Below are 55,365 nucleotides of genomic sequence, written 5' to 3'. Positions count from 1 at the left end.
GGTTTCGTTAACCTAAACCCTTTCTACTGAATCCACCTCCAGCCCGCGACCACGGATGTACTGGCGCGGATGGGAAGCAAAGGTCGGCTGCGCGCCGGCCTTTTGCTTATTTCAGCCCCTGCCGAAGTTGCGCCAGACGGCGTTTAACGACGCCTACATGGCTGATGAAACGCGTCGCCGCCATCTTGTCATCGCCGCTGTCGGCCCTACCATCGAAGTTCGTCCCGTCCTCGAGGGCGGTTCAAGGACAGAGGCCCTGCCATGAAAAGCATTGCTGGAATGATGGTGATTGCAGGCGCCATGCTGGTGGGCGCAACCGGTCAATCGAATGCAGCGACGCTCAACACCATGCCCGAGGTCGGGGCTGCCATCCAGGCGTGCTGGACCCCTCCGGCGAATGCCGGGAATTCCACCGTCACCCTGAGCTTCAGCTTCAGGCGCGATGGCACGCTGATCGGCCGGCCCAAGCCGACCGCCATCCGCGTCGCCGGCGAGGAGAAGACGCGCCAAGCTTTTGTCGACGCGGCGGTCGCGGCCGTGGACCATTGCCTGCCGTTGAGCTTTTCACCGGCGCTGGCTCAAGGCATCCCGGGCAAGGTGTTCACTCTGCAATTCAACTCGCCCAAACAAGAACAGGTTGCACCGCGAGTGAAGGCTTCGCCTTGATCTTTTCCGACAACCGGATTCCACTTTTCGGGACCTAATGCATGTCGCGCAAAAGTGTGCAGCGGTTTTGCGACAACGACATGCATTAGACAAGAACCTAAGCGCGTCGCATGAGGCCCGGTCGACCGCGATGCGCTTTAGTGGCGCCTTCGTCTCGCCTCGACATGTCGCGCCAGTTCCGGCATCTCGAAGACATAGTCGCTCCAGGCCGATTCCGGTATCTGGCCGGCAAGATTGCACTCCAGCAAAAGCCCCTGCTCGTGGTCGAGTGGCCTCGGTGCGCGTTCATGGTCCAACCCAAGTGAATGGAACAGATTCCTGGTCAGGTCCGCGACAGTGAAGTGGATCGACATTTGCGGTCTCCTCCTTTGGCCGCTCAACGCCGATCCCAGGGCTAAGGTTTCAGCAACGGCCGGCCGGTAACGCCGGATTGATCGCGATGCCGAACCCGCCGCGCGTATCAAACTTCGCCGTGGCGGGCGTCCGCCGGCGTTGCTGCCGGTTCGTCTCAATCTTGAAATAAAAATGTAATATTGAATTTACACGAGTGGATCTAATACACTAGAGCTAAAGTCTCTGGTGGCGGTTTGATCTACTTCAATTAGGAAAAACTGATTTAGCTAGTACTTATCCATAGTCGACAAAGAAATCCTGTTCTCGGTGCAACAAGGATAATGGTCGTTCCAGTGACACGCTTCTGGCCCCTCACGATTCTGATGCTGGTGTCGGCAATAGCCGTTGCGCTCGGCACATCCTTCTCCTACGCGGATAGCTGCGGTGCCATCAGGAGCCAATTGCTTTCGGCGGGGCGCAGCGGCGGGACCAGCCCCGAGCTTGCCCAACTGCGCCGGCAACTCGCCGCGATTCAAAAGCTTGAGAGACAACGCAGATGCACGGCGAAAACGGCCGGCTTCTTCTTCAATCCCTGCGCCGACCTGGTCAGCAGCAAGGCGGAGGTGCAACGGCAGATCGCCAGACTGTCGAATTCGAGCAGGGACACGTCCAGATTGAAGGCCAGGTTTGTCGCGCTGGGCTGCGCCGCCCCCGCTGCCAAGAAACAGCCGGCGCAGCAACGCACGGCACCCAAGGCCCAGTCCGCAGGCACAACAATTGGCGGCAATCGGATGCTGTTTTGCGTTCGCTTGTCGGACGGATATTTCTTCCCCGCGCCAAAATCGCAGTTCGCCAAGGGCGACGATCTGAAGGAAACGGTCGATCAGTGTCGCTACATCTGCGACGATGCCGGCGTCGACCTCTATACGCTGAGCGACGCCACTCGCGAGACCGAGGAGATGGTCGCGCTCGAGTCGGGAAAACCCTATGTGGAGCTACCTGCCGCGTTCCGGTACCGCGACGACGCGAACTTCAAGGCCTGCGACGTCAAGCGCTATTACCGGCGCGTCGCCGAGCTCAGGGCACGAACCGTGACACCGGCCAACATGAGCAACGCCATCATTCCGTTGCCGACGGCAAAGCCGGATTTTGGCATCGTCGCGGAAATTCCTGAATCCGGGATCGAAACCGCCGGTGCCGCTCCGGCAGAGGCAAAAACGCAGGCTGCCGAAGTGCAGGGGGCTGCCCAGCATCAGTCGATCGAAAGAGCGATCGGCGCGCGGCCGGTGAGAGTGGTCGGGCCGGCCTTCTTCCCGGCGGACTGACCAGGGCGGGCGATGTTCCGAGACGGCTGGCCGGATAGCCGCTTCAAGGCCTGGAGCCGTACGCATCGACGGACGTCGGCTGGTTATTCGCAGACCATGCGGGCCCGTTTGCCGGGCTCGCTGACATTCTTGCAAGTTAGCGGCTTCGTCGGCTCCGGCGACAGCATGGGCGGGTTGTTGGTGATCCTCCTCCGAGGCGTTGCAACGGAAGCCGCGCTCCTGCGCACCGCCGGCCTTTTCGGCGTTTGCGGCGCCACTGGAAAGACGTCGGTCTCCAGTTGCGACTGTTCGGCTTGCGCCTGCGGCGAAGGCCTGTCCCAGAAACGGCGAACATCGAGCGGCTTGGGAATGATGACGGTGCCGTCATAGCTGCGCGCGCAGCCGCTTCCCAGAGGCAGCGCCAGGCACAGGAAGACAGGCAGAATCCGTCGAGACATCAGCAATACCCCTGCAAGCTTATAACGCTGCTTCGGCCTAACCGACAACCGGCGGAATAGGGCGAAGGGAGTAGATACCGTGAAGTAGAGTCGTCGCACTTCCAGTCGAAGGCGTTGCTCGAAGATCGAGCGCCGGGTCGGGCGCGGATGGAGGTCCAGCGCGAGTTAGAACCTTGCGATTCGTCAACGCTTCCAGCGTAAGGCCATGGTGCGATCGCACCATACCAAAGCCGCGCTCAGTGGCGACAATGGGATATTCGAAGTTCCGCTCCTCCAGTTACGGGCGGGAGCAGCGACCGCCGGCAAGAAACAGGGTCAGATTTACCCCAACGGACCTGTTTCGGCGATGGCGCGGCCATGACACGTTCTGGCTGCATGCAACGCGCTCCCGTCCGGCTTTTTTCTTTTAAAGCCGGTGGCTACGATCGCCGAGCAGACGATGCCGGCCGGAATTCACGCAAGCTGCTGATTCCAGCGGCAAACCGCGGCCCATGCCGACAAAGCCCGCGACCGCTCCTTCTTAACCCGGCTGGACGACGTTACCGGAGCGACATGAAACTGTCATGCGACTGTAATAATCGGGGGCTATTGGCCTCAGCGGGCGCCCGAGGAATGGCGCCGAGAGACCATATTCCGAACAGGAGCAGGCCACATGAGACATTTCATCCGCTCGGCGGCCGTTGCGATTGCAATGGCTGCGGCGACGACCACCCTCACCCTGTCCGCCGCGCTCGCCGCGGACATCTCCGGCGCCGGCGCCACCTTCCCCTACCCGATCTATGCGAAGTGGGCCGACACCTACAAGAAAGACACCGGCGTTGGCCTTAACTACCAGTCGATCGGTTCCGGCGGCGGCATCAAGCAGATCAAAGCCAAGACCGTTACCTTCGGCGCTTCGGATGCGCCGCTCAAGGGCGACGAGCTTGAAGCGTCCGGACTGGCTCAGTTCCCGATGGTGATGGGCGGCATCGTTCCCGTCGTCAATCTCGAAGGCATCAAGCCGGGCGAGTTGGTTCTCGACGGCCCGACGCTGGCCGACATCTTCCTCGGCAAGATCACGAGCTGGGATGACGAAGCGATCAAGAAGCTTAATCCCGACGTCAAGCTGCCTTCGCAGGCGATCGCGGTCGTTCACCGTTCCGATGGTTCGGGCACGACGTTCAACTTCACCTATTACCTCGGCGACGTCAGCGCGGACTGGAAAGAAAAGGTCGGCGTCGACAAGGCCGTGGAATGGCCGGTCGGCATCGGCGCCAAGGGCAACGAGGGCGTTGCCAACAACGTCTCCCAGACCGGCGGCGCGATCGGTTATGTCGAATATGCTTACGCCAAGCAGAACAAGCTCACCCACACCGATATGATCAACAAGGACGGCAAGAAGGTCGAGCCCGCCGCGGCGGCGTTCTCGGCGGCAGCGGCCAATGCCGACTGGAGCTCGCAGCCGGGCTATGGCGTCATCCTCGCCAACGAGCCGGGCGCCGAGTCCTGGCCGATGACGGCGGCAACGTGGATCCTGCTCTACAAGAAGCCGGATGATGCCGCGACCACCGGCGAAGCGCTCAAATTCTTCGCCTGGGCATACGACAAGGGCGACGAGATGGCCGGCGAGCTGGACTACGTTCCGATGCCCGACAAGGTGGTTGAGAGCGTCAAGGCCATGTGGGCCAAGGAAGTCGTCGGCGACGACGGCAAGCCGCTCTACTCGGCTATGTAATCTCCTCCAGGGAGGGCGTCGATGGCGCCCTCCCTGTTGCCTTTAATCGCGAGGACCCAATGACCATCGCTTCCGATGCCATGCCATCATCTGCAGCAGCCCGGGCCAGGGAAGCTACGGTGCGGCGCTTCGCGCTCACAGATGCCATATTCCGCGGACTCACCCGCGCTTCCGCAATTCTTGTGCTTGTCATCCTCGGCGGTGTCGCGATCTCGCTGTTTGCCGGCTCATGGCAGGCGCTGTCGTCGTTCGGTTTTTCTTTCCTGACGACTGAGAGCTGGAATCCTGTTACGGAAAAATTTGGCGCACTGGCGCCGATCTACGGCACGCTGGTGACGGCGGCCATTGCCATCCTGATCGCGGTTCCGATCGGCATCGGCATTGCAATCTTTCTCACCGAGCTCTGCCCGCGCCCGCTCAGGCGCCCGATCGGCATAGCGGTCGAGCTGTTGGCCGGCATTCCTTCGATCATCTACGGCATCTGGGGCCTGTTCGTGTTCGCGCCATTCCTGCAGACGACGATACAGCCCTTCATCATCAACATCTTCCATGGCGTGCCGGGACTATCCAGCCTTTTCGCCGGCCCTCCTTACGGCATCGGCCTTCTGACCTCGGCGCTGATCCTCGCCATCATGGTGTTGCCCTTCATCACCTCGATCACCAAGGATGTCTTCGATACGGTGCCGGCGGTGCTGAAGGAATCGGCCTACGGCATCGGTTGCACGACCTGGGAAGTGACCCGGCGCGTGGTCATTCCCTATACCCGCATCGGCATCATGGGCGGCGTCATGCTTGGCCTCGGCCGGGCGCTCGGCGAGACCATGGCGGTGACCTTCGTCATCGGCAACGCCCACCGCATCAGTGCCTCCCTGTTCGCGCCGGGCACGACGATCTCGGCGACCATCGCCAATGAATTCACCGAGGCCGACGGCGACCTCTACACCTCCTCGCTGGTTTCGCTCGGCCTGATCCTCTTCGTCATCACCTTCCTGATCCTTGCCGCCGCCCGCTATATGCTGATGCGGATCGACGCCCGTACGGGAGCCTGACCGATGTCGACATCCTCATCGCTCCACAGCCGCCGCAAAGCCAGGAATTCGGTGATGATGGCGCTTTGCGTCGTCGCCGCCGGCATCGGGCTTGCCTGGCTGGCGCTCATCCTCGGCGCACTAGTCTATAAGGGCACAGCCGGGCTTTCGTTCGCGGTCTTCACCGAGATGACGCCACCACCGGGCGAGGCCGGCGGCCTGCTCAATGCCATCGCGGGCAGCCTGCTGATGACGATCATCGCCGTTGTCGTCGGCACGCCGATCGGCGTGCTGGCGGGGACCTACATGGCCGAGTATGGACGCTTTTCGCGCATCACCACCGTCGTCCGCTTCATCAACGACATCCTGTTGTCGGCGCCGTCGATCATCATCGGCTTGTTTGTCTATGAGCTGATGGTGCGGCCAATGGGACATTTCTCGGCCATTGCCGGCGCAGTTGCGCTTGCCATCCTGGTCATTCCGGTGGTCGTGCGCACCACTGAAGACATGCTCAGCCTGGTGCCGAACGCGTTGCGTGAAGCCGGTGCCGCGATCGGCGCGCCACGCTGGGTGGTGATCCGTTCGGTCGCCTACCGCGCCGCATTGTCCGGCATCGTCACCGGCATATTGCTGGCGATAGCACGCATTTCCGGCGAGACGGCGCCGCTGCTCTTCACCGCGCTCAACAACCAGTTCTGGAGCAGCAATATCAACGCGCCGATGGCCAGCCTGCCGGTGACCATCTTCCAGTTCGCTCTCAGCCCTTACGAGGAATGGCAGCAACTGGCGTGGACCGGCGCACTCATAATCACCCTGACGGTTCTGGGCTTGAGCATCCTCGCCCGCAGCCTTACCGGACGCAGAGAGGACAGATGACACAGATGTTGTCCCCAGACATGACGATGGCCGAAACGGTAGCCGAGAAGACGAAGATCGAGGTCAAGAACCTCAACTTCTACTACGGCCAGAGCAAGGCGCTGAAGGACATCAGCCTGTCGCTGCCCGAGCGCAGCGTCACGGCCTTCATCGGCCCTTCGGGTTGCGGGAAATCGACGCTGCTGCGTGTGTTCAACCGCATCTATGAGCTCTACCCAAAACAGACGGCCGAGGGCCAGGTGCTGCTCGACGGCAAGAACATTCTCGACCGGTCGCAGGATCTCAACCTCCTCAGGACCAAGATCGGCATGGTGTTCCAGAAGCCGACGCCGTTCCCGATGTCGATCTACGAGAACATCGCCTTCGGCGTCAGGCTCTACGAGAACCTCGGCAAGTCCGAGATGGACGGCCGCGTCGAACAGGCGTTGAGGCGCGCCGCGCTGTGGAGCGAGGTCAAGGACAAGCTCAACGCCAGCGGCTTGAGCCTGTCCGGCGGCCAGCAGCAGCGGCTCTGTATCGCCCGCACCGTGGCGGTGAAGCCGGAAGTCATTCTGCTCGACGAACCGGCTTCGGCGCTCGACCCGCTGTCGACTGCCAAGATCGAGGAACTGATCGACGAATTGCAAGCCGACTACACGATCGTCATCGTCACCCACAACATGCAGCAGGCGGCGCGCGTGTCGCGCCAGACCGCCTTCATGTATCTGGGTGAACTGGTCGAGTTCGACCGGACCGAGAAGATCTTCACGTCGCCCCGCGAGAAGCGCACGCAGGACTACATCACTGGCCGCTTCGGCTGAGCCATTCCGATCATGCATTTGAGGACAGGATCATGGGCGAACACACAGTCGCTTCTTTCGACGAGGATCTCGAGCAGATCAGCAAGCTGATCCGCGACATGGCCGACCTCGCCGGTTCGATGGTCGGCGGGGCGACCAAGGCCCTGTTGAATTCCGACAACGTGCTGGCGCAACGCGTCGTTTCCGACGACGCCATCATGGATGCGCGTCAACGCGAACTGGACGACCGCGCCATCACCCTGATCGCCAAACGCCAGCCGATGGCCCACGATCTTCGCCATGTGGTCGGAGCGATCCGCATGGCGGGCGACCTCGAACGCATCGGCGACCTTGCCAAGAATATCGCCAAGCGCGTGAGTGCGGTCGGCCTCAGCGCCACGCCGCGGGACCTGTCGCATTCCATCGACGCGATGGCGCAGCTGGTTCTCATCCAGGTGCAGGGTGTCATCGAGGAATATGCTGCAGGCGATGCGGCCGCGTTGGCCAAGCTGCGTGCCGCCGACGAGCGCATCGACGTCAAATACACGTCCGTGTTCCGCGAGCTCTTGACCTACATGATGGAAGATCCGCGCAACATCACCGCTTGCACGCACCTGCTGTTCTGCGCCAAGAATCTGGAGCGGATCGGCGACCATGTCACCAACATCGCCGAAAATGCGTATTATGTGCTGACCGGCGAGCAATTGCCGGTCAATCGTCCGAAGCAGGACGAAACGACAATGTCCGCACCGGTGACATGATGGGGGTGCCCAGCCGATGATCGCACCACGCATAATGGTGGTGGAGGACGAGGAGCCGTTGGGTGTGCTGCTCCGCTACAATCTCGAATCCGAAGGCTACCAGGTCGAGGTGGTGACACGCGGCGACGAAGCCGAGATCCGTTTGCAGGAGAATGTGCCCGACCTTTTGGTGCTCGACTGGATGATACCAGCGGTTTCCGGCATCGAGCTCTGTCGTCGGCTGCGGGTGCGCCCCGAAACCGAGCGGCTGCCGATCATCATGCTGACCGCGCGCGGCGAGGAGAGCGACCGGGTGCGCGGTCTTTCGACCGGCGCCGACGACTATCTGGTCAAACCGTTTTCGACACCGGAATTCATGGCCAGGGTCAAGGCGCTGCTGCGGCGCGCCAAGCCGGAAGTGCTGTCCAGCGTGCTGAAGGTCGGCGACATCGTTCTCGATCGCGAATCGCACAGAGTCTATCGCAAGAAGAGCGAAATCAGGCTCGGGCCGACCGAATTCCGGCTGCTCGAGTTCATGATGCGGCATCCGGGCCGTGTCTTCTCGCGCAGCCAGTTACTCGATAATGTCTGGGGCGAGACAATCTACATCGACGAACGCACCGTCGACGTGCATGTCGGGCGGCTGCGCAAAGCCGTCAACAACGGCCGGATGCCGGATGTCATCCGCACCATCCGCGGTGCCGGCTATGCGATCAGGGAAGATTGACCCGCCTGGTCAGGCTACGTTCTTTCTGACGCTGGGCCTCATTTGCGCGCCCGGCGCGAAAATCTCCTGGTCGACGAAGCTTAACGCCCGCATCGCGCAGCCTTCGCGGATCAGCGGCAATTCGTTCGGCTCTGTATCGAAGGAGATCGAGCCTGAATGCTGACCGCCGGCGGTCTGGGCGATTGCCTTCCGCAAGGCCGGCTCGATCAGATCGAAGGCGGCGGCACTGGCGCCGACCATCGCGACCGGTGCCGGATCGATCAGCGCGAACAGCGAGCCGAGACCGAAACCCAGCGCTTCGCCGGCCTTGCGGTAGGCCTCGCGTTCCGGCCCATCTTTCTCGCGCGCCTGGGCCGCCAGTGCTCGCATGTCGGCGTCGCTGACGTCGGCGACCGGTTCGCTGTCTTCGCTCATCTGCCTGGCGTTGCGCCAGATGGCGTAGTTGCCGGCATAGGCCTCGATGCAGCCGCGCCGCCCGCAACGGCAGAGCGCGCCGCCCGGACGATGGATCATGTGGCCAAATTCGCCGCCCGAGGAATGCGTCCCGGTGAACAGTTCGCCCTTCAGCACCAGCCCCATGCCGATGCCATGCGAAAGCAGGATGGCGATGAAGTCGTCGCGATAGCGATCCGGATTGCGCCAGCGCAAAGCCACCGCCATCATGTTGCAGTCGTTCTCCACCGTTGCCGGGATGCCGAATTCGTCCTCCAGCATGTCGGCAAAGGCGATGTCGGTCTGCGGCGTGATCGGCGACCACAGCATGGCGCGTGCAGGGGAGTCGGTAATGCCCTGAATCGCCAGGGCGATGCGGGCGACACTGCGGACGTCAAGGTCTGGATCCTGCAGCCGGCGCCGGACGATGGCCATGCATTCACGGATCAGCTCGTCGCGCGGCATGGTCAGCGTGTCCAGCCGGCGCTGTTCCTCGGCGACCACCTGTCCCGTATAGTCGATAATGGCGGCCGACAGGAAATTCAGCGACAACACCACGGTCAGCACCGCCGCCGCTTCCGGGTTGAGGGCGAGGCCGACCTGCGGACGACCGCGTTTCAACGAAACGGGCTCACTTGCCTTGCTCTCGGCGAGGATGCCTTCCCGTATCAGGTCGGAAGAGATCGCCGATATGGTCGAATGACTGAGGCCGGTGGTAGCTGCGATCTCAGTACGCGATGGCTGGCCGGCCCGGCGCACCGCCGAGATCACCATCGCCCGGTTGCGCCGGCGCAAATCGTCATGGCGGATTCCGACCGACATTGTTTTGCTTTCCTCCCGGTTGCCGCGGCTGCTCATGAACCGGAAGCCGTCGGTAATGTCCGACAAATAGTGTCGGATGCAGGCAAATAGTGTCAGATGCAGGTGGCGCTGTCATCGTTTATTCCGACGCTCGAAAAAACTCGCAGAGTCATCAAAATCCATCAGAATCGATGTTGACAGCAGCCGGAGATCGGGCCAGTATTTTTTCGAGGCTCGAAAAAATTAGAGCTTCTAAGCTGGTCTTTGAGCCAATTGGTCACGCCGTACGCGGCGCAGGGAGGATATGATGAAGAAATTCACGACCGCCATTCTGGCGGGTGTCGCCATGACGCTGGCGCTGGCGTCGGTGGCGCAGGCTAAAGACAAGGTCATCGGCGTTTCCTGGTCGAACTTCCAGGAAGAGCGCTGGAAGACCGACGAGGCCGCAATGAAGGCGGCCATCGAGGCCGCAGGCGACAAGTATATTTCCGCCGACGCACAGTCCAACCCCGGCAAGCAGCTCACCGACGTCGAGAGCCTGATCTCGCAGGGCGCCAGCGCACTGATCATCCTGGCGCAGGACGCCTCGGCCATCGGGCCGGCCGTGCAGAAGGCACTGGACGAAGGCATCCCGGTCGTCGGCTATGACCGGCTGATCGAGAACAAGGACGTGTTCTATCTGACCTTCGACAACAAGGAAGTCGGCCGCATGCAGGCCCGCGAAGTCTTCAAGGTGAAGCCGGAAGGCAACTACGTCTTCATCAAGGGTTCGGGTTCCGATCCGAATGCCGATTTCCTGTTTGCCGGTTCGATGGAGGTGCTGAAGGAGGCCATCGACGGCGGCAAGATCAAGAATGTCGGCGAGGCCTATACGGACGGCTGGCTGCCGGCCAACGCTCAGAAGAACATGGAACAGTTCCTGACCGCCAACGACAACAAGGTCGATGCCGTGGTCGCCGCTAATGACGGCACTGCCGGCGGCGTCGTCGCCGCGCTGACGGCGCAAGGGCTGGCCGGATCGGTTCCGGTTTCGGGCCAGGACGGCGACCACGCCGCGCTGAACCGCATCGCGCTCGGCACACAGACCGTGTCGGTGTGGAAGGATGCGCGCGAGCTCGGCAAGAATGCCGCCGAGATCGCCTCGCAACTGGCCGACGGCAAGCAGATGACCGACATTGCCGGCGTGAAGGATTTCACCACGCCCGGCGGCAATACCGTCAAGTCGCTGTTCCTGACCCCGGTCGCCATCACCAAGGACAACCTCAACGTCGTCATCGACGCCGGCTGGATCAAGAAAGAAGAGGTCTGCGCCGGCGTGACGGCTAGCGCTGTTGCAGTCTGCAACTGAGCCGACGTTTCCGAGAAGTCCGAACGCCGCGGCCGCTCGCCGCGGCGTTTTTTCAACAAGAGTTGTTTTTCCGCTTCCGGCGGATAACTTCTAGGCTGCTTCCGGCATCCGCGGCAGACGGCAACCCGGCGGGAGAAACATCATGACCGATACGACGCCCAACACGCCGGTAGACAGCACGGCAGACCGGGCACGGGAATCCGAGCTCGGCATCGTTGCCCGATTTCTCAAGGCAACCGAACTCGACACGCGCATGCTCGGCATGATCAGCGCGCTGCTGGTCATCTGGGTCGGCCTGCATGTCATTTCTAGCGTACGGCTCGGCGTCAATCCGTTCGACTTCGACAGCCGGACCTTCCTGACGCCACGCAATCTCTGGAACCTGTCGGTGCAGACTTCGGCCGTGGCCATAATGGCCGCCGGAATGGTGCTGGTTATCGTCATGCGCAATATCGACCTGTCGGTCGGCTCCGCCGAAGGCCTGATCGGCGTGGTCATGGGTTTTGCGCAGGTGCATTTCCTGGTGCGAATGGTCGGTCTGCAATTAGGCAACCCCTGGATCTGGATCCTGGCACTGGCCATCGGCCTGGCGCTTGGCCTTCTGATCGGAGCGTTCCAGGGATACATCATCGCTTATCTCGAGGTGCCGGCCTTCATCGTGACGCTGGGCGGCCTTCTGGTCTGGCGGGGTGCCGCATGGTGGGTCGTCAGTGGGCAGACGATTGCGCCGCTGGATGCCACTTTCCAGCTGATGGGCGGCGGGCCGACGGGTTCGATCGGCGCGCGATGGAGCTGGATCGTCGGAATTGTCGCGTGCCTGGCGGTTGTGTTCATGCTGCTCAACGGGCGGGTGCAGCGCAAGCGGTTCCGCTTCCCGTTACGCCCGATCTGGGCCGAGACGTTCCTCGGGGCCGTCACTTGCCTTGTCATCATGGGCGCCATATGGCTTGCCAATTCCTATCCTTGGCCGGTCGGCATCGTGAACAGATATGCGGCGGCCAACAATATAACCGTTCCCGAAGGCGGGCTGTTCATCGCCCATGGCATCGCCATACCCGTGCTGATGGCTGTAGCCGTAGGGCTGATCATGACCTTCATCGCCAAGCGTACCCGTTTCGGCCGCTATGTCTTCGCCATCGGCGGCAATCCGGAAGCAGCCAACCTTGCCGGTATCAACACGCGCTGGGTGACCATGAAGGTGTTCATGATCATGGGCGTGCTGGCGACGATCGCCGCAGCGATCTCGTCAGCCAGGCAGAACTCGTCGACCAATGCGCTGGGCACGCTGGACGAGCTCCTGGTCATCGCGGCGGCGGTGATCGGCGGCACGTCGCTCGCCGGCGGCTCCGGCACAGTGCTCGGCGCCATGCTCGGCGCGCTTTTGATGCAGTCGCTGCAGTCCGGCATGGTGCTGCTCGGCATCGATTCGCCGCTGCAGAGCATCGTTGTCGGAGCCGTGCTGGTGGTCGCGGTGTGGCTCGATACCGTCTATCGCAAACGGGTCTGAGCATGATCCCGCAAGGTGGAAACCGGTTTTCGTACAACTTGGTGCTCAAGCAGGACCTCTAGGGAGGAAGGACGAGCATGGCAGACAAAACCGCTCCCACGCCGCTGATCGACATGCGCAACATCTCCATCGCTTTCGGCGGCATTCGCGCCGTCGACGATGCCTCTGTCGACCTTTTCCCGGGCGAGGTGATGGCTTTGCTCGGTCACAACGGTGCCGGCAAATCGACGTTGATAAAAATCCTGTCCGGCGCCTACAAGCGCGATGCGGGCCAGATTTTCGTCAACGGCGAGGAGGCTTCGATCTCCAATCCCCGCGACGCCAAGAAGTACGGCATCGAGACGATCTACCAGACGCTGGCGCTGGCCGACAATGTCGATGCGGCCGCCAACCTGTTTCTCGGCCGCGAGCTGATGACCGGCTGGGGTACGCTCGACGACGTCGCCATGGAGGCCGAGGCGCGCAAGGTGATGGGCAGGCTCAATCCGCGTTTCCAACGCTTCAAGGAGCCGGTGGTAAAGCTTTCGGGCGGCCAGCGGCAGTCGGTGGCGATCGCCCGCGCCATCCTGTTCAATGCTCGCATCCTGATCATGGACGAGCCGACGGCGGCACTCGGGCCGCAAGAGACGGCGCAGGTCGGCGAACTGGTCAGGCAGCTCAAGGCCGACGGCATCGGCATCTTCCTGATTAGCCATGATATTCACGACGTGTTCGAGCTTGCCGACCGTGTCTGCGTCATGAAGAACGGTCGGGTTGTCGGAACGGCGCGCACAACCGACGTCACCCAGGAGGAGGTGCTCGGCATGATCATCCTCGGCAAGTGCCCACCCGGCGCCATTCCGGGGCCGGGCGCGCTGAAGATCGCCGCATGAACGAGAATTAGCCGGCTAATCACAAGCCGCCAAAATGTGCCAGCCGTCACCATGCTTTGGCCTCGCCATTGTGTTGGCGTCGGGACTTGCCCATAAAGATGCCGAACCGTCCACGGGACGTATCAGCAATTGAAGAAGCTTTTTCCGACCGTCGCTTTTATCGCCGTCGCGCTGATCAGCCTGACGATGGCGGGTTTTGCCTATTTTGCCACCCAGGAGGCGGCCCGCATTAAATTCGAGGCGACGGCAGACGACGCGCTTAACCGGATCGAAAGCCGCATCGACCTGGACCTGTCGCTGCTGCGTTCGACCCGGGCGCTGTTCGACGCACGCAATGGCGGTATCTCGCAGGGCGAGTTCAAGGCTTTCTTCAACGCGCTCGACATCGACAATAATTTCGCCGGCCTGCGCGGCATCGGTTTCCTCCGCCTGGCGAAAACTGGCAACGAGGCGGCGGTCGAGCGCGACATCCTGCACGATCACGGCGCAAGCCATCCGATCTATCCCGACACGAACTTACCGTGGCGTACGCCCATCGTGCTGTTCGAACCGCTGGATCCGTCCAACAAATCCAGCATCGGCTACGACATGTTCACCGGGCCGGCGCGGCGCGAGGCGATCGAAAAGGCGATGGCCGACGATCAGCAGCACGCCAGCGGGCTCGTGCAGTTCGGCAAGGATACGGGTGCCGCGCAGACCTTTACCGGGTTCCTCGTCTTCGTCCGGCTCAATGTCGAAACCGCGCCGGACGCCGTGAACGCGACGAGATCCTCGACTGCCGGCTTCCTTTATGCGGCCTTCCGCGCCCGTGATCTGTTCCAGGCTGCGCTCAGCCGGGCACCATTGCTGCCGGTCAACACCGAGATCTATGACGGCACGGTGGACAGCGACAACCTGCTGTTCCAATCGGAAACGCCGCCTGTTTCGAGCCTCGGCGACAGGCTGCTGGTCACCCGCAAGATCACCGTCGCCGGCCGGCCGTGGGTCGTCCTGTTCAGGCCGACAAGTGCTTTCTCGCAACCTTCCTCGCGCGCCATCCCGGTGATGCTCGGATTGTTCGGACTGCTGCTTGCGGGCGCCATCGCGCTGGTGGCCCGCTATCAGGAGCGGGCCTATGAGGCGGTCTCGCTGCTTCACGAAACGACCGAAAAGAGCCTGCTGGAAAAAGACCTGATGCTGCAGGAGATGAAGCATCGCATCAAGAACTCGATCACGCGGGTGCTGGCAATCGCGCGCCAGACAGCATCGCACACCACCGACGTCCAGGAATTCTCGGCTTCTTTCTCGGCCCGGCTGCAGGCGATGGCGGCTTCCCAGGACATGCTGACGCGCTCACGCTGGCAGAAAGCCGATCTCGGCGACCTGCTGCGCATCGAACTAGGCCAGGTGTTCGGCAGTGAGCTTCCTGAAGGGCTGCTGTCGGGACCGCAGGTTCTTCTCGATGAAAAGACGACGCAGGCACTCGGCCTCGTCTTTCACGAACTGGCGACGAATGCGCTGAAGCATGGCGAAGCCGGCAATTCAGTCGGTGCGCTGAAGGTCGACTGGTCGCTCGAAGCCCGTAGCGGCACCCGGACATTGGCTCTCAACTGGCGCGAGGCCGGTCAGAAGAAGCTCGAGACACCGGCAAAGAGCGGTTTTGGCACCAGACTGATCGATCTCAACGTCACGCGCGAATTGCGTGGCACAATCAGGCGCGATTTTCGCGAAGATGGCTTGAACGTGGAAATCAGGGTTCCGCTGCCGGCCTGAAACGCCGTCTCGTGGGCCGCGTCGCAACAGCGCTCTAAAAGGGCAAACGCGGAGACAGGTGGCCTGCCTCCGCGTTTGCTGTTCGCCTGGAGTTCGAAACTAGTTGCAGCGAGCTGTGTAAATCCGGCCGTGACGATCTCTGTATTGGCAGTAGCCATTTTGCAGACGGCGAACGAGCAGACCGCCAATCGCACCAGCGCCGGCGCCGATCAAAGCGCCCTTGCCGCCGCCGACAGCGCCACCAATGAGCGCGCCGCCCACAGTGCCGATACCCACGTTCTCTTCCGTGGTGGTGCAGCCGCTGACCGCAACCACGGCAACCATGGCAATAATCATCTTCCGCATGGAGTCATCCTCACTTTTGTCCTCACTTTAATAAGCTCCAGCCGCCATTTAGCATGAAAGTACGGCCTTTGCCCGCACGATTTCATTGTTGATTAAGATAGTCTTTTTCGGGGCGTGCGCCGTTCGATGCTACCACGAACCCGGAAATCTCCAAGGACGCATCGAGCGTGCCGCTGGGACGCACGTTCCAGACGATCCTGTCATAGTCGTCCTCGAGCGCCGGATCGACGGCAAGGCATCTGGCGACGACATGTTGGGCCTGGCCCTGCAGGTCGGTGACCGCGAACGGGCACGGCCGAGCACTCGGGCAGTGGTTTCAAAGCGATCAAGCAGAGGCGAGTTCGATTCAGATCAGTTGGGACGCGGCGGTCAGGACGATCGCGGCCATAAGCGCGATGGCGGCGAAGCGGAGGGGCGAAGCACGAGGCGCGGGCGCTGCGGACACGTCGGGATCCTGAAAACCGCCCATCGAGACGCGAGCGGCCTGTTCCAGTCTGTTCAAGTGGGCAGCCGTCAAGGCCCATTCCCTTCATTTTGTGCCAAACTCAATCCGGTGGATCGGCACGTTCGCACAGGATCGGACTTTATGGTGAACAGTCGGTTAAAGATGGCGATGAGCAGCAAGCCTTCGCGCGGCGACCGCCGCTCGTTAATCCGTCTCGAAATTACCGTGAGGAACGACAAGGCGGTATTCGAGGCGGTTCCCGGTGATCTCAAGTGTCGCCGTTCCATTCAATGAAGTGGGCACGACGCGTTCGAGCGCGACGCTGCCAAAACGCTTCTCACTGCGCTGATTGTCGTTGGCTCCGATCACTTCGGCCCATGTCAGCGACAGCGCAGGCTCGCCAGCGGAAGCTGCCGTCAGATCGGCCGTCACCTCGACGAAACCGTCGCTGCGCGACAGTGCGCCATAGCTGACCGAATTGACGGCGAGCTCATGCATGGCCAAGCCGATGTGCAAGGCGGCATTGGGGTTGAGATATGGATTTGCGCCGCGGAAGCGTAGGCTGTGCAAGGGATCCGCGCCGTACCTGCCGACCTGACCGGAAACCAGCTCGCGCAGCGCCGCTCCCCGCCAGTTGGATGACGTAACCAAATCTTGCGAGGAGGCCAGCGACTGCAATCGGCCCCGGAAGCGCGTCAGGAAATCGTCAATGCTGCCGGAATAACGGCCCGTCTGGGTGGCGATGCTCTGGATGATGGCCAAAAGGTTCTTGGAGCGATGACTGACTTCGCGCAGCAGCGCCTTCAACGTCTGCTCCCGGCGTTTCTGCTCGGTTGTTTCGACCATGGTGGTCACGACGCCCTGCACCGCGCCGGTCTCGCTGCGGTCGGCGTCTATCCACACTTGAAACCAGCGGGCGCCGTCATCGGCCGGCACGCTGAGTTCAAGATGTTGAGGATTGCCGGAGACGATGACGTCGTGCTTGGCGGCGCCGATACGCTCTACCTGCGCCGGCGGCAAGATGCCGGTGTTGTCGGAGGCATCGGAAGTCCAGGGGGCGCGCATGTTGCGCGCCCACACCGTCTTCATCTCGCGATCCTGGTACAGGACGGAAATCCCGGCATTGTGCAGTGCATGGAGAAGGGCCCGGCCAAGCTGCATCCCGCTTTCGGCGGGATGCAAAGCGATGATCTCATCACGCTGGCCGCGGTCTTTCATTTTTCCGACTCTGGAACGCATCGGTCAATTTGCTCAACCCATGTCGGGCTGAACGGTTCGCGGAAAAATGGGTTCCAAAAGGAGGAGGTTCGTATCAAGCCTTAAAAAGCGGTCCGCCGAGCGGCATCCCGTTGGAGGACACTGCCCGGCGGTGGCTGGAAACCGTTTGAGGGGTGCGGCTTCCAGTGTTCGCTTGAATGGCCGCTTGGCATTCACGCTCGTCTGATCAGGCCGGCAATAAGCGATATGATCAGGAAGGCGAGAAAGATGAAGAACAATATCTGCGCTATGCCGGCCGAGGTGCCAGCGATGCCGCCGAAACCAAGCGCACCGGCGATAATCGCCACGACGAGAAATACGAGCGCCCAGTAAAGCATGATCGATCTCCTTCCAATGCTGGGGTGAAAACGTGATTCGCCTCCGTTTGTTCCACCATTTTCCGAAAAAGACGATGCTGAAAATCTTCAGGGCCCGAATTGCCGCGGTGTGTGGAAAGGTCCAATTGGCTGCCCCAGTTGGTTGCCAGTGAATTGAGCCGGCGTCACGCCCATCTGATCCGAGAGAGCGGCTGTCTCGGCGGCCGCAGTTCGGCCGTCCGCTGTTTCATGCCGCGGCTTTCGCGTGCCGGTCAAAGAACAGGGCCTGGCTGATAAGAGCCTTGACCATGTCCGGATTGAACGGCTTGGTAACCAGGAAAGCCGGTTCCGGCCGCTCGCCGGTGAGCAGGCGCTCGGGAAAGGCGGTGATGAAGATCACCGGCACCGAGGTGGACGACAGGATCTCATTGACGGCCGCTATGCCCGAACTTCCGTCGGCAAGCTGGATATCGGCAAGCACCATCTTTGGCCGCGCCTTGCCGAACATCGCCACCGCCTCGGCGTGGGTGCGCGCCGTTCCGACGACGCGGTGGCCGAGGCTTTCGACCATTTCCTCGATATCCATGGCGATCAGCGGCTCATCCTCGATGATCAGCACGTCGGTTGCCACCTGACGGGAGATCTCGTTGCTCGCCTGCGCGAGGAGTTCGGAGAATTCCTGTTCGTCGACGTCGAGAATCTCCGCCGCCTCGTCTTCGCTGAAGCCTTCGACCGCCACCAGCAGAAAGGCTTGGCGGGGGCGAGGCGCAATTGCATTCAGATTGGCCGCGGCACGCTGTTCCCATGCCGACTGGGCATGCTCCTGCGGAACGCGAATGGCCACCGAGGTGAAGAGCTTGGCAAAGACCTTGTAGAGCGCGATGCGGTCGTTCGATGCGTCCGGAAAGATGTCGACATCGGCAATGATGGCCTCGAGCATTGCGGCGACCAGCGCGTCGCCGCTCTCTTGCGATCCGGATACGGCGCGCGAGAAGCGGCGCAGGAACGGCAGGTGCGGAGCGATGGTTGCTGATAGGCTCATAGTGGACGTCTCCCTCATATGACGTGATTGCATGTTACAGCTAAAAACGGTTTGCAAGCCCAGCAATTGAAACGCTGGCTCCTTGAAAAAGGTTCCAATCGTGCGGAACTAATATGTGAGGCTGGCGTTTAAAGGCGGGTTGGGCAACCAGACGAGGCTGCCGCTTGCATTGCGTTATGTGTTGAAGGGCGGCTTAAGGCTGGGACAAAAGGGCGAAATGAAGAACATGACGAAAGCTACCATGGGTGGCGTTGGCAACGGGCGCCGGGCTGCTTCCCGCGACCCGCTTGGGCCGAACTCGGAAATCGGCCGCAAACTCAAACAATACTATGACGAGCTGGTCTCCGACAATGTGCCGGATCGCTTCGCCCAACTGCTCAGCCAGTTGGAAAAGGCCGAACCTGTACAAAAGAAGGACTGAGGCATGGCGGCCGTCTCCCAGGGCTTCAAGACCGACTTGCTCGGCTCGATCCCGAGCCTGCGGGCTTTTGCCGTGTCGCTGACGCAAAACGCCGACAAGGCCGACGACCTGGTGCAGGAAACATTGGTCAAGGCCTGGGACAAGCATGAAAGCTTCCAGCCCGGCACCAACCTGAAGGCATGGCTGTTCACGATCTTGCGCAACGAATTCTATTCGCAGATGCGCAAGCGCGGCCGCGAGGTGCAGGACAGTGATGGCGTCATGACGGCCAGGCTTGCCGTTCACCCGGCCCAGCACGGCCAGCTTGACCTCGAAGACTTTCGCGGCGCGCTCGAGTTGCTGCCAGAAGACCAGCGCGAAGCCATTATCCTCATCGGCGCGTCGGGCTTCTCCTACGAGGAAGCGGCCGAGATCTGCGGCTGCGCCGTCGGAACGATCAAGAGCCGCGTCAGCCGCGCCCGCACACGGCTGCAGGAAATCCTGAAGATCTCCGGTGAAGACGAGTATGGCCCGGACGCAATTTCGGCTCAGGTAACTGGGTCGACTGCTGCGTGAAGCGCCGGCGTGTTCGAACCGCTCCGCGCCTCAGCGAAGAGGCGTGCGCCTGCAGGCCGTTACCACTGCCTCGACGAGATCGTCTCCCGAATAGGGCTTGGTGACCAGCCTGACCCCGGGAAAGGATTTCTTGATCTCGTCCGTATCCGAATAGCCCGAGGCGAAGACGAACGGGATGCCCGCTTCACGCAGCCGCGAAGCAAATTGGAGCGTCGAAACGCCGCTCAGCATGAGGTCGACGATGGCCACATCGAACTGCGCGGCAACGTCTTGCTGTTCGATCTCAGTCAGATCGCGGGCGATGACCACATCGAGCGCGCCGTAGTCGCGGCAAAGCTGCTCGATATCCATGGCAATCAGGAACTCATCTTCCAGGATAAGAATCCGCAAACCATCAAGTGATGCGCGCACGCGGCAATATCTCCTTAAATGCGTCTCTAACGTGAAACGGGGGAAGTCATGATCGTTATTTGGCATGCTGTCATTTAAAAAAGACGTGCCGGCGCGGATGCGTCGGCCTCGGCCCGTGCAAGGCATTTGCAACGCGCGCTGCCGGAGATAGGGTTAGAAGAGGTTCGTGCCGGAACCTTGGGGTCTGTCGGGCGTTTCGACCGAGCAAAAGCATGGAGAGTGAAGCAATGGCGACTGCCGCAGGAAAGGCCGCGAACGAAGCCCGCACGAATTCCGATATTGAGGCCGACATCGCACAATTGAAGGCCGACATCGACCAACTTACCAAGCTGTTGGCCAAAACCGGCGAACATGGCTACGGGGCAGCACGGCGAGCCGCCGCCGAAAGCGTCGAGCAGTTGCGAACCCAGGGCGAGGCAGCCTTCGACAGCCTGCGCAGCAACGCCAGGGACATCGAGGCGCAGATGATAGCGCATATGCGCGAAAAACCGGTGACTTCGCTGGCGATCGCCGCAGGCGTCGGATTCCTCTTCGCGCTTCTCGCGCGCCGTTAGTTCTGCACGCATGGGAATGCTTGCATCGCTGATCTCGGGCCTCGCCTCGGGCGAAACCATTGCGGCGGTGCAACGCGCACGCGTCGCTGCGATTGTCTATTCGATCGCAGCGCTCGCGGCGCTGTGCGGCCTCGGCTTCCTCGTCGGGGCGGCCTATATCTGGACGGCGGCCCGCTATGGGACGATGGCAGCTTCCCTGAGCTTCGGGATCGGCTTTCTGGCAATCGCCGGTCTCATCCTGCTCGTCTACCGGATGTCGGCCGGCTCGCGCGCCAGGCGCCGGGCGAAGCGACGCAACGCCGACATGAAGGCTATCGGCATCACTGCGGCACTCGCCGTGCTGCCGGCGCTGCTCAAGGGCAAAGGTGGCTCGGGGAAGGCCGGACTGGGCGCCATTCTCGGCCCGGCGATAGCACTCGCCGCCTACGCCATCTACCGCGAGAACGTGAAGCGCGGCTCCGATGATCCGGATACCGGCAAACGGGAATAGTTCGGAGGGATAGTTCGGGGCAAACGATTCTGGCGCCGGTCGCAAAATGCCGGCGTCACAAATCTTCGAGCGGAATCGATATTTCGGCGACCACGCCTTCCGGCCGGAATTCATGGGTCACCTCGCTGGAAATGACCTTGGCCAGGCTGCGGCGGATCAGGATCGAGCCGAAGCCATGGCGTTCGGGCGGCGCAACCCGCGGGCCGCCGCTTTCACGCCAGGCCAGCAACAGACGCCGTGCGCCCTTCCTGCCTTGTACCCTCCAATCGAGATCGACCTTTCCGGAGGAAACCGAGAGCGACCCGTATTGCAGTGCGTTGCTTGCCAGTTCATGCAGGATCAGCCCGAGCCCGACTGCCTGGTCGGGTGAGAGCAGGACATCGGCGCCGGAGATCGCCATGCGCGATTGTCCGGCGGCTTGGAACGGCTTTAGCTCGATCTCCACCAGCTCGCGGATGCCGATGCCGCGCCACTCGCGGTCCGACAGCAGGCTGTGCGCAACGCCCAGTGCCTGCAGCCTGGCGCTGAAGGCTTCGAGGAATTCGCTTGGCTGGCGGGCATGGCGAACGGTCTGTGTCGCCAGCGCCTGTACGGTTGCCAAAGTGTTCTTGACGCGGTGATTGAGCTCGCGCAGCAACAGTCGTTGACGTTCGTCGCCAAGCTTGCGTTCGGTAATATCGTAGTTGACGCCGAAGATCAGCGTTGGCTTGCCCTCGCCGTCGCGCTCTATGACGCGGCCGCGCGTTGCGATCCATCGCGGCGGATCGAGGCCTTTGACACGGTATTCGCCAAAATAATCGTCGCTGCCGGTCAGCGCGTCGCGAAAGCGTGTTTCGGTCTGGTGAACGTCGCGCGGGTCGATGGCGGTCAGGATGTCGCGCGCCCTCAGCCTGTTCGACTTCGGCAGGTTGAACAATTCGGACAGCAGGACATCGCAGTCGATCATATCGCTGCGGATATCCCATGCCCAGCTGGCAAGCGAAGCCGCGTCGAGCGCGATAGCGCGCCGCTTTTCCTCTCGAACCAGTGCTGCCTTGGCAATCGCCGCACTGCGGGTTGCATCCTTCAGCGTGAACAGGCTGGCGGCAAGGCCGGCCAGCGCCGACAGCTGGTCGAGCTGGACAGAGGAGGGACGTGCGTGCGGCTTCCGGTCGAGCACGCACAGCGTGCCGATCAGCGCGCCGTCGATTACGATGGGCACGCCTGCGTAAAAGCGGATATGATGCTCGCCGGTGACCAGCGGATTGGCTTTGAACCGCGGATCCGCCGCCGCGTCGGCCACCACCATCGGCACGTTGCCGGCTGCGATGGTATAGGCGCAGAACGATGTCTCGGTTGCGGTTTCGGTCTCGTCGAGGCCGATACAGGACTTGAACCACTGCCGCTCGGCATCGACCAGCGTGATCAGTGCGACAGACGTTTGCATCGCCGAAGCGGCAAGACCGCCGATACGATCGAAATCAGGGTCGGCAGCCCCGTCCAGCGTGTCGAGGCCGTGCAGCACGGCAAGACGGTCCGCGGCGCCCACCACACGGCGAATATCGGCCGGCAGGCCCGGCGTGTTCTGGCTATTGTCGTCCACTATGCCCCCGGTGGCCGGCTCCGCTGATTGGTCAGGCCAACCGGCCCGTCTGCCGCCTTGCAGAGCCGGAACTTTCGCGGCGGGGGACCGTTACCAGCCAACGCCCCGCCAGTTACGCCTGCCGGCGCCAAATATGGAGCCAGACAATGCCAAAAACCATTCCTGAAAACAAAGCCCGTCAAGGGCGGCGGGGTCGGCATGTCCTTCGTATCCTGATCGCCGCGCTGTTGCTGGCTTTTATCGCCTGGGGCGTCGCCGAAATCTACGGCTGGATGATCGAGACGCCGAAGACCGAACAGGGCAACACGCCCAGCGGCTAGGTTCTCTCCATCGCTCGCGCCAGTTTGCATCACACAACCCCACATCACGCATCCCACGTCAGGCAACCTTTGCCTCGGCGGCGCGCGCAGGGACGAGAACATTCAACGCGCGCGGATGGATTTCGACGGTCGTCTCGCGATCGAGCTTTACCAGTTCGCCGTCCATGACGGCCTGAACTTTCCTGTTCCTCGAATGGATTGTCAAAACGGCGCGGTTTGCCTGATGAATTTCGACATGCTCGTTGCCGCGCCATTTGCCACGGGCGACGTCAAAGAGGAACCTGATCAACTCGCCGCGCCGCCGCGCCACGGTGACATAGATGCCCAGCACGCCGCCTGCCGGATTATCGGCATAGGGCAGGTGGCCCTCGCCAAACAGATTGTTGGTGATGCCGATACCGGTGATCCGGGTTCTGATCTCGGCCTCGCCGATCGTCAGCGTTACGTTCATCGCCGGTGGATTGTTGATCGTCGCCCAAGCGGCTCGCACCGAGGCGCGCATCTTCCCCAACCGCGAGCCGAATTCCATCTTCTGGCGCAGTTGCACCATCCTGGCGTGCATGCCGATCGAGAATTGATGCACGAAAGGCCGGCCGTTGGCTGTTGCAATGTCAATCGCCATCACCTCGCCGTCGGCAAACGATTTCAGTGCCGCATCGAGGGTCTGCGGAATACCGAGGCCGCGCGCAAAAAGGTTCATTGTGCCAGCCGGCAGAATTGCCAGCGCCTTCTCCCCATTCATCAAACGGGCTGCCGCGGCCGAAATGGTTCCGTCGCCGCCGCCAGCCAGCACGACGTCGATGCCGCGCCTGGAAGCTATGTCGTCCAGCGTGGCGACGATATCCTTGCCGGCGGCGATGTCGATATCGATCGAGTGACCAGCAGCCTCAAGCGTACCGCGGATCCGGCCGGCGAAGGCCTCAAGATCGATGGTGCGCAGGGTGCCGCCGTCCTTGTTCAGCACCGCTGCAAACCGCATGGCCGCTCCATTTTTCCAACACCTATCCGGCCGGGACGGGGTCCCAGCCGGGAGTGGAACGGGGCGGCCGAGAAAATGTTCCTTTCGACCAGCGTGGCGAATCCGAGAACCTTCGACATGGCACCGGGTGCGCCACGGCTTTTTTCGGAACAACAGTGTGGTCACAACGTTGTGAACATGCAGAAGACGCTACGCCCGCAGCGACGCTATGCGGGCACGGCGTGCACGAAATCACCGACGAGGAGACACTAAGATGATCCGCACCCTTTTAACCACGACAGCAGTCGCAACATTGATTGCGACGGGTGCATTTGCGCAATCGGCGACGACCCCCGCGCCGGCGCAAGCACCCGCCGTAGAGAATTCCGCTCCAGCCGCTCCGGTGCAACGCGCCGAGGGCAGTCTTGTCACCAATATCATCGGCGAGTCGGTTTATAACGGCACCGGCGACAATGCAGAGAATATCGGCAAGGTCACCGATATCGTCTTCGACGAGCGCGGCCAGGTAAAATCCGTCGTCATCGGCGTCGGCGGGTTCCTCGGCATTGGGACCAAGAACGTCGCCTTCGACTACAGCAAGATGCAATGGGCCGAAAGAAATGGCGATCGCTGGCTGATAGCGCAAACGACGAAGGATGAGCTGACGGCTCATCCGGATTTCGACCGCAAGCCCTATGATCCGGCGCCTGCGGCGACAGACACCACGGCTACGGCTCCTGCCGCTCCGTCGACCTCCACCGATACGGCGCAGAACGCCCCGGCGGCGCCGACCGGTAACAACCCCGCTCCGGTCGTGAAGCGCGCGGAAGGCAATCTTGCCACCAATATCATCGGCGAGACCGTCTACAACGGTACCGGCGACGACGCCCAGAACATCGGCGACGTAAACGACATCGTCATCAACAAGGAAGCCAAGGCGCAATCGCTGGTCATCGGTGTCGGCGGCTTCCTCGGCATAGGTGAAAAGAACGTCGCCTATGATTTCGACAAGGCGCAGTGGGCCGAGAGGAACGGCGATCGCTGGCTGGTTGCCCAAACCACCAGGGAAGAGCTGACGGCGCAGCCGGATTTCGACCGCAAGCCCTATGATCCGGCCCCGGCGACCACAGCGTCGAACGATGCCGCGGCTAATGCGCCAGCCGTCGTCACGCCTACCGTGACGGCCAGCAACACTGCCACGACCGATAACACTGCGACAACCAACAACACTGACCAGGCCAGTAAGACGGCCCAAAATGCCCCAGCGCCCGCAACGACGGCAGACCAGACCAAGACCGGGTCGATCGACAAGTCCACACTGACTGAAATGCCGATAGGCGAAATCCGGGCCGAGGATCTGGTCGGAACAACCGTCTACGGCGCCAACGATGTCAACGTCGGCGAGATCGGCGATATCGTGCTGGGCGGCGACAAGAAGGTCGACGCAGTCATCATCGACGTCGGCGGCTTCCTTGGCATCGGCGAGAAGGAGGTGGCGGTCGGCATGGACAACCTGAAATTCATGACCGACAAGAACGGCAAGCGCTATCTCTACACGAACTTCACCAAGGAGCAGCTTGAGGCGCAGGCCCCCTATGACAAGGCCAGCTATGCGCAAAATCGCGAGAAACAGCGCATGATCATGCGCTAAGCTGCGCACAGGCCGACAGAGAAGCCCGCGCCGGCAACGGCGCGGGCTTTGCTTATCTCGAGGGGAAGCCGGCGACATGGCCGGCAACGCCATTGTCCGTCAATTCGGCGAGCGCCAAAGACTGGTCGAGATGCTCGGCCCGCCAGGCGAGCAACTTCTCGGCAAATTCCAGCCGTGCCCGCAGATAGGCTGGGTCGTCAGCGACATTGGTCAACTCGCGCGCATCCTTCTCCAGGTCGAAGAGCAAGGGCGGCAGGCCTCCGCCGAAATGCACATATTTGAATTTTTGCGTGCGAACGACGGCGAGATTGCACTGACGCGGACCGACGCCGAAATACCGTTCGGCATCACCATCCGCGATCGAGCGGAAATCGAACTCCCAATGCGCCGCATCGCGCCAATTGTCCGGCTCCGTTGCGTCCAGGAAAGGCGCCAGCGAGCGGCCGTCGAGATGCGGCAGCACTTCGCCGCCAGTGAGCTCGAGCCCAGTGAGCTCAAGCAAGGTCGGCGCCAAATCCACCGCCTCGGTGAAGCGGTCGACGCTGCTGCCGGCAGCCTTGCGGCGGCGCGGATCGCGAATGATCAGCGGAATATGGAAGCTGCAGTCGAAGAAGCCGCCCTTGCCCAGCATGAAATGGTCGCCCATCATCTCGGCGTGGTCGGAGGTCAGCACGATGACGGTGTCGTCCCATGCATCGGCCGCCTTGACCGCTTGCCAGACGCGGCCAAGCTGCGCGTCGACCTCCGAGATCATGCCGTAATAGAGCGCCCGGATGCGGCGAAAATTATCGTCGCCCCAGTCGCGCACCTTGCCCTCCGAGCCGGGACGGAATTTCGACCGTTCCTGCCGGTTAAGTTCATAGGCGAGATAAGGGTGGCTTGCTGCTTCGGCCTGCCAGCTTTCCGCGCGGTCAAAAGCTGGACCGATGGCCGGATCGTACATGGCGTTGTAAGGCGCCGGCACGATGAAGGGCGGGTGGGGGCTGATGAAGGAAAGATGCGCGAACCACGGGGCATCGCGCTCCTGCTCGCCGAGCCAGCGGATGAATTCGCCGGCCAGGAAGGCCGACGGCGTCTCGTCCTTCGAATAGATTGGCGGACCGTTGCTGATCGCGCCGTCGTTTTCCAGGATTTCGCCCGCCGGGCGGTGAATGGCGGGGGAGCCGGCACCGGCATCGACGCCGCGCGCCTTGAGCCATGACAGCCAGGGCTTCTGGTGCTCGGGCAGAAGCTGGCGCACGGTGAAGCCGGGCAGCACGCCTTCATAGCTTTTCAGCTGCGGGTCGCCAGGCGCCAGCGTGCGCGGGTCGCGCGCCATGTCGGTATAACCGAACAGCGTCGGATCATAGCCGAGGGCGCGCGCCCAGAGCGCTATATTGCCGTGCCGGGCATCGAGCGGTGTGCCGTTGCGGCAGACACGATTGTTCATCTGGTAGAGGCCGGTGTAGAGGCAGGCGCGTGCCGGTGAGCAAGGTGCGGCGCCGCCATAGTGCTTCTGGAACAGAACGCCCTCGGCAGCCAACGCGTCGGCATTCGGCGTTTTTACCACCCTGTGGCCAGCAGCTGACAGGCAGTCGCCGCGCCATTGGTCGCAGGTGATCAGGAGAATGTTGGGGCGTTTTCCCGTCAACTGCGGTATCCTCACGCTGGCTACATGCGTCGCTCATGGTGCGCAATTTCGGCGACTATGCAAGCCGGTCCAGTTTGCCGAATGGTGAACAAAACCTGCCTCGTCGTTCACTTTAACAGCACAGTCCATTCTGTGTTTGCCGCCTTTGCGGCCAGGAGGCGGATGCTCATATTTGCGTGGACAGCGGCAAGGGCCGCACCGGCACAAGGAAAGGAGCAGAAACATGCTCGACCAAGTCAAGGGCCTGCATCACGTCACCTCGATGGCCAGCGATGCGCGCCAGAACAATGAATTCTTCACCGGGACGCTCGGTCTGCGGCGGGTCAAGAAAACCGTCAATTTCGACGCACCCGATGTCTACCACCTCTATTACGGCGACGAGGTCGGCACGCCCGGCTCGGTGATGACCTATTTCCCGTTCCCGAACATCGGCAAGGGCCGCCATGGCGTTGGCGAGGTCGGTACCACCGCTTACTCGGTGCCCGAGGGCACGCTCGGCTATTGGGAGAACCGGTTTGCCGAGCAAGGTGTCACCGGGCTGTCCGGCGAGGAGACGTTCGGCGAGAAGCGTCTTGTCTTCGCCGGTCCCGACGGCGATGGGTTTGCGCTGGTGGAAGACAGAGCGGACAGCCGTGCACCATGGGCCAAGGGTGGCATTCCCACCGACGAGGCGATCCGCGGCTTTCACTCGGTGTCGCTCAGGCTGAAAGATGGCGGCGCCACCGAAGAGCTGCTGAAATTCATGGGTTATGAGGAGGTCGACAAGTCCGGCAACGTCAGGCGGCTGGCGGTGAAGAACGGCAACGGCGCCGACGTCGTCGATATCGAATCGCTGCCAGGGGCCGGCTTTGCCAATCTCGGCGCCGGCTCGGTCCACCATGTCGCTTTCGCCGTCGAGAACCGCGCCAAGCAGATCGAAGTGCGCAAGGCGCTGCTCGATACAGGTTATCAGGTGACGCCGGTGATCGACCGCGATTATTTCTGGGCGATCTATTTCCGCACACCGGGCGGCGTGCTGTTCGAAGTCGCCACCAACGAGCCGGGCTTCGACCGCGACGAGGATACCGCCCATCTTGGCGAGGCGCTGAAGCTGCCGTCGCAACACCAGCATTTGCGGCCCTATCTCGAGCAGCATCTGCAGAAATTGGAAGACTGAGGGCAAGGTCATGAGCAAGGATTCGTATATTCACAAAGTGCTGCCCGGTTCGCCGGGCGGACCGCTGCTCTTCGTCTTCCATGGCACCGGCGGCGACGAGGCCCAGCTTCTGTCGCTTGGGCGCGATCTTGCGCCGCAAGCGACGATCGTCGCTCCGCGCGGCGATGTCTCGGAACAAGGCGCCGCACGCTTCTTCCGCCGGACCGGCGAGGGCGTTTACGACATGGGCGACATCACGCGAGCGACGGACAAGATGGCCGGCTTCGTCAAGGCACATGTCGAGACGGCAAGGCCATCTTCGGTGCTCGGCCTCGGTTACTCCAACGGCGCCAACATCCTGGCCTCGGTGCTGTTCGCCGAACCGTCGCTGTTCGACGCAACGGTGCTGATGCATCCGCTGATCCCGTTCGAGCCGGAGGTCAAGGGCAGCCTTGGCGGCAGCCGCATCCTGGTCACCGCCGGCAGGCGGGACCCGATCTGTCCGCCTGATTTGACGGCACGGCTTGAAGCCTATTTGCGCGCCGATGGCGCCGATGTCACAGTCGAGTGGCATGACGGCGGCCATGAGGTGCGGCCGACCGAGATCGAGGCGGCGCGGCGACTGTTTGCCGTGGCGCCGGATGAAAGGACCGCAAGCCATGTCTGACCTATTGCCGAAGATCGAACTGGAGGACCGCGGTTCGAAGGGCCGCTACCTCCTGCGTGGGCCGGGCGGCGCCGAGGCTGAGATGACCTTCACCAAGATCGGCGAGCACCAGATCATCATCGACCATACCGAAGTGCCGGATGCATTTCGCGGCCAGGGCGCGGGGCTTCGCCTGGTCACCCGTGCCGTCGACGATGCGCGTGCGGCGGGCAAGATGATCATCCCGCTTTGCCCGTTCGCCAATGCCCAATTCCGCCGCCATCCGGAATGGGCGGACGTGCTGAAGCGGTAAGCACCGCCTCTCGATGAATGACAGGAGAAAGGGTGCGCGGCTTTACCGCGTGCCCCTTCAGCCATTGGAGGCGTACAAACACAGCGGCAACATGCGGGATTTGCGCAGAGCGCCAACCTTGCCTAAGTATTGCCAGCAACCGGCTCGCCATCCGCGGCCCGACCACTTCAACCGAATGGCCCTCCATGACCGAATCCGATCTCGTTCCCGTCTTCGACGGCCACAACGACACGCTGCTCCGGCTCTACCAGTCGAAGGATGCGGACGTCGAAAAGCTGTTCGTCGAGGGGACGCCAGGTGGCCACATCGACCTGCCGCGCGCGAAGAAAGGCGGGTTTGCCGGCGGCATGTTCGCGATCTTCCCGCCGCCTGTCGAGAAATCCAAACGCGGCGCGGTGCCGCTGGCGCCGAGCGACAGCGAGCCCTTGCCGCCCGAGGTTCCGCGCGCCGATGCGCTCAACTCCACCGTAGCGATGGCCTCGATCCTGTTCAGGCTGGAGCGGGCTTCGGCGCTTACCGTCTGCCGCAGCGCCGGCGAGGTGAGGAAGGCGATGGCGCAAGGCTCGATTGCGGCGGTGTTTCATATCGAAGGGGTCGAGGCGATCGACCCTGAGCTCACCCTGCTCGATGTCCTCCACGCAGCCGGCCTGCGCTCGCTCGGCATCGTCTGGAGCCGTTCCAATGCCTTCGGCCACGGCGTGCCGTTCCGCTTCCCCTCGTCGCCCGATACAGGGCCGGGGCTGACCGATGCCGGCAAGGCGCTGGTGAAAGCCTGCAACCAGCTGAAGATCATGATCGATCTTTCGCATCTCAACGAAAAAGGTTTCCGCGACGTCGTCGAGATCAGCGACGCACCGCTGGTCGCGACCCATTCCAACGTGCACGCGATCTGCGGCCATTCGCGCAACCTCACCGAATGGCAGCTCGGCGCGATCCGCGACTCCGGCGGCATGGTCGGGCTGAACTTCGCCACCGGGTTCCTGCGCGAGGACGGCAGGATGAACGCCGACACCGGCCTCGACATCATGGTGCGCCATGTCGATTCGCTGCTGCAGGCGCTGGGCGAAGACGGCGTCGGCCTAGGCTCGGATTTCGACGGCGCCATGATCCCGGCCGTGATAGGCGATGTTGCCGGCCTGCCAAGGCTGCTCGACGCATTCGCGGCACGCGGCTTCGGGCGCGCGCTGATCGAGAAGATCGCCTATCGCAACTGGCTAGGCATGCTGGAAAGGACCATCGGCTAAGCGGGTGATGCCGGCTTGACCGGAACGCGTTTTGGGGGCGGACTATTCGAAACCCATGCGTTTAAGCCAGTCCTGGCCAATGCCGCGATCACGGATGATCGGCAGCGGATCCGTCGAATCCAGGCGTGCGCAGATGCGGTAGACCTCGAGCGTCTCGGCGTTCATCTCGCCGCGTTTGTAGAAGAACATGGCCGCGGCATAGCGGGTGCGGCCCGACCATTTTTCGCCGAGCGGCGTGTTGATCAGCTGCCACTGTTCGGCGGCTTCGGTGTCGAGTTCGGGACTGTCGGTGTCGTCGGCCATATTTAGAAATCCGCGGGCGGACTGGTGCGGCGGTCGAGTTTGATGACCAGCCGCGGCGCCAGTTTGGCACGCCTCAGCAGCTTTTGATATTGCAGCTCGCGCCTGGCGTAGATCTCGACCCAAGGTCCGCTGCAGGCGGGCTCGGCGGCGCTGATCTGGTCTGCATCGCCGGGATCGCTGCCCTTTCGCCGACGGTGCCTTCGACGTCGTTTTCTCCAAGGATGCAATCTCGACGAGAACATTCGAATATGGGCAGCCGTGCAGAAGGTGCTTGACAGTGGCAAACACCGTCCCACTGATCTTCGCGGCCGAAGCCGATCGGCTAGCCGGCGATGCTGGAGACCATCACCCCGATGAAGACAACAGAGGCGCGCGAAGCCCTCCTCCAACCGGCGCGAAAAAGCGATTCCGATAAGCGCGGCCGCAAGGCGTCGAAAGAGACCAGGCAGCTTCAATTGATCGAAGCGACGATCGATTCACTGGCCAAGCGCGGCTATTCGGAAACGACGATGGCCGACGTTGCCGACGGCGCCGGCCTGTCTCGCGGCATCGTCAATTTCCATTTTGAGAGCAAGGAGAAGCTGCTCGTCGCGACCTTGCAATACATGTATGACGAGTATTCGGCGCATTGGCGCAGCGCCTTGCAAAAGGCCGGCGATGATCCCGCCCGCCAGCTGCAGGCATTGGTCGCGGCCGATTTCGACCGCTCGATCTGTAACAAGCGCAAGCTGGCTGCCTGGTGCGCCTTCTGGGGCGAGGCCAAATCGCGACCGAAATATCAGGCGCTGAGCAGCGCACGCGATGCCGTCTACCAGAACATCTTCATCGATCTTTGCGCGGCGCTCAAGCAGAGCGGCTTCTATGCCTATGAGCCGCAAGTCATGGCGCTGGCGCTCAGCGCCATGCTGGATGGTCTGTGGCTGCGTTTGATGATGGGCACCGAGGACGCCACACGCGAGACGGCGCTGCAGGCCGCGAACGAGTTCCTGTCTGCGGCATTCCCCAAGCACTATCCGAAGTCTGCAGCCCGCGGTGCCAGGCCGGCGTGAACCATCAAAAAGAGGGTGGACCAGCAATGAAGACAATGATCCGGCCCCTGACATTCGAGAAGATCAAGGCCGGCTAATGAAGTTCAAGATCGAACGAACCGATGTGGCCATCGTCGGCGCCGGCTTCGCCGGCCTGTCGGCCGCGCGTGAATTGAACCACGCCGGCATCGATGTCGTGCTGCTCGAAGCCCGCGACCGTGTCGGCGGCCGCGTCGAAGCCGTGCAGAACGGGCTCGGCGAGCGGATCGACAGCGGCGGCCAGTTCCTGTGCGAAGACATGCCGGAATTAATGGCGCTGGTGCGAGCGCGCGGCAAGACATTGGTCGAGACCCATGTCGCAGGCGAATTCGTCACGCAGCCGCGAATGAGCGAGGCGCAAGCCGGGCGCACTTACGGCACCGCGATGCGAATGCGCGAGCGGATGAATGCGATCGCACCGACCGACCCGACCATTGCCGGCTTGACGGTCGCGGCATGGCTCGATCGCCAGGCCGATCCCGACGATGCGAAGGCCGCCTTTCGGTCGATGATCGAGGGCCTGTGGTGCCTGGCAATGGAAAGGCTGCCGCTGTGGTACTTGATCGACAATGATCGCCGCATCACCAACGAGGTGTCGGAGCTGCAGTATTTCGTGGGCGAAACCATGCATTCGCTAGCGGATGATCTTGCGCGGGATCTCGGCGATCGACTGCGGCTGAATACAGCTGTCGAGGCCATTGAGCACGGGCCGGGAGGGGTTCGCGTCGTTTCGCCTGCCGGCGCGATCGAGGCACGAGCGGTACTGGTCGCCGTACCGCCGATGATGGCCTCGAGAGTGGATTTCGTGCCGCCGCTGCCGGCTGTGCTGAAGAGAGCCCTCGGCGTCTGGCAAAGCGGCGCGGTGATCAAAATGCTGGTGCGCTACCCCAAGGCTTTCTGGCGCGACAGGGGCTTGAGCGGCATGGTGATGTGGCGCGACCCGCACGGGCTTTTTGCCTGCGATGCCAGCAGGGACGAGGATCACGCAGCCCTTGTCGTCTTCATCGGCGGGCCGCTGGCGCAGCGCTGGCGGGATCTGGACGACGCGGCGTTGCGCGCAAAGGTGACGTCAAAGCTGGAAGAGGCGCTCGGTATCGAGGCGGCCGGCATCATCGATCTCAGTTATCGCGACTGGACTGCGGATCGCTGGAGCGGCGGCGGTTACAGCGATCTGATCGTCGATGCGACGGCAACCGATGCCGAACGCATTATCCGCGCCGGCGCGTCGCGGATCCATTTCGCCTCGTCAGAGCTGTCGCCATCATTTCCGGGCTACGTCGAGGGCGCCATCGTCGCCGGCCGCATTGCTGCGCTAAGAATTATTCAGTCTGCCATCGCCAGCAGAGCCTCGGGATCATAAGCGAGGCGGGTCGAGGTGCCGACCGGCATCGACGCGCATTGCCACGAGCTCGGCCTGCTGGTCCGGCCACTGATCAACATGTGCGTGATGTCGCCGCCATTGATCATCACGCGCGAGCAGATCGACGACATGGTGTCGATCCTGCGCGAAGGCATTTCGCGCACGATGGACGATCTGCGCCGCGAAGGTGTCTGGCGGGGATAGGCGTTTATCGCCGGCAATCTCGCCATTGCTGACAGCGGTCGTCCGCGCCTACGATGTCCGGCAGGGGCCTCGATCGCCTGTCTCTGGCCGCATCTCCGGGGAAACAAAGCATTGATGACCTATCGGACCTGTTCGGCCTCGCCGGCAAAACCGCCTTAATTTCCGGATTGAGCCGCGGCATTGGTCGGCCGCTGGCAACGTGGGCGAGGTCGATGAACTGGGCGGTGCCGCGATCTTCCTGGTTTCCGACGCGTCGAGCTTCATGACCGGCCAGATCATCTATGTCGACGGCGACATGACCGGACCCGTATGAGCGCGACTGTTGCTGTCGGGCGCATGGAAGATCGGTCGGCCTCGGGGCCGCCCCGCAAAAGGCAGGGCTCGTCATTTGCACACTCTTATCTTCACCGCTAAGCTCTCTGGCTGGGGTATTTTCCTCAGATCACATTCGCATCCCAAGGATCTCATGACACCCGAAACAGCAACGCGCGAACAGTTCGCCATCGATCTCGCGCGGCGCGCCGGCGCGCTCGGCCTGAAGTATTTTCGCGACCTCGACAGCCTCGCCATCGAGAGCAAAGGTCATCAGGACATGGTCTCGCAGGCTGACCGCGAGGTCGAGCTGTTCATCCGTGCGGCAATGAAAGCCGCCTACCCGACCGATGGAATTGTCGGCGAGGAGCATGCCTCGGTCACTGGATCGAGCGGGCATGTCTGGGTGATAGATCCGATCGACGGCACCGCGAACTTCGTGCGGGGCATTCCGGCCTGGTGCGTGGTCATCGCCTGCGCCAAGGACGGCGACACTGTCGTGGGTGTCATCCACGAGCCCTCTACCGGCGAAACGTTCCATTGCCGCAAGGGCGGCGGCGCTTTTCTCAACGGCAAGCCGATCAGGGCAAGCGCGGCCACCAGCCTGACCGACGGCTCGTTGGGCACCGGCTTTTCCAACCGCGCCGAAATGCAAAACGTCGCAACGCTCATCGGCTTGCTGTTTTCAAAAGGCGGCGTGTTTTTCCGTAACGCATCCGGCGCGTTGATGCTCGCCTATGCGGCCGCCGGCAGGCTGCTCGGCTATGTCGAAGAGCATATGAACGCCTGGGACTGCCTGGCAGGCATGCTGCTGGTGGAAGAAGCCGGCGGCACGATCGTCAAGCCCGACCCAAAGACGGTTCTGGAAAACGGCGCGCTGGTGATTTGCGCCGGCAGCGGTGTGTTCGCCCAGGTTCGCCAGCTCTGCGTGCAATCCTTCAAGCTTTGATCAGAACCGGTCCGCGCTCCGGAAAGCCGATGCCGACGCTGTCGCCTGCCTGAAACGGCGCATCGATATCGTGCGATATTGCAAACACCTGGCCGTGCGGTGTGCCGATGATCAGTTCGAGATGGCTACCGACATAGGTGACCTTTTCGAGCCTGCCGGCGATCGTCCGCGGCGTGCCGGCAGGCCCGATCTCGATGCGGCTCGGACGGACCGCCAGCTTCGCCGGGCCGGCCAGCTGGCCTCGTGCCGGCAATTTCAAGGCCAGCGAACCCAGCCGGACGGTGGCTTCATCGCCTTCTACCGAAACCACCTCGCAATCGAGGATATTGGCTTCGCCGATGAAGTCGGCAACGAAAGCATCGGCCGGCGCGTCGTAGAGTTCGCGCGGCGTGCCGTCCTGCGCGATCACGGCTTTGTTCATGACGATGATCCGGTCCGAAACCGCCAGCGCCTCTTCCTGGTCGTGTGTGACATAGACCACCGTCAGCCCGAGCTTGATCTGGATTTCCCTGATTTCCTCGCGCACGTGCCGGCGCAGCTTGGCGTCGAGATTTGACAGCGGCTCGTCGAACAGCAGCACTTGCGGTTCGAGCACCAGCGCGCGTGCCACCGCCACGCGCTGCTGCTGGCCGCCAGACAGTTCGCTGGGCAGGCGCGCCTCGAAACCGGTCAGGCCGACCAATTCCAGCCCGGCACGGGCCCGAGACGCAGCCTCCTTCTTGTCATGGCCGGAGAAGCGCAAGCCATAGGAGACGTTTTCCATCACCGTCATGTGCGGAAACAGTGCATAGGACTGGAAAACCATGGACACGTCGCGGTCGGTGGCGGGCAGGCGGGTGACGTCTTTGCCGCCTATCAGAATGCGGCCGCTGGACGGCATTTCAAGGCCGGCGATCATGCGCAGCGTCGTCGTCTTGCCGCAGCCGGAGGGCCCGAGAAGGGTCACCAGCTTGCCGGCTTCGATCGCAAGCGAGATGTCGTCGACCGCCGGCATGCTGGCGCCCGGATATGTCTTGGTGACATGGTCGAAGGTTACCGAGGCGGCGTTGCTGCGAATTTCGGCCATCACCCGGCTCCTGCTATTGTGGTCGGGCCGCCGGCCGTTCCGGGCAGGCTGACATTGGTGCGCACGCTCCAGCCGCCGTCGCCCTGCTGGATGCCGCGCCGGCCGATATTGCGGCTGCCGACAAGCAGCTGCATCAAGCCGATTACCATCAGCATGACGACGATCAGCACCGTCGAATAGGCGATGGCGATGCCGTATTCATTGTTCTCGACACGTCCAACGATGTAGCTGGTCGAGAGATCGTAGCGCGCGCTGACCAGAAAGATGACGGCGCTGATCGCGGTCATGGCGCGCACGAAGGAATAGACGAGCGCCGCCAGCATTGCCGATCTCAGCAAAGGCAAGATGACGCGTCTGAAGGTCTGCCACGAGTTGGCGCCAAGCGTCAGCGAGGATTCATCCAGGCTACGGTCGATCTGCGACATCGAGGCGACGCCGGCGCGCACGCCTACCGGCATGTTGCGGAAGATGAACGACAGTACGAGGATGATGCCGGTCCCGGTCAGCTCGATCGGCGGCACGTTGAAGGCAATGATGTAGCTGACGCCGATGACGGTTCCCGGAATCGCGAACGAGAGCATGGTCGCAAATTCGAAGGCGTTCTTGCCGCGGAAATTCTGGCGGACCAGAAGATAGGCGGTCAGAAGCCCGATCCCGGCCGTCAGAGGCGCCGATATCAGCGCGATCTCCATGGTCGTCCAGAAGGAGCTCCATGCCGAGCCCGACCAGTGGATGCCGAATTCGTTCCAGCCGACGGAGAACGCCTTCCGGTAGTGCTCCAGTGTCAGGCTCTGGTCGACCCCCCACAGCTTGACGAAGCTGCCATAGAAGATCACCGTGTAGACCAGTACGGTGAATGCCGTCCACAGTCCGGCGATGACATAGAGCGCGTATGTCAGCCCGGCAGGCAAGCGCGGATGGACGCCGGCGTCGCCCTTGCCGGTGACGGTGGTGTAAGAGCGCCTGCCGATCCAGAAGCGCTGCGCATAAAAGGCGCCGAGCGTGAAGGCCAGCAGCACCAGCGCCAGGATTGCGGCAAGTGCCGCATCGTTCTGCGCGCCGACAATGGCAAAGAAGATTTCTGTCGACAGCACGTCGTAATTGCCGCTCAGCACCAGCGGATTGCCGAAATCGGCCATGCTCTCGATGAAGCCGAGCAGAAAGGCGTTGGCAAGGCCCGGCCGCATCAGCGGCAGGGATACGGTCCAAAAGGTCTGCCAGCGGCTGGCTCGGAGCGTCTGGGAGGCCTCTTCCATGGACGGGCTGACGCCTTCGACGACGCCCATCAGCACCAGGAAGGCGATCGGCGTGAAGGCGAGAACCTGGGCAATGAGCAGGCCGGGAAGTCCATATACCCAGCGTGTCGGCTGGAAACCGAAGAGACCGGCCACGCTCTGCGTCACTGCCCCTGACAGTCCGAACAACAAGATGATGGCAAGGCCGATGACGAAAGCCGGCGTGATGATCGGCAACACGGTCAGGGCGCGGAGCAGCTTGCCGTGGCGGAACCCGGTACGGGTCACGACCAGCGCGAACACCAGCCCCAGAAACATGGTCAGCAGGCCGACGAGCACGGCCAGCAGCAGCGAATTCCAGGCCACGCCGCAGCGGCTGCCGCCGGCAAGACAAGCCAGGCTCCACAGCCGCGAACTGAACAGCTTGGCCAGGAACGCGACAGGCGAGTAGCCGCCGTCGTCGGTCTGCATGGCATTGGCCAGCATCATCAGGATCGGCATGAAGATGAAAATGGCAACCATGGCGACGACAAAGCTGATCGAGCCGACGACGAAGACGTCGCCAGAGACGGCGCCGCGCGCGGCAACACCCAGGGTGAAAAGGAACAGAAAGGCACCGCTGACCAGCAAGGCGCCGTAGCCCATGCCGAATTGGCGGTCGCCAAGTTCGCCGAACAGGCTGGTGAGCCAGCCGAACTGCCAACCGCGCAGCCCGATGGCGAAGCCCTGGAACAACAGCCAGCCAAATCCGGCGGCGCCGACAATGATCAGCAGCCGGCTGAAAACCGGATCGGATTTGGTGCGGCCCCACAGAAGCAGCGGCACCGCCAGCAGCAGGCCGAGCGGCGCCAGCCACAGTTTCTCGCCCTTGAGGGCCAGAACCAGTGCCGGCGCGAATTCGCTGTCGGACGGGTAACCGTCGAACAGCCAGGAAAAGCCGAAGAACCCGTCCTCGATGCCGTACCAGGGCAGCACGGCAAACCCCAGCCATCCGACCGCCATCCAAAGGACGGCGACCGGTTCAATCGGCCAGCGGGTTTCGCGGAAGCGCATCTGCTATTGCGGCAGCGATGCGACCTCCTCCTCCCATTTTTTCAGCAGCCGCTTCCGCTCTTCGCTCGAGCCGTACTTCTTGAAGTCGTAGTCGATCAGCTTGATGGTCGAGAGGTCAGGCGCCTTGGCGGAGGTTTTCGCCGCCTTGTTCGATGGAACCTGGAACGACCCCGCATCCTGCGCCGTGGACTGGACGTCGGCCTCGAGCGCCCAGTCGTAGAATTTCTTCGCGGCTTCCATGTTGCGAGCGCCCTTGATGATCGATTCCGAGCCGATCTCGTAGCCGGTTCCCTCGCAAGGGGTGACCGGAACGATCGGGAAACCAGCGACGACCTGCGACACGGCGTCGTGGATGAAGACGATGCCGATGGTGGTCTCGCCGAGACCGGCGGCCTTGATCGGCGCCGAACCCGACTTGGTGTACTGGTTGACGTTCTTGTGCAGGGCTTTCATGTATTCGAAACCCTTGTCCTCACCAAACAGCTGAACGATGGTCGCCAGCATATTGTATGCGGTCCCCGAGGAATTGGGGTTGGCGACCTGGATGTGCCCCTTGTATTCGGGCTTGATCAGATCGGCCCAGCATTTCGGTTCGGGCAGATTATTCTTGGCCAGCAAATCCTTGTTGTAGCCGAAGCCCAGTGCACCCGAATAGATGCCGACCGTGCGGTAGCCGGACGTTTCCGCCTGCTTGATCGCCCAGGGCTGCAACTGGTTGAGCAGCGGCGATTTGTATTCCACTGTCAGGCCCTCCTCGGCTGCCTGCAGATGCGGATCGCCGGTGCCGCCCCACCAGATGTCTGCCTTTGGGTTGGCGGCCTCGGCGCGCAATTGCGCATAGATTTCGCCAGCGCTCTTGCGGGTCATATTGACGGTGATGCCGGTCTTCTCCTCGAACGCCCGCGCCGTCTGCTGGCACCAGACCTCGTCAACGCCGCAATACATGGTCAGGCTTTCGGCGGACGCCGATGACGACGCGGCCCACATACCGGCGGCGAGGATGCCGGCGCCGAGAATTGCCCTTTTTATCATGTTGAAATTCCTCCCTAAGTTATTTGCCGACTTATGAAACCCAGATACGCGGAAAATTCAAGTTGGAAGGGTACGGCCGCCTTTGCGCCTTTCGCCGACTTCCCGCTCGATATGTTCGACAGGTTGATGCGGATCAATCTTTGCAGTCACCTGGCCGATCGTCCAGCGCTGCTGAATATCCTCAGACGATGGCCCGGTCCCAGCCGCCATAATGCGCAGCGCTGCGCGCGCCGCGCGGCAGGCTGAGCCCGACCAGCAGGGCTCCGATCGCCAGATTGGCGAGGCTCGCGGCCGCACCGCCGGCGAGGATGAACGGAGAGAGGGCAATCCAGGCTCCAAGCGCGATGTTCAGAAAGCGGACGGCGCGCGCCACCTCGGCCATCGCGGTAACGGCTACCATGATGACCAGGCAGCCGATGACATGGTCGCTGAAGTAGAGCGGCGGGCTTGTGCCGAAGCTGAGCGGCGTGATCATCAGCAGGGCGCCGGCGAGCGTGCTGGCGACAAGGGTCCACGGGAAGTTCACACCGCCGGTGATGAAGTCCCGCGCCACTGCCAATAGCGGCAGGTCGAGATCCGGCGTCGGCGTCTGGTCCTCCGAAAGCGCCGGGCCGCCGCACCAGAATGTGCGCCAGAACGGCTCTCCCGCCTGTTTCGCACGCCAAAGATACTGGCAGCTCGCCAGCACCTCGTCGACCGAATAGGGGATGAGCACGACCGTGACGGCAGCCTGGACGATGCAGAGCGTGCACAGCGCCCCGATGAGCGGCGGCTGGATGATGATGAAGCCGACGCTGACCACGCCGAGCGGGACGACCAGCAAGCCGAACAAAAGCACCATCCATGGCATGGTGCGCCAGCGGCGGCGGTCGCCGATCGCGCCAGCGAGGATATCCAGCGCATAGGCGAAGGCGCCCAGCCCGGCATCGGCGATCGGAAAGCCCTTGGAGACCCAGGAGGTGACCACCGCCTCGCTGCCATTGCCGGCCGGCGTTTCGCCCGGGCCGAACAACGGTTCCCAAAGGCCATCGATATGGCCAAGCTGATAGGCGGCGAGATAACGCGAGACGAACAGGCCGACAAAGGCGAGGCCGATTATGGGAATGCGCTGGGTGAAGAGGGAGGGCGAATAGCTCCAGCCGAGCGGGCGGTCGTCATCGGCGGCAAGGGCACGCCGGCTGATACCCGGCGTCGGCGGGATCATCACCGCGAACGCGATGATCAGCATGCCGGCCAACGTGTCGGTCGCGTAGGCTCCGGCGCTGGTGGTCCAGAACAGCAGCGGCGCGAACATCACCCAAACCCCGATCGATGCGGTGATCCATTGCAGCCCGTGCCAGCGCCGGCGCATGCCGACAAGCGCCAGCGACAGGATGGCGAGGCCGGATACAATCTCACTGATGCCGAGCCTGCCGTCGCGTGTCTCCGGCGAGGCGATCTCATGTCCGAGCGCCGGCGGAATCGGTGCTGAAGCTGGATCGAACAGGCCGAGCGTGAAGGGCGACGTCACGAGCCACAGCCCGATCGCAACGTTGGTCAGCGGCGCCCAGAGCGTTGCGGCCCGGTGGCGTTCGGTTTCCGCTTCGACCTCGTCGTCCGAGCGCTCGAGCGGATGCTGCAGCCGTTCGGCGGCCTGGTCGAGCTCGGGCGCGGAAGCGGCGACCGCCGACGGTTCAAGCTTGTTCTTCCTGTACCAGTCGGTGGGATCCGCCTTCAGCCGCCGGATCATTTCCGGCAAGGTAGCGGTCAGGCTGTGCCGCGGCTTCCAGCCAAGCAGGCGCCTGGCGCGGGAGATGTCGATCTCGTAGTGATCGTCGGCGTTCTCGATCATCCATGGCTTGATGTCGGTCTCCTGGTCGAGAACCTTCTCCTGCATCCAGGCACCGAGCTTCGTCACCTCTTTTGGCAGGGACAGGGTCCGCCAGGTTTCGCCATGCAGGAGTTGCCCGATCTGCTTCTGCATGTCGTCGTAGGACGGCGTCTCTTCTTCGCCGATCAGCAGTACGGTCTCGTCGAGAAGCGCGCTGCGCCGGTCGACGGTGCGCACCACGGCGTCGACGAGATCGTCAAGATGCAGGTAGGGCTGGCCGGTGGTGATGTCGCCGGTGAAAAGATAGGCGGTCGGCATGCGCTCGAAAATGCGGGCGATCTGCTGGGCGATGAAGGCCGCGTGACAATCCTCGTCATAGACGCCCGCCAGTCGCAGGATCGCAACCTTGACGTCGCCGTGCTCTTTCAGGATCAGCGTCTCGGTCTCGGCCTTCGATCTCGGATAGGCCCAGGCCGGATCGATCGGAGACTCTTCGTCGATCTTGGTGCCCTTTGCCGGGCTCGGCGCATGCACCAGCAACGTGCTCGAAAACACGAACTGCTCCGTCTCGAGCCCTCTCAGCGCGTTCAGCAGCCGGCGCGTTCCCTCAACGGTCACCGCGCCGTATTTCGGATTATCCTCGCCGGTCGTGTCGTAATAGGCCGCAAGATGGATCACCGAGGCAATGCGGCCGCCGCTCCGCTCGCGCACCTCGGCCAGTGCCTTCGCCACGCTCGCGTCCGAGGTAAGGTCGATCTCGATCGTCTCGACGCCGGGCAAGGATCGTCTGGCAACATCAAGGCCGATGATGTCGTAGCGCTCCATCAAGCCGCGAGCGATGGCTTGGCCCAGAAACCCGCTGCTGCCTGTGATCAGGACGGTGGGACGGGTTTTGCCGGTCATGGCGAATCTCCTTGGCGATAGCCGGGTAGAAGAAGCCGAATGCTTCGGTCGCACACTCGGAACCATGTTCGTTGAGAACGGTTCCCGATGAGGTAGCACCACAGAATGGGTGCGCGCGGCGATCCGTCAGACCGACGGCCATTCGTGCCGGCGGATTGCGTTCGTGCACAAGTGCAGGACTCCCATTGGTCTACCGGCCGCGAAGGGAAGCGACCAGAATGTCGATCAGCAGCTTGCCGCAGCGACGATCCGGATCGCGGTCGGGATCATAGATCGTCACCTCCATCCCAATCACGCGTGGATCGTTGCACCATGTGCGAAGGGCTTCGACAGCTTCGTCGGGCAAGACACCGCCGGCCTCCGGCGATTCGACAGCCGACATGATCTCGCTGTCCAGCACGTCGACATCGAAGTGAACGAATACACCCTCGACGTCCTGCCCTGCGACCGCGTCAAGCGCTATGCGTGCCGCATCGGCGAAGCCGCGCCGCCGCACTTCAGCCAAATCCATCCGGTGAACATCGGTGTCGAAGATGGCCTTGGACGTGTAAGTCGCGGGGTCCTGCACATCGCGATAGCCAAACGCGACTACGTCGGCCTCACGGACCAAAGGAGTGTGCCCGCCGAAATCGGTCAGGAGCGTCGGGCCATGGCCGGTCACGAAGGCCAAATCCATGCCCGCGGCTCCCTTTGACGGCGAGGTATCCGGCAATTTGAAATCGGTGTGCCCATCGAAGAAGATAAGGCCGTAGCGGCCACGACGCCGTAGCGCGAGCGCAGGGCCAAGCAACACACTGCAATCGCCGCCGAGCATGAGCAGGAACCCTCCCGAGCTCAGCTCCTCGTCGACCGCTTCGGCAAGCGTCTTGGAATACTGGCGCAGGGCCTGGGCATTGCGCACGCCCGTCGCAGGATCCACCTCAGGCCGATAAAGCGGAGCCCGAACCGAGTGCAACGGACCGGCGCCCAAACGGTCGGCGAGACCAAGCGATTGAAGTGCCTCCGGCGCCTTCCACACGCCGGGCTCCGGCTCACCCTCTTGCGGCATCAGCCCAAGATTAGAGGGCGCGCCGAGCAAAGCGATATGTCTCGTCTGAGTGGTGGCTCGCGGCATTGTCGTGCTGGCAGCTGAGGTCATGATCAGAGTTCTCCGCGTTATGGGCGATACGCATCATGCTCAAGAAACAGGCTGCGCTTTCCTGACCCGGTCTCCCGCTGCCCTTGCCGCCGAGTACCTCCGGTCGGTGTCACGCGTCAGGCAGCATCGCGAGCGACGAGTATTGCTCGTTCAGCGCCACCGTGTCGTCAGCGGTGATTTCGAAGTCGAAGACGTCGATGTTGTCCCGCGGATGCAGGCTCTGGTTCGCCTTGGGCAGCGGCGTTGTCCCGCGCTGCCGGGGCAGAGCTCGATACCGGTCGTTTGGCCATATCGGATTTCCAGGAGGCGAACTGCCGTCTTTGAACTATGCGTGGTGTGCGCGCGTTCTGGCGGCCTTCTGCGCCGCCGCCTTCCTTCCGCTGGCGCCTTTCGTCTCGGCGGCCTTCTTGGCGGCGGCCGAGCGCTCCTCAGCCGTGCGGCGCGAGGCCGCACGCTTGGCCTGCTGCGCCAGCGCCTCGTGCGACGCCGTGCTCTTCGGCTCGTGCTCGAGCACCTTGGAGACGGCTTTCGAGACCCGCGGGCGGCGTTTCGGCGTGCGTTCACCCTGGCCGGCCTCATAGGCGTATTCGGCGCTTTTGCGCGTGCTCTCCTTCACCTTGCCCTTTTTGGGCGGGGGCAGGTCTACGCCTGCGCGTCTCGCCTCGGAAAGCCCGATGGCGATGGCCTGCTGGGTCGAGCGCGCGCCGTGCTCGCCGCGGCGGATTTTATCGATCTCCTCGTGCACGAACTCGCCGGCCTGTGTGCTCGGCGATTTGCCCTCGCGCTTGTCCTTTCGGGCCTTCTCGATGGCTTTCTTGTCTGGCATTGTCTTTCTCCCACATACGGGTTGCGACAGCCATTCGGGTTGCAGCTGCGCGCGGTCTTATGAGGATCATAACGCGTTGAGGACGCAAATGATCCCGGCACTGGTGATCCAAGCCCCAGCCGTCAGGACGTTGACGCCGATCTGTCCGAAACCAGATGGCGCAAGAACCATCGGCTCGCCAGACCCGCGACTTCGTCCAGGGCGCCAGGCTCCTCGAACAGATGTGTCGCGCCAGGGACGATGGCGAGCTCCTTCTCGCTGCGGAGCGCCGCCAGCGCCGAGCGGTTGAGTGCGATCACTTGCGTGTCCGCGCCTCCGACGACGAGCAAGGTCGGCGCCCGGACGCGCGGCAGGGCGTGCGCTGCAAGATCGGGCCGGCCACCACGCGAAACTACGGCCGCGGCCTGGTCGGGCCGCTCGGCCGCCGCCACCAGGGCGGCACCGGCGCCCGTGCTCGCGCCGAAATAGCCAAGACGCAACCCCGACGTGTCCGGCGAGGCGCCGAGCCAATCCGTGACGCCGACCAGCCGGTCGGCGAGCAGTCCGATATTGAAGCGCAACTCGGCCGTGACCTGGTCGATCCGCTCCTCTTCGGCCGTCAACAGGTCGATGAGGAAGGTGGCGAGGTTCGCCTCGTTCAGCCTTTCGGCCACGTAGCGGTTGCGCGGGCTGTGGCGGCTGCTTCCGCTGCCATGGGCGAAGAGCACAAGGCCGCGAGCAGCCGGGGGCAACGAAAGATTGCCCTCAAGCGCGACAGGTCCCGCGGGAACATGCACGACGTGCTCGCTATCCCGGTCCATATCCACCTCCGCTATGTCGATCTGGTGCCAGGCGCCGGACCCGCGCTCGCGCGCCCAGCCAATTCCTCTTCGGAAGCGGCAGGCTTGTCGGAAGCCGCAGGCTTGGGCACGGACCTGGCGAGGAGCGCGCGGACCTCTTCATCGCTCGTCTGCGAGAAATCCACGTACCAGCGCCCGACACCCAGCAACGGCTCTGGTGTCGTCGCGCAAACGACCTCGTCGGCGTCCGCCCGCATCGCGTCGCAAGTGTCGGGGCTACCGACGGGAACGGCCGCGACAATATGGGCGGCATGGTTTTTTCGCAGCGCCTTGATCCCAGCCCGCATGGTCGATCCGGTCGCAAGCCCGTCATCCACGAGGATAATGGTTCGTCCATTCAACTGCGGTGGGGGTCGCCCGTCCCTATAGAGGTGCTCGCGGCGCAGAAGCTCTTTTTCCTCCTTTGCAGCGACCGCGTCGATGACATGTGGCGGGATCGCGAGACCGTTGACGATTTCGTCGTTCAGGACACGTACACCTGAGGGCGCGATCGCCCCCATGGCCAGTTCCTCGTGACCGGGGACGCCGAGCTTGCGCACGACGAAGACGTCGAGCGGTGCCTTGAGTGCCTGCGCGACCTCGTAGCCGACCGGCACGCCGCCTCGGGGCAGCGCCAATACGATCACATCGTCGCGGCCGGCAAAGCGAACGAGTTCCCCGGCGAGTTGCCGCCCGGCCTCGCGGCGATCTGAAAAGATGATAGCCATGACCTTCAATCCGCGTGCATCTGTTTTCCCGGTGGATGTTTTTTCACCAGCCTGCGGCCACATTCCGTGGGATGGCTGCGGCACCGGTACCATTTTGGAACTCGCTCGCTGCCTGGACGTTCCAAGAATAGTTTCGATCGCGAGGTGCCGGCACCGGCACGCGCCTCAGCGCGGATCGGCAAGATCGAAGATAGTGATCCGTACATGCCTCGTCCGGCCAGCTGGCAATCTAGCGATGCGTGGCAACAGGCCCGTCTGGCGACTTGTTGCCTCAGCAATCAGGGAAAGGAATATCCCATGCAAGTTCAGGAGATCATGAGCCGTCGGACCGAACTGGTCGGCCCGAACACGACAATCAGGGATGCCGCCCGGAAAATGCGTGCCGACAATCTCGGCGCCCTTCCGGTCGGCGAGAATGACAGGCTGGTCGGCATGGTGACGGACCGCGACATCGTGATGCGCGGCGTCGCCGAGGAGCGCTCAGCCGGCAACACGACCGTTCGCGAGGTCATGTCCGAGCATGTCTATTGGTGCTTCGATGACGCCGATATCACCGATGCGGCGAAGATCATGGCCAAGCATCAGGTGCGTCGTCTTCCGGTGATCAATCACGACAAGCGCCTCGTCGGCGTCATTGCCCTGGCCGACCTCGGGCGGACCGATAAGGAAGCCGCCAAAATCGCTCTCGAAGGCGTTTCCGAGGCAACGGACGATCCCCGGCGCTAGACGCTCGCCTGGGCGGTTGCCGCCGTGCTCGCCGTTCTTCTCCATCTGGGCTGAACGCCGCCTGCTCAGGCAGCCTTCAGTTTGGCAACTATCGCGCTTTCACTTCTATGCGGCGTGTCTTGTCCTTTGCAGCGGGGTTCTTCGGAAGCTCGACAGCCAAAATGCCGTTCCTGAAAGTGGCCTGCACCTTGTCGGCATCGATCTCCGCTTCCAGCGGGATGGTCCGCTGAAACCGGCCATAACTGCGTTCGCTGTAGGTGCGGCCGCCTTCGCCTTCCTTGTGCTCCGAACGCTTCTCGCCCGTAATAAAGAGGGTGTTTTCGCGCAGCTTGAGCTCAACGTCCTTCTGCTCGAGCCCCGGCAATTCGGCGGTGACCTTATAGGCTTGGTCTGTTTCATGTACGTCGACGCTCGGCCAAAGATCGCCGGCCGTAGTCGCTTCGGCCATCGGCGCGAAGAAGTCGTCGAACAGGCGGTCAATCTGCCGGTGGAATGACGTGAGCGGGTCGCGCGCGGATGGATAGAGGCTGCGCGATGGCGTCCGGGGCGCCAAATCGTGATGTGCCATGGTTCTTCTCCTGTTTTTTGTGTCTGCATCACTCGTCACCATGTGATCGGCGACGGCAAACAAAACTCGTCCACCCATGAGGATGTTCCGAGTGCCGGCCAAGAAAGGTGGTCGAAAAACAGCGGCAAAAGCCGGCCCGAATTCCCTCATGACGGGACCTCCGACAATAAATGCGCATCAGGACATGTGCGTCGGGGAACAACGGGCAGGTACGGCTGTTTGGTCACATCACCTAGTCGGATTTGAACGGAAGGAGGATTTCGATGAATGCCACCGGACTCGACGTATTCGACAAGACACTGCAGACCACGAACATCTGGCTCGACGAGATCATGGACGAGATTGGACCGGATCGGCAGGTCGCCTGGCACGTTCTCGGAGCGGTGCTGCACGCCCTGCGCGACCGTATGCAGCCGGATCTTGCAGCCCACCTCGGCTCGCAGCTGCCGATCCTGGTGCGCGGCGCCTTCTATGACCAATATCAGCCTTCCAAAGCTCCCGAGAAGATGCGGTCGCTCGACGAGTTTCTGGCCAAGATCAAGGCGGAGCTGGAATTTACCCGTCCGGTCGATTCCAAGGATGCATTCAGGGTCGTGTCCAAGGTGCTCGCCCATCACGTCGGAGAAGGACAGATGCACAAGGTCTGGGAATCCCTGCCAGGCGAGATAAGACGCGTCGCCGAAGCTCAGCAAGCGGCGTGAACGGCGCAGGCGCGGGCTTCTCGGTCGCAACCTCCTTGGGGAAATAGCAATGCCACTCACCCTTATCAGCCCGGCGTTCCGGGCAGGCGGAAGACTTCCAGAAAAATATGCGCGTGACGGCCAGAACGTCTCGCCGCCGCTGAAGTGGTCCGGTGTCCCGGATGGTACCAAGAGCCTTGTTCTTGTCGTGCGGGATCCCGATGCACCAAGCGGGATTTTCGGGCACTGGGCGGTGTTCAACATCCCGCCGGATGCCGGGGGACTAGCCGAGGCCGAAGACGGCAAGCCCGGCCCGTCGGCACTCAGGCAAGGCACCAACGATTTCGGCAATGCCTATTACGATGGTCCGCAGCCGCCTGCAGGGCACGGCGTCCACCATTACCATTTCCTGCTGGCCGCGCTCGATGTGCCGAGCCTCAGCGTACCAGGAAAGGCGGGCGTGCATCAGGTCTGGAAGCAAGCCCAGAAACACGCATTGGAGGAGACGGAGCTGGTCGGAACCTACGAACGGCCGGCCTGACGCGGGCGGCGTCGGTCGCCGCCTTCACAATGTAATCTGGGCAAGCGGTTTTCGGGCAGGGCCGTGGATGACCGAACCGTCGGCCGCGAAGATCGAGCCGTGGCAGGGACAATCCCAAGTGTGGTCCGCATTGTTCCAGGTTACGGTGCAGCCCTTGTGGGTGCAAATGGCCGAAACCGCCTGGAGTGCGCCTTCGGTGTCTCTCCACGCCGCAATCTTTTCGTCTCCCCTGACGATCACGCCACCCGTGCCAGGCGCAATGTCGTGGGTGCTCGAGACGATCGATTGACTGCGGCCGTTCTTGTGGAAGTCCTCGGGATAGGGCCGCGCCGGATCGTAGAGTTTTTGCCAAGGGCTCGGGCGGCCGCAGATCAGGTCGGCGATCATCGCGCCCACGGCCGTCCCGTTGGTGATGCCCCAGGCGTTGAAGCCCGTGGCAATGTGGAAGCCGGCGGCCTTGGCGGGATCGGGCTCGCCGGCATATGGAATCCTGTCGGCCGTATCATAATCCTCATTGCACCAGCGCCACGCGACGTCACCGACCGGAAGGTTCTTTCTTGCCCAGTTTTCCAGTTCGACAAACCGCTTGGCCACGTCGCCGTCCCAGCCGGTGTTGAACTTGGGGCCGAGCGTGACCAGCAGCGGCCTTTCGGCATCATGACCCGTGCGGATGGAATGCGTCGGGTCGTCGATGCCGATGAACATGCCGTCGACAGGGAGGGGATCGTCGATCCGAAAGGCCATGGCGGTGTGGCAGCGCGGTTGCGTCCGGTTCGCCATGCCGACGGGGCTCTTCACCGTCATGTTGGTGGCGACGACGACGTGCCCGGCATCAACGGCGCCGCCATCGGTGACGACGCGCCAGCGGCTTGCCTCGTCGATCGAGGTGGCGCGGCTGTTTTCGAAGATCCGACCGCCACGGGCCGTCACCGCTTCCGCCAGGCCAACCAGATACATCGCCGGATTGAACTGCGCCTGGTCAGAAAACCGTAGCGCGGCGGCCGTTTCGAAAGGCAGCGGCGCGCGGTCGAGGAGATCGGCCTCCAGCCCGACATGGCGCGCGGCCTCCGCCTCGGCCGCTACCTCCGCGCGCCGGCTTTCATCGCAGGTGTAGCTATAGGCGTCCTTGCTCTCGAGATCGCAGGCGATGGCGTAGTTGTTAACCCAGTCGCGGATTTGTCGGGCGCCGGCGGAATTCGCATCGGCATAGGTCTGCGCCAGGTCCAGGCCTAGACTGTCGATGAGATGACGATAGATCAGCGCGTGCTGCGTGGTGATCTTGGCCGTAGAGCGGCCGGTCACCTGTCCGCCCGTGCGCAGGCCTTCGAGGACGACCACCGACCGGCCCGCCTCGCAAAGCCGAAGCGCCGTCGTTAGCCCGACAATTCCAGCACCCACGACAACGGCGTCCGCACGGATTGGACCTTCGAGCTGGGGATAGTTCGTGGAGGTGGCTGCCGCCACCCAACAGCTTCCCGGTTTTCCCAAGAGAATGGCCATTTCAACCGCGTCCCTTGCGTCTCCATGCACTTCCATCGACAACCGCGCCGGCGGAGGAACGTTCCCGAGCTTGGTCGCTTTCAATCATTGTCTCGCGACCCCCGAGTCAGAAAAGCACCGGGAAGGTGCGAGGTGCAGGCCATCACCCAGGTGATCGCCTCGCGGTCGTATTCGTCGCCGGAGCGCCAGTCCTCGAAGAAGGCGTTTAGCCTATCGACACGCCCCGGCCAGATACCGGCGGCCTGCAGGCCGAGCGAAACGCCGTAATTGGTGAAGGCGAACTTGGTATCGCGCAGCCATGGCGCGCGGCTGAAATAACCGGGCGGGTCGACCCACATCGTTTCCAGGGTTCGCAGCGAAAGCCTCGTCTGGGCCTCGGCCCACGGCTCGTCGGGAAAGAAATGGGCGAGCCACAGCATCATGCCGAGGCCGAGGTCCTGGTCGATGTCGAGGCTGCGCCAATCGCGCACCATCAGGTCACGCATCTGCGCGATCTCGGGCGCCAGTTCCTCGTCGTCGAGCATTCGGTAAGAGACGTAGCCGTCATAGGCATCCATGCTGCCGAGGCCGTAGCCGGGGTAAGGACCGCTCAAATCCTCCTGCATCTTCCAGATCACGCCGCGGCCGGGGACCACAAACGCCGGGTGAATGTCCTGCGCCAGCGTAATGCCGCGCTTGCGGTATTCCGGCTTCAGATCGCCGAGACGCGCCAAGGCGAACAGCCACATCGCCAGATAGTGGAAATACTGGCCGTCGCGATCCGCCGCTTCGCCGATCCTCAGTCCGCGCCGGCGGCCGAGCACACGCTCGACATCGGCCACCAGCCGCTCGGCTTCGCCCAGCCAGCGCTCTTCGCCAGTTTCCGCATAAAGCGAGACGTAGAGCACGACCCCGAATGCATCGGTCCACAGATATCGCAAGCCGTTGGGCCAGATGCCTTCGCCGCGCATCCAGTCGAGTTTTTGCAGGACATAGTCGACGTCACGCAGCATCGTCACGCAGCATCGCGCCAAGCCCCGAACTGGCAGAGCCGGCCCGTGTTCGGTGTCCCGCGATTGTGAGCATGCAGAATTTCGAGCATGTCTCTCCTCGTCCGGTTGATCTATCGCGAAACGATCTGATCGGCGGCGGGTTCCTTGGCCATCTCGGCAAGGACAGATGGCGCGGCATTCCCGGGGCGGCGTAGGCGAGATAACCAAGACTGGTCGAGTGCGATACACCCGCACTCGCAGCCAGGATTGTTTCAAGAAGCGATCTCATGACGACGCGCAAAGGAAGGCAAAAAGGTGACGCCGTTCAAGCGAAAAGCTATCAAATTCGACTGATCCTCGGTGTCGGCAAGCCGCAAATGTGGTCAATTGCCTCCGTACATGACCTTCGGGAGCCAGACGACGATTGAGGGGAACACGATGCACAGTCCCACTCCGATCGCCTGCAGGCACAAGAAGGGGACTGCGGATCGAAAGATCGTCGCCATCGAGATCTCCGGCGGCGCAACGCTCTTCAGATAGAACAGCGAATAGCCGAAAGGCGGGCTAAGGAACGCCATCTGCATGTTGACCATGAAAATGACACCATACCACAGTGGCACGTCTTCAGGAGCCACACCGGCTAGCCCAAACGTGCCGCCGAATTCGAGTGTCTTTAGGATGGGCAGAAATATCGGTACGGTAAGAAGGAGAATGCCCACCCAGTCCAGAAACATGCCCAGGACGAACAGAATGATCATCATCAGAACAAGAACGCCGTAAGGCGCCAAGCCTGTTCCGAGTATCGATTCGGCTACGAAGTTCTGCCCACCTTTCAGGATGAAGAAACCGACGAACATGGTGGCGCCGAAGAATATCCACATGACCATCGCCGTGGCCTTGAGCGTCGCGACACAGGCCTCCCGGATCGTGTCCCAGGTCAGGCGCCGATGTGCGGCGCAGACGATGAAAGCCCCGAACGTACCGATGCCGGCGGCTTCGACCGGCGTGGCAATGCCCATGAAGATGACCCCGAGCACAAGCAGGATCAGCAGTATCGGCATGAACGTCCGGCGCAAAAGCTTGAGTTTTTGGGCGAAGTCAATGCGCTCGTTCGGCGGCAACGCCGGGCCGAGTTTGGGGTCGATGTAACAGCGCGCCGTCACGTAGGCGACATACATCCCGGACAGCAGCAGCCCGGGAAATACCGACCCGATCAAAAGCTCGCCCAGCGACTGCTGCGCCACGACGGCATAGACGATCGCCATGACGGAAGGGGGTATGAGAATGCCAAGGGTCCCGCCAGCAAGAAGCGAGCCGCAGGCAAGCTTGGCGTCGTAGTTGCGGCGCAGCATGGCCGGGAGCGCGATCATGCCCATCGTCACTTCCGTCGCCCCGACGACACCGACCATCGCGGCCAGCAGAGTGCAGGAGATCACCGTGGCCGATGCGAGCCCGCCTTTGAGTCCGCCCAGCCATTTGTAGACGACATCGAACAGCTCCTCGATGATGCCCGCCTTCTCGAGAATCGCGGCCATGAAGATGAAAAGCGGCACCGCCGAGAGCTGATAATCCGTCATGAACGGGAAGACCCGAGACGGCAGCATGTTCAGCATGGCCGAATTGCCGAACAGAAAGAGGAAAAGCACGGCAAGGCTGCCGGTGCAAAAGGCCATCGGTAATCCGAGCAGCAAAAGTACGCCCAGACCCCCGAACATCAATATGCTGAGCCACAGGATCGGAAGCTCGAGGCCCATCGCTCAGCCGATCCTTCCAAATGCAGTGGCGATGTCTCGCATCAGCCGGGATAGGCCCTGAAGCAACAGGAGCGCTGCCCCGATGGGGATCGCGAGCTTTACCGGCCAGTATTGGATGCCCCATTCGGTGAATGAGCGTTCGCCAACCGCCGTGGCATCGCTCGCAAATCGCCATCCTGTGACCAGCATGGTGCCGGTGAACAAGAAGAAGAAGGCCGAGGTGATGATGTCGCAGACAGCACGACCGCGTTCGGAGAGATGGCTGTAGACGATGTCTACCCTGACATGCGTTTCGTCACGGTAGGCATAGGCGCCTGCCAGCATGTACTGGATGCCGAACATAAGAAACATGCTTTCATGCACCCAGTTGGTCGGTGAGTTGAAAACAAAACGGGCCACCACTTCGTAGTAGTACGCCACCACTGCGAGAACCGACCAATACGCAACGAACTCGCCCGTCACGCGTACCAGCCAGTCGACCGGCTGGAACAACGCGAGCGGTTGCTTGACGGGCGTGGCTGGCACATCGACTACGAGCGGATGGTCGGCCGCGGCGCGCGCGATCTCACGGGTGCGGGTGCGCCGCACAAGACCGGGTATTAGAAGGGCGTCGCCTGCGAGAGCGAGACCAAGCAGGAGTCCGGCAATTCGGCCAATGCTGTTGGCGCGCTCGAGCCCATGGGCGGCGGCGCTCAGATTATCGCGCGCCACCGTGGCGTCTGCCTCAGCTTTCGCCAGGTGATCGGCAGCGCCTTCTTTGCTGGCTGCTACATCTGCCTTGGCACGCGGCAACAGCCTTTCGGCGTGTTCGCTCAGGGATCGCGCGAGCGACACTGCCTCACGTCCGTCGCGTACCTGGGCGCTCGTCCAAAGCACTGCAATGAACAGCGGGATAAAAATGAATCCCCACCTGCTCTTCAGATAAAACCGGTGCATGCCGAGGAAGCCTGCAGTGACCAGGAACAGGTAAGCAAGAAAGAGATTTGGACGGCCGGCATCGCGCTGTGCCCGCTCGCGATGGACAAGGAAGACCGCAACGAGCGGGAAAAGCACGAGGCTTGACCAGTATAGCCAGTGCGGCAGCACAAATGTGAGTGAGGGCATCGGCGACTGCCTCTTGCAGGAGAGTGCGCCCGCCCGGACAGGACGGGCGCGGAGAGCCTCAGAGGTCGATCGACAATCCCTGATACATGTCCGGCGTCACGTAACCGACGGTCGGGTTCTCCATCACCTCAAGCTGCAGTTTGAAGATGCGCGCCGCGTCCTTATCCTTGTTGGCCCACTCGAACCAGATTGGCACCGCGATTTCCTGGAACTTCTGGAGGTCCTCCGGTCCAAGCCGATTGATTTCAATGCCGGCATCCAGGAATTTCTGCCAGGCCTCCATGTCGGCCTTCTGGATGGCCCCGAAATGGACATTGGAATAGACTTGGATTTCGTCTTCCACGAACTTCTTGAGGTTGTCCGGGAGTTGGTTCCAGACATTCATGTTGACGGCAAAGTCCATCAGGTCGACGGGCTGGTATACGGACATCAGACCGGCTGGGCCCATGGAAATGTACTTGGTCACCTGCTGGAACCCGAGCGCCCAGTTTACCGCCGGCCCAGTGTAGTCGGCTGCATCGATCGTGCCTTTCTCCAGCGCGGAGAACACCTCGCCGCCCGGCAGCAGCGTCGTCTTGGCGCCGGCTTTTGCGAATGTCTCGGCGATCATGCCGCCAGGCACGCGCAGCTTCAGGTCTCTGAAATCCTCGATCGAGCGGATCGGTGTCTTTGAGTGGATGATGTTCGGGCCGTGATGAATGCGGTTGACGTAGTAAAGACCTTGTTTCGCATAAAGGTCGCGCGCGGCCTGCAGACCACCTTTCGAATAGAAAAAGATGTCCCATTCGTGCGGATAGCGTAGCCCCATCGTGTAAGAGGAGAGGAACGCCGCAGCGGGAAGCTTACCGGCCCAGTAAAGTGAAAACGAGTTCATCGCTTCCAGAACGCCGTTCTTCACCCCGTCGAGGAGTTCGAAGTCACCAACGATGTCCTTTGCCTTGAACGGCTGAAATTCGAGTTGGCCTCCAGTCTTTTCCTTGATGGTCCCACACCAGCTCTGGAAAGTTTCAAGTCCGACGCCAGCCGGCCACGAGGTTTGAATTTTCCAGATGATTGTGTCAGCGGCTCCTGCCCTTCGAACCCAGGGAGCGGTAACCGCCGTCGCCGTCAGCCCGGCGACAAGTCCGCTCGACTTCAGAAAGCTTCGCCTTGATTTGGAATGCGATTCTCCGTCCATTGTCTTCCTCCCTGTTCGGCAAACGATAGGCCCACCGCCGGTCTCAAAAACTGAAAACCAATGACACATCCTTTTTGAGGGATCAGAGCATGCCAGCGCCACGAACGACAGAGAAAGAAACGGCGCAGCATGCAAATAACATAGCGCGACGCAAGCATTTTCAACCACTGCGCGCCCGACCCGTAATATGCTCGTGCGGTTTCAATAAATCCACGGTTTTAGTGGGTTATCGGCTAGTCAACGCGGCGTTCCTTCGGCTTATACGAAGCTCGGTGCGGCTTCCGTCCCTGCTTCTCAAGCCGAAACATTGGCCGGGTGACTGCACTCCATGGTCCTGGTCTGCGTCCGCTGCCTGGTTCGAGTGATGCGCATCGGTAGGGCTCTCTACCCCGAGCAATCGCGTGACTGGCTATTCCCAGCAGAGAGCGAACGCGGTCACGTCATCGAGCACAAGGAGAAACGCAGCGATCTGTCGAAATGGGGGAATGACCTGCGGCAGACTTTCCGGACAATCGCCCAGGCTGCAGGCGTTGCGGAGTTGGACGTCCATCTTCTGATGAACCACTCGATCCCGGGGGTTAACGCAGGCTACATCACGCGCAACAAGCTGCTGAAGCGATCACCTGCGACAGCAACAGGAAGCAATCTCACGTTGGATGCTCGAAGCTGGGCGGTCGCGAGGGAATCAAACGAGGCTTCGCGCCTGGCCCGTCCTTCCCAGCAGGCGCCTACTTTCTGAGCTGATGAGCGGCAAGGATTAGCGGCATCAAACGTGTTCGGGGGGTCGAGTCGGTAGAGCGCTACCGCCTTTCCCCACACTCGTCGAGCTGCCAATTCAAGCTGCGTTGCTGCCGGTGAGCAGAGTCCGCTTGCCGGCGCGCCATATG

57 protein-coding genes and 2 pseudogenes are annotated in these 55,365 nt (G+C 62.3%); 31 read left to right on the top strand and 28 right to left on the bottom strand.

From position 1 onward, the window contains the following. Positions 1–300 precede the first annotated feature (300 nt). Positions 301–666 (top strand): cell envelope integrity protein TolA, encoded by a 366-nt coding sequence (tolA, locus tag NKI59_RS09470; RefSeq protein ID WP_352703757.1) that lies wholly within the window; start codon positions 301–303, stop codon positions 664–666. Between the two features lie 137 nt (positions 667–803). On the opposite strand, the gene NKI59_RS09465 is transcribed toward tolA, so the two are convergent. Next, on the bottom strand, positions 804–1,019 hold the full coding sequence (locus NKI59_RS09465) for a hypothetical protein (protein ID WP_352703755.1): 216 nt from the start codon (positions 1,017–1,019) through the stop codon (positions 804–806). Between the two features lie 333 nt (positions 1,020–1,352). On the opposite strand from NKI59_RS09465, the gene NKI59_RS09460 reads away from it, so the two are divergent. Next, a complete protein-coding gene (locus tag NKI59_RS09460; protein WP_352703753.1) occupies positions 1,353–2,324 on the top strand; it encodes a DUF2865 domain-containing protein in 972 nt (323 codons plus the stop codon). Between the two features lie 83 nt (positions 2,325–2,407). Here NKI59_RS09460 and NKI59_RS09455 read toward each other — a convergent pair whose 3' ends face one another. After that, complete coding sequence (locus NKI59_RS09455) at positions 2,408–2,761, bottom strand: hypothetical protein (RefSeq protein ID WP_023678529.1); 354 nt, start codon at positions 2,759–2,761, stop codon at positions 2,408–2,410. 652 nt (positions 2,762–3,413) lie between these two features. On the opposite strand from NKI59_RS09455, the gene pstS reads away from it, so the two are divergent. Genes pstS through phoB form a run of 6 tightly spaced genes read left to right on the top strand, consistent with a single transcriptional unit; the run spans position 3,414 to position 8,625 of the window. Then, positions 3,414–4,475, top strand: a complete 1,062-nt coding sequence (gene pstS, locus NKI59_RS09450; RefSeq protein WP_352457961.1) for a phosphate ABC transporter substrate-binding protein PstS — start codon at positions 3,414–3,416, stop codon at positions 4,473–4,475. A gap of 59 nt (positions 4,476–4,534) precedes the next feature. Further along, on the top strand, positions 4,535–5,524 hold the full coding sequence (gene pstC, locus NKI59_RS09445) for a phosphate ABC transporter permease subunit PstC (RefSeq protein WP_352634128.1): 990 nt from the start codon (positions 4,535–4,537) through the stop codon (positions 5,522–5,524). A 3-nt stretch (positions 5,525–5,527) separates the two neighbouring features. Then, positions 5,528–6,379 carry a phosphate ABC transporter permease PstA gene (gene pstA, locus NKI59_RS09440; protein ID WP_352677846.1) on the top strand — a complete coding sequence of 284 codons (852 nt, stop codon included), beginning with the start codon at positions 5,528–5,530 and terminating at the stop codon, positions 6,377–6,379. Then, on the top strand, positions 6,376–7,179 hold the full coding sequence (gene pstB / locus NKI59_RS09435) for a phosphate ABC transporter ATP-binding protein PstB (protein WP_352703750.1): 804 nt from the start codon (positions 6,376–6,378) through the stop codon (positions 7,177–7,179). Before pstA ends, pstB begins: the two co-directional genes overlap by 4 nt. Before the next feature lie 32 nt (positions 7,180–7,211). Then, positions 7,212–7,919, top strand: a complete 708-nt coding sequence (gene phoU / locus NKI59_RS09430) for a phosphate signaling complex protein PhoU (RefSeq protein WP_023678534.1) — start codon at positions 7,212–7,214, stop codon at positions 7,917–7,919. A 16-nt stretch (positions 7,920–7,935) separates the two neighbouring features. Beyond that, positions 7,936–8,625: a phosphate regulon transcriptional regulator PhoB gene (gene phoB / locus NKI59_RS09425; RefSeq protein ID WP_031212149.1), complete on the top strand. Its 690-nt coding sequence runs from the start codon at positions 7,936–7,938 to the stop codon at positions 8,623–8,625. A 9-nt stretch (positions 8,626–8,634) separates the two neighbouring features. Here the strand turns inward: phoB and NKI59_RS09420 are convergent, their stop codons facing one another. Continuing rightward, complete coding sequence (locus tag NKI59_RS09420; protein ID WP_352634124.1) at positions 8,635–9,879, bottom strand: ROK family protein; 1,245 nt, start codon at positions 9,877–9,879, stop codon at positions 8,635–8,637. A gap of 286 nt (positions 9,880–10,165) precedes the next feature. Here NKI59_RS09420 and xylF point away from each other — a divergent pair, with 286 nt between their 5' ends. The 4 genes from xylF to NKI59_RS09400 all read left to right on the top strand — a co-directional run bounded on the left by xylF (position 10,166) and on the right by NKI59_RS09400 (position 15,337). Continuing rightward, positions 10,166–11,206: a D-xylose ABC transporter substrate-binding protein gene (gene xylF, locus NKI59_RS09415; RefSeq protein WP_352677845.1), complete on the top strand. Its 1,041-nt coding sequence runs from the start codon at positions 10,166–10,168 to the stop codon at positions 11,204–11,206. A gap of 142 nt (positions 11,207–11,348) precedes the next feature. Then, complete coding sequence (locus NKI59_RS09410) at positions 11,349–12,713, top strand: sugar ABC transporter permease (RefSeq protein ID WP_352703748.1); 1,365 nt, start codon at positions 11,349–11,351, stop codon at positions 12,711–12,713. Between the two features lie 77 nt (positions 12,714–12,790). Beyond that, the gene (locus NKI59_RS09405) at positions 12,791–13,585 is read left to right on the top strand and encodes an ATP-binding cassette domain-containing protein (RefSeq protein ID WP_352703746.1); all 795 of its coding nucleotides are present in this window, start codon (positions 12,791–12,793) and stop codon (positions 13,583–13,585) included. A gap of 129 nt (positions 13,586–13,714) precedes the next feature. Then, complete coding sequence (locus NKI59_RS09400) at positions 13,715–15,337, top strand: CHASE domain-containing protein (RefSeq protein WP_352703744.1); 1,623 nt, start codon at positions 13,715–13,717, stop codon at positions 15,335–15,337. A 99-nt stretch (positions 15,338–15,436) separates the two neighbouring features. On the opposite strand, the gene NKI59_RS09395 is transcribed toward NKI59_RS09400, so the two are convergent. The 6 genes and pseudogenes from NKI59_RS09395 to NKI59_RS09370 all read right to left on the bottom strand — a co-directional run bounded on the left by NKI59_RS09395 (position 15,437) and on the right by NKI59_RS09370 (position 18,743). After that, a complete protein-coding gene (locus NKI59_RS09395; RefSeq protein WP_006328050.1) occupies positions 15,437–15,682 on the bottom strand; it encodes a YMGG-like glycine zipper-containing protein in 246 nt (81 codons plus the stop codon). 82 nt (positions 15,683–15,764) lie between these two features. After that, positions 15,765–15,971 (bottom strand): annotated as a pseudogene (locus NKI59_RS09390) (hypothetical protein); the annotation flags it as partial. Positions 15,972–16,028: 57 nt separating this feature from the next. Further along, a complete protein-coding gene (locus NKI59_RS09385) occupies positions 16,029–16,199 on the bottom strand; it encodes a hypothetical protein (protein ID WP_352703741.1) in 171 nt (56 codons plus the stop codon). A 132-nt stretch (positions 16,200–16,331) separates the two neighbouring features. Beyond that, complete coding sequence (locus NKI59_RS09380) at positions 16,332–17,366, bottom strand: sensor histidine kinase (protein ID WP_352703739.1); 1,035 nt, start codon at positions 17,364–17,366, stop codon at positions 16,332–16,334. Between the two features lie 191 nt (positions 17,367–17,557). Then, a complete protein-coding gene (locus NKI59_RS09375; protein ID WP_023678541.1) occupies positions 17,558–17,722 on the bottom strand; it encodes a DUF1328 domain-containing protein in 165 nt (54 codons plus the stop codon). A gap of 226 nt (positions 17,723–17,948) precedes the next feature. Further along, positions 17,949–18,743: a response regulator gene (locus NKI59_RS09370; protein WP_023678542.1), complete on the bottom strand. Its 795-nt coding sequence runs from the start codon at positions 18,741–18,743 to the stop codon at positions 17,949–17,951. A gap of 217 nt (positions 18,744–18,960) precedes the next feature. Here NKI59_RS09370 and NKI59_RS09365 point away from each other — a divergent pair, with 217 nt between their 5' ends. Both NKI59_RS09365 and NKI59_RS09360 read left to right on the top strand, forming a co-directional pair. Further along, a complete protein-coding gene (locus NKI59_RS09365; protein ID WP_023678543.1) occupies positions 18,961–19,164 on the top strand; it encodes a NepR family anti-sigma factor in 204 nt (67 codons plus the stop codon). Between the two features lie 3 nt (positions 19,165–19,167). After that, positions 19,168–19,719: a sigma-70 family RNA polymerase sigma factor gene (locus tag NKI59_RS09360; protein WP_023678544.1), complete on the top strand. Its 552-nt coding sequence runs from the start codon at positions 19,168–19,170 to the stop codon at positions 19,717–19,719. 30 nt (positions 19,720–19,749) lie between these two features. Here the strand turns inward: NKI59_RS09360 and NKI59_RS09355 are convergent, their stop codons facing one another. Next, a complete protein-coding gene (locus NKI59_RS09355; protein ID WP_352703736.1) occupies positions 19,750–20,130 on the bottom strand; it encodes a response regulator in 381 nt (126 codons plus the stop codon). A 227-nt stretch (positions 20,131–20,357) separates the two neighbouring features. Here NKI59_RS09355 and NKI59_RS09350 point away from each other — a divergent pair, with 227 nt between their 5' ends. Further along, positions 20,358–20,684 (top strand): ElaB/YgaM/YqjD family protein, encoded by a 327-nt coding sequence (locus NKI59_RS09350; protein WP_023678546.1) that lies wholly within the window; start codon positions 20,358–20,360, stop codon positions 20,682–20,684. A 10-nt stretch (positions 20,685–20,694) separates the two neighbouring features. Continuing rightward, a complete protein-coding gene (locus tag NKI59_RS09345; RefSeq protein ID WP_352703734.1) occupies positions 20,695–21,174 on the top strand; it encodes a hypothetical protein in 480 nt (159 codons plus the stop codon). A 55-nt stretch (positions 21,175–21,229) separates the two neighbouring features. On the opposite strand, the gene NKI59_RS09340 is transcribed toward NKI59_RS09345, so the two are convergent. Further along, positions 21,230–22,756, bottom strand: a complete 1,527-nt coding sequence (locus tag NKI59_RS09340; protein WP_352634114.1) for a sensor histidine kinase — start codon at positions 22,754–22,756, stop codon at positions 21,230–21,232. Positions 22,757–22,902: 146 nt separating this feature from the next. On the opposite strand from NKI59_RS09340, the gene NKI59_RS09335 reads away from it, so the two are divergent. Next, the gene (locus tag NKI59_RS09335; protein ID WP_292659198.1) at positions 22,903–23,076 is read left to right on the top strand and encodes a hypothetical protein; all 174 of its coding nucleotides are present in this window, start codon (positions 22,903–22,905) and stop codon (positions 23,074–23,076) included. A 58-nt stretch (positions 23,077–23,134) separates the two neighbouring features. On the opposite strand, the gene NKI59_RS09330 is transcribed toward NKI59_RS09335, so the two are convergent. Then, positions 23,135–24,055: a diacylglycerol/lipid kinase family protein gene (locus NKI59_RS09330; protein ID WP_352457969.1), complete on the bottom strand. Its 921-nt coding sequence runs from the start codon at positions 24,053–24,055 to the stop codon at positions 23,135–23,137. Between the two features lie 253 nt (positions 24,056–24,308). Here NKI59_RS09330 and NKI59_RS09325 point away from each other — a divergent pair, with 253 nt between their 5' ends. Then, positions 24,309–25,685: a PRC-barrel domain-containing protein gene (locus NKI59_RS09325; protein WP_352703732.1), complete on the top strand. Its 1,377-nt coding sequence runs from the start codon at positions 24,309–24,311 to the stop codon at positions 25,683–25,685. A gap of 52 nt (positions 25,686–25,737) precedes the next feature. Here NKI59_RS09325 and NKI59_RS09320 read toward each other — a convergent pair whose 3' ends face one another. Next, positions 25,738–27,315: an alkaline phosphatase family protein gene (locus NKI59_RS09320; RefSeq protein WP_352703730.1), complete on the bottom strand. Its 1,578-nt coding sequence runs from the start codon at positions 27,313–27,315 to the stop codon at positions 25,738–25,740. Positions 27,316–27,538: 223 nt separating this feature from the next. Here NKI59_RS09320 and NKI59_RS09315 point away from each other — a divergent pair, with 223 nt between their 5' ends. The 4 genes from NKI59_RS09315 to NKI59_RS09300 all read left to right on the top strand — a co-directional run bounded on the left by NKI59_RS09315 (position 27,539) and on the right by NKI59_RS09300 (position 30,653). Then, the gene (locus NKI59_RS09315; protein ID WP_352634106.1) at positions 27,539–28,471 is read left to right on the top strand and encodes a VOC family protein; all 933 of its coding nucleotides are present in this window, start codon (positions 27,539–27,541) and stop codon (positions 28,469–28,471) included. 10 nt (positions 28,472–28,481) lie between these two features. After that, positions 28,482–29,117, top strand: coding sequence for an alpha/beta hydrolase (locus NKI59_RS09310; protein WP_352634104.1), 636 nt, complete (start codon positions 28,482–28,484; stop codon positions 29,115–29,117). Further along, positions 29,110–29,409, top strand: coding sequence for a GNAT family N-acetyltransferase (locus NKI59_RS09305; protein WP_352634102.1), 300 nt, complete (start codon positions 29,110–29,112; stop codon positions 29,407–29,409). The genes NKI59_RS09310 and NKI59_RS09305 overlap by 8 nt, the downstream gene beginning before the upstream one ends. Positions 29,410–29,594: 185 nt before the next feature. Further along, positions 29,595–30,653, top strand: coding sequence for a dipeptidase (locus NKI59_RS09300; protein WP_352703727.1), 1,059 nt, complete (start codon positions 29,595–29,597; stop codon positions 30,651–30,653). A 42-nt stretch (positions 30,654–30,695) separates the two neighbouring features. Here the strand turns inward: NKI59_RS09300 and NKI59_RS09295 are convergent, their stop codons facing one another. Then, positions 30,696–30,956, bottom strand: coding sequence for a hypothetical protein (locus NKI59_RS09295; RefSeq protein ID WP_023678557.1), 261 nt, complete (start codon positions 30,954–30,956; stop codon positions 30,696–30,698). A 332-nt stretch (positions 30,957–31,288) separates the two neighbouring features. On the opposite strand from NKI59_RS09295, the gene betI reads away from it, so the two are divergent. The 5 genes and pseudogenes from betI to NKI59_RS09270 all read left to right on the top strand — a co-directional run bounded on the left by betI (position 31,289) and on the right by NKI59_RS09270 (position 34,848). Next, positions 31,289–32,005 carry a transcriptional regulator BetI gene (betI, locus tag NKI59_RS09290; RefSeq protein WP_502901038.1) on the top strand — a complete coding sequence of 239 codons (717 nt, stop codon included), beginning with the start codon at positions 31,289–31,291 and terminating at the stop codon, positions 32,003–32,005. Between the two features lie 76 nt (positions 32,006–32,081). Further along, complete coding sequence (locus tag NKI59_RS09285; protein ID WP_352703723.1) at positions 32,082–33,383, top strand: flavin monoamine oxidase family protein; 1,302 nt, start codon at positions 32,082–32,084, stop codon at positions 33,381–33,383. A gap of 12 nt (positions 33,384–33,395) precedes the next feature. Then, positions 33,396–33,587: pseudogene (locus tag NKI59_RS09280) on the top strand (aspartate aminotransferase family protein); the annotation flags it as partial. 121 nt (positions 33,588–33,708) lie between these two features. Further along, the gene (locus NKI59_RS09275) at positions 33,709–33,900 is read left to right on the top strand and encodes an SDR family oxidoreductase (protein WP_352703961.1); all 192 of its coding nucleotides are present in this window, start codon (positions 33,709–33,711) and stop codon (positions 33,898–33,900) included. Between the two features lie 153 nt (positions 33,901–34,053). After that, positions 34,054–34,848, top strand: a complete 795-nt coding sequence (locus tag NKI59_RS09270; RefSeq protein WP_352703721.1) for an inositol monophosphatase family protein — start codon at positions 34,054–34,056, stop codon at positions 34,846–34,848. Here NKI59_RS09270 and NKI59_RS09265 read toward each other — a convergent pair. The 8 genes from NKI59_RS09265 to NKI59_RS09230 form a co-directional block, all read right to left on the bottom strand. After that, a complete protein-coding gene (locus tag NKI59_RS09265) occupies positions 34,838–35,914 on the bottom strand; it encodes an ABC transporter ATP-binding protein (protein ID WP_352703719.1) in 1,077 nt (358 codons plus the stop codon). The genes NKI59_RS09270 and NKI59_RS09265 overlap by 11 nt on opposite strands. Beyond that, on the bottom strand, positions 35,914–38,202 hold the full coding sequence (locus NKI59_RS09260) for an ABC transporter permease (protein ID WP_352703717.1): 2,289 nt from the start codon (positions 38,200–38,202) through the stop codon (positions 35,914–35,916). Before NKI59_RS09260 ends, NKI59_RS09265 begins: the two co-directional genes overlap by 1 nt. Before the next feature lie 3 nt (positions 38,203–38,205). Next, positions 38,206–39,234, bottom strand: a complete 1,029-nt coding sequence (locus NKI59_RS09255) for an ABC transporter substrate-binding protein (protein ID WP_352703714.1) — start codon at positions 39,232–39,234, stop codon at positions 38,206–38,208. Between the two features lie 181 nt (positions 39,235–39,415). After that, positions 39,416–41,947, bottom strand: a complete 2,532-nt coding sequence (locus NKI59_RS09250; protein WP_352703712.1) for an NAD-dependent epimerase/dehydratase family protein — start codon at positions 41,945–41,947, stop codon at positions 39,416–39,418. A 190-nt stretch (positions 41,948–42,137) separates the two neighbouring features. Next, positions 42,138–43,061, bottom strand: coding sequence for an arginase family protein (locus tag NKI59_RS09245; RefSeq protein ID WP_352703959.1), 924 nt, complete (start codon positions 43,059–43,061; stop codon positions 42,138–42,140). 349 nt (positions 43,062–43,410) lie between these two features. Next, positions 43,411–43,911 (bottom strand): DUF6496 domain-containing protein, encoded by a 501-nt coding sequence (locus NKI59_RS09240; RefSeq protein ID WP_352703710.1) that lies wholly within the window; start codon positions 43,909–43,911, stop codon positions 43,411–43,413. Between the two features lie 122 nt (positions 43,912–44,033). After that, complete coding sequence (locus NKI59_RS09235) at positions 44,034–44,711, bottom strand: dienelactone hydrolase family protein (protein WP_352703708.1); 678 nt, start codon at positions 44,709–44,711, stop codon at positions 44,034–44,036. A gap of 11 nt (positions 44,712–44,722) precedes the next feature. After that, the gene (locus NKI59_RS09230) at positions 44,723–45,550 is read right to left on the bottom strand and encodes a phosphoribosyltransferase (RefSeq protein WP_352703706.1); all 828 of its coding nucleotides are present in this window, start codon (positions 45,548–45,550) and stop codon (positions 44,723–44,725) included. A gap of 222 nt (positions 45,551–45,772) precedes the next feature. On the opposite strand from NKI59_RS09230, the gene NKI59_RS09225 reads away from it, so the two are divergent. Then, entirely contained in the window at positions 45,773–46,183 is a 411-nt protein-coding gene (locus tag NKI59_RS09225) for a CBS domain-containing protein (RefSeq protein ID WP_352458287.1), read from the top strand. Between the two features lie 88 nt (positions 46,184–46,271). On the opposite strand, the gene NKI59_RS09220 is transcribed toward NKI59_RS09225, so the two are convergent. Next, on the bottom strand, positions 46,272–46,901 hold the full coding sequence (locus NKI59_RS09220) for an Hsp20/alpha crystallin family protein (protein ID WP_352703703.1): 630 nt from the start codon (positions 46,899–46,901) through the stop codon (positions 46,272–46,274). Between the two features lie 113 nt (positions 46,902–47,014). Between NKI59_RS09220 and NKI59_RS09215 the strand changes: the two genes are divergently transcribed. Both NKI59_RS09215 and NKI59_RS09210 read left to right on the top strand, forming a co-directional pair. Then, positions 47,015–47,452 (top strand): DUF2267 domain-containing protein, encoded by a 438-nt coding sequence (locus NKI59_RS09215; protein ID WP_023677864.1) that lies wholly within the window; start codon positions 47,015–47,017, stop codon positions 47,450–47,452. Between the two features lie 49 nt (positions 47,453–47,501). Further along, positions 47,502–47,972 (top strand): YbhB/YbcL family Raf kinase inhibitor-like protein, encoded by a 471-nt coding sequence (locus NKI59_RS09210; RefSeq protein WP_352570612.1) that lies wholly within the window; start codon positions 47,502–47,504, stop codon positions 47,970–47,972. A gap of 24 nt (positions 47,973–47,996) precedes the next feature. Here the strand turns inward: NKI59_RS09210 and NKI59_RS09205 are convergent, their stop codons facing one another. The 5 genes from NKI59_RS09205 to dctP all read right to left on the bottom strand — a co-directional run bounded on the left by NKI59_RS09205 (position 47,997) and on the right by dctP (position 54,478). Beyond that, on the bottom strand, positions 47,997–49,472 hold the full coding sequence (locus NKI59_RS09205; RefSeq protein WP_352703701.1) for an FAD-dependent oxidoreductase: 1,476 nt from the start codon (positions 49,470–49,472) through the stop codon (positions 47,997–47,999). Between the two features lie 80 nt (positions 49,473–49,552). After that, complete coding sequence (locus tag NKI59_RS09200; RefSeq protein ID WP_352703957.1) at positions 49,553–50,464, bottom strand: hypothetical protein; 912 nt, start codon at positions 50,462–50,464, stop codon at positions 49,553–49,555. 362 nt (positions 50,465–50,826) lie between these two features. Beyond that, positions 50,827–52,197, bottom strand: a complete 1,371-nt coding sequence (locus NKI59_RS09195; RefSeq protein WP_023677869.1) for a TRAP transporter large permease — start codon at positions 52,195–52,197, stop codon at positions 50,827–50,829. A 3-nt stretch (positions 52,198–52,200) separates the two neighbouring features. Next, the gene (locus NKI59_RS09190; RefSeq protein ID WP_352589777.1) at positions 52,201–53,250 is read right to left on the bottom strand and encodes a TRAP transporter small permease subunit; all 1,050 of its coding nucleotides are present in this window, start codon (positions 53,248–53,250) and stop codon (positions 52,201–52,203) included. Between the two features lie 109 nt (positions 53,251–53,359). Continuing rightward, complete coding sequence (gene dctP, locus NKI59_RS09185) at positions 53,360–54,478, bottom strand: TRAP transporter substrate-binding protein DctP (RefSeq protein ID WP_352589774.1); 1,119 nt, start codon at positions 54,476–54,478, stop codon at positions 53,360–53,362. Positions 54,479–54,842: 364 nt separating this feature from the next. Between dctP and NKI59_RS09180 the strand changes: the two genes are divergently transcribed. Next, on the top strand, positions 54,843–55,217 hold the full coding sequence (locus NKI59_RS09180; protein WP_352589771.1) for a site-specific integrase: 375 nt from the start codon (positions 54,843–54,845) through the stop codon (positions 55,215–55,217). Positions 55,218–55,365 lie beyond the last annotated feature (148 nt).

Origin of the sequence: Mesorhizobium sp. M0598 (assembly GCF_040320865.1) — a bacterium.
GTDB lineage: Bacteria > Pseudomonadota > Alphaproteobacteria > Rhizobiales > Rhizobiaceae > Mesorhizobium.
Note: the sequence above shows the minus strand (reverse complement) of the source record. Positions and strands in the feature narration are given on the sequence as shown.

Bases quoted from the DNA above. Each gene is read 5' to 3' on its own strand.
- NKI59_RS09410 (WP_352703748.1), top strand. From the start codon at position 11,349: ATGACCGATACGACGCCCAACACGCCGGTAGACAGCACGGCAGACCGG.
- NKI59_RS09315 (WP_352634106.1), top strand. From the start codon at position 27,539: ATGCTCGACCAAGTCAAGGGCCTGCATCACGTCACCTCGATGGCCAGC.
- NKI59_RS09180 (WP_352589771.1), top strand. From the start codon at position 54,843: ATGCGCATCGGTAGGGCTCTCTACCCCGAGCAATCGCGTGACTGGCTA.
- NKI59_RS09380 (WP_352703739.1), bottom strand. From the start codon at position 17,366: ATGCGTTCCAGAGTCGGAAAAATGAAAGACCGCGGCCAGCGTGATGAG.
- NKI59_RS09420 (WP_352634124.1), bottom strand. From the start codon at position 9,879: ATGTCGGTCGGAATCCGCCATGACGATTTGCGCCGGCGCAACCGGGCG.
- NKI59_RS09305 (WP_352634102.1), top strand. From the start codon at position 29,110: ATGTCTGACCTATTGCCGAAGATCGAACTGGAGGACCGCGGTTCGAAG.
- NKI59_RS09295 (WP_023678557.1), bottom strand. From the start codon at position 30,956: ATGGCCGACGACACCGACAGTCCCGAACTCGACACCGAAGCCGCCGAA.
- NKI59_RS09310 (WP_352634104.1), top strand. From the start codon at position 28,482: ATGAGCAAGGATTCGTATATTCACAAAGTGCTGCCCGGTTCGCCGGGC.
- NKI59_RS09405 (WP_352703746.1), top strand. From the start codon at position 12,791: ATGGCAGACAAAACCGCTCCCACGCCGCTGATCGACATGCGCAACATC.
- betI (WP_502901038.1), top strand. From the start codon at position 31,289: ATGCTGGAGACCATCACCCCGATGAAGACAACAGAGGCGCGCGAAGCC.
- NKI59_RS09285 (WP_352703723.1), top strand. From the start codon at position 32,082: ATGAAGTTCAAGATCGAACGAACCGATGTGGCCATCGTCGGCGCCGGC.
- NKI59_RS09375 (WP_023678541.1), bottom strand. From the start codon at position 17,722: ATGCTTTACTGGGCGCTCGTATTTCTCGTCGTGGCGATTATCGCCGGT.
- phoU (WP_023678534.1), top strand. From the start codon at position 7,212: ATGGGCGAACACACAGTCGCTTCTTTCGACGAGGATCTCGAGCAGATC.
- NKI59_RS09235 (WP_352703708.1), bottom strand. From the start codon at position 44,711: ATGGACCGGGATAGCGAGCACGTCGTGCATGTTCCCGCGGGACCTGTC.
- NKI59_RS09230 (WP_352703706.1), bottom strand. From the start codon at position 45,550: ATGGTACCGGTGCCGCAGCCATCCCACGGAATGTGGCCGCAGGCTGGT.
- NKI59_RS09210 (WP_352570612.1), top strand. From the start codon at position 47,502: ATGCCACTCACCCTTATCAGCCCGGCGTTCCGGGCAGGCGGAAGACTT.
- pstC (WP_352634128.1), top strand. From the start codon at position 4,535: ATGACCATCGCTTCCGATGCCATGCCATCATCTGCAGCAGCCCGGGCC.
- NKI59_RS09300 (WP_352703727.1), top strand. From the start codon at position 29,595: ATGACCGAATCCGATCTCGTTCCCGTCTTCGACGGCCACAACGACACG.
- NKI59_RS09370 (WP_023678542.1), bottom strand. From the start codon at position 18,743: ATGAGCCTATCAGCAACCATCGCTCCGCACCTGCCGTTCCTGCGCCGC.
- pstS (WP_352457961.1), top strand. From the start codon at position 3,414: ATGAGACATTTCATCCGCTCGGCGGCCGTTGCGATTGCAATGGCTGCG.
- NKI59_RS09465 (WP_352703755.1), bottom strand. From the start codon at position 1,019: ATGTCGATCCACTTCACTGTCGCGGACCTGACCAGGAATCTGTTCCAT.
- NKI59_RS09245 (WP_352703959.1), bottom strand. From the start codon at position 43,061: ATGCCGCGAGCCACCACTCAGACGAGACATATCGCTTTGCTCGGCGCG.
- NKI59_RS09240 (WP_352703710.1), bottom strand. From the start codon at position 43,911: ATGCCAGACAAGAAAGCCATCGAGAAGGCCCGAAAGGACAAGCGCGAG.
- NKI59_RS09350 (WP_023678546.1), top strand. From the start codon at position 20,358: ATGGCGACTGCCGCAGGAAAGGCCGCGAACGAAGCCCGCACGAATTCC.
- NKI59_RS09255 (WP_352703714.1), bottom strand. From the start codon at position 39,234: ATGATAAAAAGGGCAATTCTCGGCGCCGGCATCCTCGCCGCCGGTATG.
- pstB (WP_352703750.1), top strand. From the start codon at position 6,376: ATGACACAGATGTTGTCCCCAGACATGACGATGGCCGAAACGGTAGCC.
- NKI59_RS09225 (WP_352458287.1), top strand. From the start codon at position 45,773: ATGAGCCGTCGGACCGAACTGGTCGGCCCGAACACGACAATCAGGGAT.
- NKI59_RS09455 (WP_023678529.1), bottom strand. From the start codon at position 2,761: ATGTCTCGACGGATTCTGCCTGTCTTCCTGTGCCTGGCGCTGCCTCTG.
- NKI59_RS09260 (WP_352703717.1), bottom strand. From the start codon at position 38,202: ATGCGCTTCCGCGAAACCCGCTGGCCGATTGAACCGGTCGCCGTCCTT.
- NKI59_RS09250 (WP_352703712.1), bottom strand. From the start codon at position 41,947: ATGACCGGCAAAACCCGTCCCACCGTCCTGATCACAGGCAGCAGCGGG.
- NKI59_RS09330 (WP_352457969.1), bottom strand. From the start codon at position 24,055: ATGCGGTTTGCAGCGGTGCTGAACAAGGACGGCGGCACCCTGCGCACC.
- NKI59_RS09195 (WP_023677869.1), bottom strand. From the start codon at position 52,197: ATGGGCCTCGAGCTTCCGATCCTGTGGCTCAGCATATTGATGTTCGGG.
- xylF (WP_352677845.1), top strand. From the start codon at position 10,166: ATGAAGAAATTCACGACCGCCATTCTGGCGGGTGTCGCCATGACGCTG.
- NKI59_RS09220 (WP_352703703.1), bottom strand. From the start codon at position 46,901: ATGAGGGAATTCGGGCCGGCTTTTGCCGCTGTTTTTCGACCACCTTTC.
- NKI59_RS09365 (WP_023678543.1), top strand. From the start codon at position 18,961: ATGAAGAACATGACGAAAGCTACCATGGGTGGCGTTGGCAACGGGCGC.
- dctP (WP_352589774.1), bottom strand. From the start codon at position 54,478: ATGGACGGAGAATCGCATTCCAAATCAAGGCGAAGCTTTCTGAAGTCG.
- NKI59_RS09215 (WP_023677864.1), top strand. From the start codon at position 47,015: ATGAATGCCACCGGACTCGACGTATTCGACAAGACACTGCAGACCACG.
- NKI59_RS09395 (WP_006328050.1), bottom strand. From the start codon at position 15,682: ATGCGGAAGATGATTATTGCCATGGTTGCCGTGGTTGCGGTCAGCGGC.
- NKI59_RS09335 (WP_292659198.1), top strand. From the start codon at position 22,903: ATGCCAAAAACCATTCCTGAAAACAAAGCCCGTCAAGGGCGGCGGGGT.
- NKI59_RS09345 (WP_352703734.1), top strand. From the start codon at position 20,695: ATGGGAATGCTTGCATCGCTGATCTCGGGCCTCGCCTCGGGCGAAACC.
- NKI59_RS09360 (WP_023678544.1), top strand. From the start codon at position 19,168: ATGGCGGCCGTCTCCCAGGGCTTCAAGACCGACTTGCTCGGCTCGATC.
- phoB (WP_031212149.1), top strand. From the start codon at position 7,936: ATGATCGCACCACGCATAATGGTGGTGGAGGACGAGGAGCCGTTGGGT.
- NKI59_RS09200 (WP_352703957.1), bottom strand. From the start codon at position 50,464: ATGCTGCGTGACGTCGACTATGTCCTGCAAAAACTCGACTGGATGCGC.
- NKI59_RS09265 (WP_352703719.1), bottom strand. From the start codon at position 35,914: ATGGCCGAAATTCGCAGCAACGCCGCCTCGGTAACCTTCGACCATGTC.
- NKI59_RS09270 (WP_352703721.1), top strand. From the start codon at position 34,054: ATGACACCCGAAACAGCAACGCGCGAACAGTTCGCCATCGATCTCGCG.
- pstA (WP_352677846.1), top strand. From the start codon at position 5,528: ATGTCGACATCCTCATCGCTCCACAGCCGCCGCAAAGCCAGGAATTCG.
- NKI59_RS09325 (WP_352703732.1), top strand. From the start codon at position 24,309: ATGATCCGCACCCTTTTAACCACGACAGCAGTCGCAACATTGATTGCG.
- tolA (WP_352703757.1), top strand. From the start codon at position 301: ATGCTGGTGGGCGCAACCGGTCAATCGAATGCAGCGACGCTCAACACC.
- NKI59_RS09205 (WP_352703701.1), bottom strand. From the start codon at position 49,472: ATGGCCATTCTCTTGGGAAAACCGGGAAGCTGTTGGGTGGCGGCAGCC.